Raw genomic sequence first — 55,112 nt, 5'->3', positions numbered from 1 at the left:
TCGCGCAGGCGCAGCAGCACGTCGAGCATCGCGTAGCTGTCCTTGCCGCCCGACAGGCACACCATCACCTTGTCGCCTTGCTCGATCATGTTGAAGTCGCCGATCGCCTGACCGACCTGGCGCACGATCCGCTTGAACAGCTTGTTGTTCTCGTACGCGTCCTTCTGTTCGCGGCGCGTCAGCGCCGGGCGGCCGGCCGGCGCGGCGGGCGTGTCGAGGGTGGCGGCATCGGCCGCCGTGTCATTCATGTGGGGGGCGTTCATGTGCGCTCCTCGTCCTTGATGCGAAAGACTTCGACGCCGACGGCGTCGCAGTCCGGATAAGCGTCCGGTTTCTCGGTACAGACGCGTACCGCGCGCACGGCATCGTGCGCCAGCAGGCGCGCGGCGATCGCGTCGCACAGCGTTTCCTGCAGGTGGATGTGGCCGCGCGCCAGGCATTGCGTGACGCTCTGCTTCATCAGATCGTAGTCGACGATTTCATGCAGCCGGTCGTCGACGGGGGTGGACAGCGCGAGCGGCACGAACAGGTCGATATTGATGACGACGCGCTGCTCGCCGCGCTTCTCGTGTTCGAAGGCACCGATGTTGATGTGCACTTCGTAGTCGCGCAGGTAGAGCCTGCGGCAGTCCGCGAGGCGGGGGTGCAGGAGAGCGGAAAACATGGTCGTCCCAGTCAAATTGGCGTGCGCACACGCAAAGCGGCGCGGGCGGCGGCGGTCAGGCCGCGCGTTTCCGCGCAGTTCATTCATTCGGGCCGGCGGCGGGCGGCACGAGGTGCTCGCCGCCGTCGACGGTCAGCGTCGCGCCGGTGACGCCGGGCGCGCTCGCGAGATAGCAGGCCGCCGCCGCGATGTCGTCCGCGTGCGGCGCGTGGCCGCGCACGAGCGCCGCGACCCGCACCTTCGGCGCGAGCGCCAGCGCCAGCGCCGACGTCGCGCGGTTCAGCGCGGCCTGCATCAGCGCGTGCGACAGCTGCGCCGGTGCCGGGTGAAACAGCGCCTGATCCAGCACGTGGATCGCGCAGGCGCGCAACGCTTCGTGCTCGCGCGCGGCGTCGGGCGTCGCATCGGCGAGCGCGCGGGCCAGCGCGAGCGGCGCCGTCACGTTGCGCGCGAGGGCGCCGGCGAGCGACGCGCCGTCCACCGTGTGCGCGTCGTCGACGCCGGCGCTGGCACTCACGAACACCGCGCACGCGGGCCGGCCGAGCGCCGCGCCGCACGCGGCGACGAGTCCGGCGGCGTCGGCCTCCAGGGCCAGATCGGCGTCGAGCACGACCGCGCGGCGGCCGAGCGCCGCGACTTCGGCGACGAGTGCGTCGGCCGCCGCATGCGGCGTGCCGTGGCTGCGCTGCAGCGCGACGTCCCAGCCGCGCCGGGCGAATCCCGTGGCGAGCGCCCGACCGATCGACGCGGCGTCGGCTGCGCTGCCCAGGGCACCTGTGACGAGCGCCACGCGCTGGGTCGACGTATCGGCTGAAACGGTCATTTACAATGCCGGGATGAACCCGAAAGCTCACGAACCCGCTAGTTTACCTGCTCCCGGCCCTGACGCGCTCGCGCAGTCCGAAACCCTCGCCGCGCAACTGCGCGACGAGATCGAGGCGGCCGGCGGCTGGCTGCCGTTCGACCGCTTCATGGAGCGCGCGTTGTATGCGCCCGGCCTCGGCTATTACAGCGGCGGCGCGCGCAAGTTCGGGCGCCGTGCCGATGACGGCAGCGACTTCGTCACCGCGCCCGAGCTGTCGCCGCTGTTCGCGCAGACGCTCGCGCAACCGGTCGCGGAAGCGCTTGCGGCGAGCGGCACGCGCAGCGTGATGGAATTCGGCGCCGGCACGGGCAAGCTCGCGGCCGGGTTGCTCGCGGCGCTCGACGCGCTGGGTGTCGAACTCGACGCCTACCTGATCGTCGATCTCTCGGGCGAGCTGCGCGAGCGGCAGCGCGACACGATCACGGCCGCCGCCCCGGCGCTCGCCGCGAAGGTGCGCTGGCTCGACGCGCTGCCCGAGCGCTTCGACGGTGTCGTGGTCGGTAACGAGGTGCTCGATGCGATGCCGGTGCGCCTGTTCGCGAAGGCGGGCGGCGCATGGCGCGAGCGCGGTGTTGCGCTCGACGCGCGGCAGGCGTTCGTGTTCGAGGACCGGCCGGCCGCACCGGCCGGCCTGCCGCCGGTGCTCGCGGGCCTTGACGATGCGGCGGACGGCTACGTGACCGAGACGCACGAGGCCGCGCTGGCGTTCACGCGCACCGTCTGCACGATGCTCGGGCGCGGCGCGGTGCTGCTGGTCGACTACGGCTTTCCCGCGCACGAGTACTACCACCCGCAGCGTGACCGCGGCACGCTGATGTGCCACTACCGTCACCATGCGCACGACGATCCGTTCCTGTACCCGGGGCTGCAGGACATCACCGCGCACGTCGAATTCACCGGCATCTACGACGCGGCCGTCGCGACCGGCGCCGATTTGCTCGGTTACACGTCGCAGGCGCGCTTCCTGCTGAATGCGGGCATCACCGACGCGTTGTCCGCGATCGATCCGTCGGACATCCACGCCTTCCTGCCGGCGGCGAACGCGGTGCAGAAGCTGATTTCCGAAGCCGAGATGGGCGAGCTGTTCAAGGTGATCGCGTTCTCGCGCGGCATCGACGGCACGCTCGACGCGTTCGCGCGCGGCGACCGCTCGCACGCCCTCTGACGGGAGCCGACATGCTGCGCTGGCTGATGACGTCGTTCGTCGCGGTGATGATCCTGACGCGCTGCTGGCCGTGGCTCGGCAAGCTCGGCATCGGTCGGATGCCGGGCGACGTCACGCTGACGCTCGGCGGGCGGCGCTACCCGTTCCCGTTCATGTCGACGCTGGTGCTGACGATGCTGCTGTCGATGGTGGCGCGGCTGCTCTGAGCCGCGCCTGAATGGCGGCGTGTTACAGCTCGATTTCGCCGAGGATCCGGTGCGCGAGCGCCTTCGCCTCGTCGAACGCTTCCTCCTCGCTGGGGCTCGTCGAGTGGACGTCGTAGCGCGTGTTCTCGGTGTCGTCCCCGTCGTCCCGCGCGAGGATCACGTAACCCTGGAACTGCCCGTTGCCCACCTGCTGGGTATGCGCCTTGGCCGTGTAGATGCCCTTCGTGAACGTGTTGGTGTCCATCGTGCTCTCCCGCAAAAGGACACTTCATCGTAGCACTGCGGCGCAGCATGTACAGCGCCGCTTATCGGTGACCGAACGGGGTCCGGTCGCCATCTTTCCCGTCATCGTTCGATCAGTGCGACGACCTCGTCGAGCGTCGGCGCGTGCGCGCCCGTATGGCGGCACGCAGCGGCGCCCGCCGCCAGCGCGAACACGAGATGCTCGCGCCACGATCGCTGCGGCGCGGCCATCAGGCTGAACAGCATGCCGCCGATCGACGCGTCGCCCGCGCCGACGGTATCGGCCACCTCGACGCGCGGCGGGCTGGCTTCGTGCACGTCGCCGTCGGCATAGAGCGTCGCCGCCTGCGCGCCGCGCGTGACGAGCACTGCCGCGCGCGGGTTCAGCGCGCGCACCGCGCCAATCGCGTCGGGGCCGTCGCCGCCGAACAGGTGCCGCAGGTCCTCGTCGGACACCTTGATCAGGTCGGCGAGCGCGGCCATCTTTTCGAGCGTCGGCCGGAACGCGGCCGTCATCAGGTTCCGGACGTTCGGGTCGAAGCTGATCTTCACGCCGCGCGCGTGCAGGTCGGCCGCGAGCGCGGCCAGCGTGCCGGCGAGCGGTTCGCGCACGAGGCTGATGCAGCCGAAATGCGCCCATTTCACGTGGTCGGTCCAGCCGGGCGGCAGTCGCGCCGGATCGAACGCGAGGTCGGCGCTCGCTTCGCCGATGAAGAAGTAAGCGGGCGGGCGGGTCTCGTGGACGATCGCGAGCAGCGGCGGCCGCGCGACGCGCTGCAGGAAGCGCAGGTCGAGCCCCGCCGCTTCGCTCGTGCGCCACAGCACGTCGGAGAAGCAGTCTTCGCCGATCGAGCCCGCGAGCGCGCTCGGCACGCCGAGCCGCGCAACCGCGCGCGCGACGTTCCAGCCGGCGCCGCCCGGCACCGAGGTCCATTGCGCGTCACCCGCGCGCACCATGTCGGTCAGGATGTCGCCTGCCGACACGAAAGCCGGAAACGTGCCGCCGCTCATTGCGTCGGCTCGCTGCGCTGCGCACGCGCGAGGGTCGCGAGCACGTCATAGCACGCGCCCATCGTGTGATAGTCGGTCTTGCCGGCCGGGCTCTTCTCGTCGCTGTACTTGCGGTTGTCGCAGGTGAGGATGCGGTACCACGCGCCGTAGCGGTGATCGACGAAGTGCGCCCAGCTGTAGCGCCAGATCTCGTCGTACCAGTCCCAGAAGCGTTCGCTGCCGGTGCGCGCGCCGAGCATCGCGGCGGCCGCGAAGGTTTCCGCCTGCACCCAGAAATACTTGTTGTGGTCGCAGATCGTGAAGTCGGGGCCGAAGCCGTAATTCAGGCCGCCGTGATCGGCGTCCCACGCGTGCGTGAGCGCAGCGTCGAACAGCTCGGCCGCGCGCGGCACGAGCCAGTCGAGCGGCCGGTGCCGCTCGAGGATCAGCAGCAGCTTCGCCCATTCGGTCTGGTGGCCGGGCTGGAAGCCCCACGGACGGAAGATGTTCGAGCTGTCTTCCTTGTTGTAGTCCCAGTCGACCGACCAGTCCGCATGATAGTGCTCCCACACGAGCCCGCCCGACAGCGCGGCCTGGCGCTGCGTGACGTGGGACGCGAGCTTTTCCGCGCGATCGAGGTACGTGAGGTGGCCGGTCGCCTCGTACGCCGCGAGCAGCGCCTCCGTCATGTGCATGTTCGCGTTCTGGCCGCGGTACGACGACACGACCCAGTTCGGCGTCGCGTCGTCCGCATAGAGTCCTGCGGCCGCATCCCAGAAACGGTGCTCGGCGAGCTCGAAGGTGGCCGCGATCAGCGGGCGGGCCTCGTCGATGCCGGCCATCGTCGCGTGCGCGGCCGCGAGCAGCACGAACGCGAGCCCGTAGCAGTGGCGCGTGCCGTCGAGGGTCGAGCGCTTCGCGCCGTCGCGCCAGTCGAGTTCCCAGTCGTAGCCCTGCCGTTCGTCGTCCCAGTGCGCGTCGCGCAGGAAGCGCAGCCCGTGGCGCGCGTATTCCAGGTGGCGCGGATCGCCGAAATGCCGGTACGCCATCGCGTAGTTGAAGACGAACCGGCAACTGCTGACGAGGTGGCGCGACGTGCGGTTGTAGATGCTGCCGTCGTCGCGGAAGTAGTGGTAGAAGCCGCCCGTCGGGTCGAATGCGTTCGTGGCGTAGAAGCGCAGCGTGTCCTCGATGTGCGACAGCAGGAACGACGGGTCGCGAAAGCTCGCGACGAACGGCGCGGCTTGCGTGTGGGCGGCCGGCGCGGCCGTGCAGGGTTGGACCGGGGGCATGTTCATGATGATTCGGTGACCGTGGCGGTATCGAGTGCCGGGGAGCCGGCGGGCTGGCTGCTGGCCCGCACGATCAGCTCGACGGGCAGGGAAATCTCGGTGCGCTCGGGCGCTTCCGCGAGCAGCAGCTCGACGCCGCGGCGGCCGAGCGCCTCCTTGTCGACCGAGAGCGTCGTGAGCGGCGGGCTCGCGTGCGCGGCAGCCGGGATGTTGTCGAAGCCGACGATCGCGATGTCGTCGGGGATGCGCAGCCCGCGCGCGGTGCACACGCGCTGCGCGGCGAGCGCGGCCGCGTCGTTGTACGCGAAGACGGCTTCCGGGCGCGGGCCCGGCGCGTCGAGCAACTGCTCCATCGCCCGCGCGGCGCCGGTGTCGGGATCGAGCCCCGCATCGATCGTCACTTCGTACGCGGGATCGAACAGCCGCCCGGCCTCGAAGAACGCGCGCCGGTAGCCGATCGCGCGCTGCGCGATGCTGTAGTGCGCGGGCGAGCCGCCGATGAACGCGATCCGCGTGCGGCCGGTGGCGAGCAGGTGGCGCATCGCGAGCGCCGCGCCCGTCGCGTTGTCGATGTTCACCGAACGCAGCCCGGGCGCCCACAGGTCGATCAGCACGAGCGGGCGGCCGGTCGCGGCGAGCGCCTCGATCGTCTCGGGCTCGATGAAGCCGGCCACCGCGATCGCGTCGGGCGCGTGCGGGCGCATCTGGCGCAGCACGTCGTCGTTCGGCCCGACCGTGAGCAGCGTCGGCACGATGCCGCGCTCGCGGCACGCATCCTCGACGCCGTGCAGCACGTGCGAGAAGAACGGGCTGGCCGGAAAGCGGTTGTGCTGGCGATGCAGCAGGAAGGTGAGCCGGCGGATGCGCGGCCGCAGTTGCGCGGGATCGTAGCCGAGCCGCTGCGCGATCTCGACGATGCGCGCACGCGTGGCTTCGGACAGGCCCGGCTGGTTTTTCAGCGCGCGGGAGACGGTGCCGATCGAGACCTCTGCCGCCCGCGCCACATCGCGAATGGTCGTACCCATCGTTCGCGGTCCGGTTTGTTTAGGGTGAAAGCGATTGTATAGTAAAACGTATTGCGGAATTCGGGCCGGATGGCCGGGGAATACCCGCAAATTCCCGGTTTTTAAGCGCTAATCTGCGAAAACGCCGTTACTAAAAATACTAAACAAAACGCGAAAAAGGCAAGGTGGACGTGCGAGCGCCTCGCGAGCTGGAAACGGGCGGCAAGCGGGCTGGCTTCATGTGTTCGCGGGAGCGGCGCCCGATCGCCTCCGCGGGCCACCGTAAAGTTGGTATGCAACTAACGGCCTGGTTGCCTGGCGGGTGAATGTACGCCATCGCCGCAGCTGGCGCCGCCGGATGTGCAAGCGGCTGTCGCCCGCCGTTCAGCGGATTGCCACGGCCGGCGGCGCGCCGCGATGGCGCAGCGCGGCGCGGCCCGCGTCGAGGTCGACGACCGCGAGCCCATCCGGCTGCTGTTTCGCGCGCCGCTTCGCGAGTGCGGCGACCGACGCGATCTCGTCGCTGCCGTAGCGCTTCGCGCCGTGCGCGCCGGGCGCCACGCCGACCGCGCCGATCGCCATCGTCACGAAGCCGAAGAACGCCGGGTTGCCGTGGCGGTCCTCGCCGTGCAGCCCGCCCGCCTGCCGGTCGGCCTGCGTGTAGAAGAGCTGCGCGCCTTCGTTGAAGCGGGCGATCGCGTCGGCGGCGCGTTCGCGCCAGTCGGCGCGCTGGAACAGCACGAGGAAATCGTCGCCGCCGACGTGCCCGAGAAAGTCGCGCTGCGGGTCGCACACGCCGGCCAGCACCGTCGCCGCGAACTTCAGCACCTCGTCGCCCTGCCAGTAGCCGTACTGGTCGTTGAACGGCTTGAACTGGTTCAGGTCGACGTAGCACGCATGAAAACCGGCGTCGCGCTGGAGCAGGCGGTCGATGTGCGCGCTGATCGGGATGTTGCCGGGCAGGAACGTCAGCGGATTCGCGTAGCGCGCGGCCTCGATGCGCATCTCCGTCACCGCGCGCACCAGGCTCTCGCCGGTGCCGAGCCCGACGTAGCGGCCGTGCTCGGTGATCACGAAGCCGTCCGCGAGATAGCGCTGGTCGTGGCTCGCGAGCAGCATCGCGAGCTGCTCGAAGGTCGTCGCGTTGTCGATCATCAGCGGCGCATCGTTCGCGAACTGCAGGCATGGCTTCTTTCCGAACACCTCGCGGTGGTACGGCAGCGCGAAGCGGTCGATGAAGCCGCGGCGATTCACGAGCGCGATGGGCCGCCCGCGTTCGACGAGCGCGACCGCATGCAGGTCGGGCATCCGGTTGAACAGGTCGAGCACGTCGTTGCTGGTCGCGTCGCGCGGCAACGCCGGCGCCGGCACGAGCATCTTTCCGGCGATCGTGCCGGCCGACCGCACCGCGCGCGTCGCGCCGGGAAACACCGCGATGTGCGGCGCGCGGATCGCATCGCGCGCGGCCGGCGCGACGACCCGCGACGGCTGCGCGTTGGGCCGGCCGAGCAGGAAGCCCTGCACGCAGCAGATGCCCATGTCGCGCACGACGATCAGGTCGCATTCGTTCTCGATGCCTTCGGCGATCAGTTGCGCGCCGCTCGCCTGCGCGAAGTGCTGCATCGCCTTCACGGCTTCGAACTTCAGCGGGTCGCGCGCGATGTCGTGGATGAAGAAGCGGTCGATCTTCACGACGTCCGGATGCAGGCGCAGCCACAGGTTCATGCTCGCGTTCGCGGTGCCGTAGTCGTCGAGCGCGAACTGGATGCCGGCGTCGCGCAGTGAGGCGATCGCCGGGCCGATCTGGGCGACGTCGGGAATCGCATTCTGCTCGGTCAGCTCGATCACGATGCGCTCGGCGCCGATCCGCGCGCGGACGAGGAGCTGGCGTGCACGCTCGCGTTCGCTGGCGAGCTTCAGGATCGTCCCGGCGCTGAAGTTGAGGAACAGCTTGCCGTCGCAGCCGAGTGCCGCGAATGCGTGGAGGCAGGCGAGCGCGGCCGCCTGTTCGAGCGCGATCGTTTCGCCTTCGCGCGCGGCCTGCGCGAACAGCGCGGCGGGCGGCTCGAGGTCGGTGCCGCTCGGGCCGCGTATCAGGCCCTCGTAGCCGACGACCGTCCCCGACCCGAGATCGACGATCGGCTGGAAGACGGCGGCGAGCGCGCGATCGGCGATCAGGCGCGTGATGCTGACGGCAGCGGAGTCGGAGTGGGGCGCGGGCATGGGCGAGGGCAGCCGAATCGACAGGACGCCCGACTTAACGGCATCGCCCGCGGGGAATTGAATGAAGATTTCGTGACGCGATGGGCGCTGGTGGTGCATCGCGCCTGGGGCGCATCGGGAAGGGCGGCGAGCGGAAGGCAGAAGGCAGAAGGCGAAAGGCGAAAGGCGAGAACACCGGGACGGCACCTCGCGCTGACCCTCCTGCCGCCCCGCTCGTCAGCGCTTGCCCGCGCTCAGCGCGCCGGACGCCGATGCCGCGTCGCCCTCGTCGTGCTCGCCGCTCATGTCGCGCGCGCCCCAGCGCTGCGCGAGCGCCGCGCACGCCATCAGCTGGATCTGGTGGAACAGCATCAACGGCAGCACGATCGCGCCGACCGCGTTCGCCGAGAAGATCACCTTCGCCATCGGCACGCCGGCCGCGAGGCTCTTCTTCGATCCGCAGAAGATGATCGTGATCTGGTCGGCGCGGTTGAAGCCGAGCCGCTTGCTGACGAACGCGGTCAGCAGCAGCGCGATCGCGAGCAGCACGAGGTTGACGACGAGCAGGCCGCCGAGCGCGCGCGGCGGGATCTGGTGCCACAGGCCTTCGTTGACGGCCTCGCTGAAGGCGACGTACACGACGAGCAGGATCGAGCCCTGGTCGACGAAGCGCAGCACGCCGCGGTTGCGGTCGATCCAGCCGCCGATCACGGGCCGCAGCAACTGGCCGGCGATGAACGGCACGAGCAGTTGCATCACGATGCTGCCGACGGTGCTCCACGGCGACGCGGCGGCCGCCGACTGCGACGTGATCATCAGCCCGACGAGCGCCGGCGTGACGAAGATCCCGAGCAGGCTCGACGCGGATGCCGCGCACACGGCGGCCGGCACGTTGCCCTTCGCGATCGACGTGAACGCGATCGACGACTGGACCGTCGACGGCAGCGTGCACAGGAACAGCACGCCCGCATACAGCGTCGGCGTGACGAGCGGCTGCAGCACGGGTTTCAGCGCGAGGCCGAGCAGCGGGAACAGCGCGAACGTGCTGAGCAGTACGACCGCATGCAGCCGCCAGTGGGTCGCACCCGCGACGACGGCTTCGCGCGACAGCTTCGCGCCGTGCAGGAAGAACAGCAGGCCGACGGCGATGTTGGTCGCCCAGTTGAACGCATGGGCGGCCGCGCCGCGGCACGGCAGGAAGCTCGCGAGCACGACGGTGCCGACGAGCGCGAGCGTGAAGTTGTCGGGAAGAAAACGGGGACGGGCCATCGGGAACTCGATTCGGAAACGACGGAGGCGCAAGTCGCGCGCGCGGATGGCGCCATTGTCCCGGTCGGGGATTCACTACACAAATGCATTGTGGGAATCGATTGATGAGCCAATCTCATGCGGCAGCGCTGACGGCACCGGGCCGGCCGTGCGCAAAACGGCAGAAGAATGTTCTGTCGCGGTCGCGCCCGGAAGTGAAAAAACCTAGCAGTAACATGGTGTTACACCGATGCCGGCGACATAACATTTTTTGGCTCGACACGCTTTCGGCCCGCTCATAAATTACTGCTGAAAGCCTTGGGTCGGCCGAAAGGAGCCGGCGGCGGGCGTGGACAGGCACTGAACGATGACGGAACGGGTGAAACGGAAGATCGGACGATGGGTGGCAGGCGTGCTCGGCGCGCTGCTGTTGCCGCTCGCGCTCGCGCAACCGCCTCACGGCGGTCATGCGTTCGGCGGCCAGGGCTTCGGTGGTCAAGGCTTCGGCGGCCACGGCTTCGGCGGCCACGGCTTCGGTGGCGGCGACATGCGCGCGTACGGTCAGCCGGCTGGTGGCGGGCCCGTCTGGCGCCGCGTGGCGCCCCCGCCCGGTGCACGCGCCGGCGGCGTGAACGGCTACGGCTCCCGCTGGGGGCTGCGGCCGACGCCGTCGTATGGCCATTACGCCGCGCAAAGCCCGTATCGCCCGATCAGCGCCGACGTGCGCCAGATGCCGCGCCCGCCGGGCGGCGGCAACGTGCCGCTGCGTGCCGGTTCGATCCGCGCCGACGTCGCGCGCTACAACGAGGAGCGCGGCGGGCGCCCGATGCCGCCGCCCCGCTCGCAGGACGAGCCTGCGCATTCGCCGTCTTTCTCCCCGTTCTACCGAAACTGAGCGCCCGCGCGCGCGTCCCTCCGCCGGCTGATGCGAATTCGCCACAGTCGCGCACAGATTTCCGCTGATTTTCCCGTCGCATTGCGCTATCTTTCGCGCCCGGCTCGCGTGTGCCACGCCGCCGCCCCGCCGCGCGACCGCGTTTGCGCGGGGCCGCCGACGGGTACTCGGTCACGTATCCATTCCGCGAAGTTAATGCCGCCGCTATACCCGCAATAAGTGTGCGCAATTTTGACCGGACGAATGATCCGTAAAGATGGCTGCGCCCCATACGACGCAAGCACTCGGCTCCAAAAAACAACGCTCGCGCCACTTATCGACTATTCGACAAAATCTGGAGATCCAATGAAAGCATTCGCTCGCCGTGCGTCGCGCACGTCCGTCAAGCTGATCGCCGCGGCCGCCTGCCTGGCGGCTACCGCTCCCGCCCATGCACAGTCGAGCGTGTCGCTCTACGGTCAGGTCGACGAATGGGTCGGCGCAACCAAGTTCCCGGGCGGCGACCGCGCGTGGAACGTGAGCGGCGGCGGCATGTCGACGTCGTACTGGGGCTTGCACGGCGCCGAGGATCTCGGCAACGGCTACAAGGCGATCTTCACGCTGGAAAGCTTCTTCCGCGCGCAGAACGGCCAGTTCGGCCGCTTCCAGGGCGACACGTTCTTCGCGCGCAACGCGTACGTCGGCATCGATTCGCCGTACGGCACGGTGACGGCCGGCCGCCTGACGACGCACCTGTTCCTGTCGACGATCCTGTTCAACCCGTTCTACGACTCGTACACCTTCTCGCCGATGGTGTACCACGTGTTCCTCGGCCTCGGCACGTTCCCGACCTACCCGAGCGACCAGGGCGCCGTCGGTGATTCGGGCTGGAACAACGCATTGTCGTACACGTCGCCTTCGTTCGGTGGCCTGAATTTCGGCGCGATGTACGCACTCGGCAACCAGGCCGGCGACAATGGCTCGAAGAAGTGGAGCGCGCAGTTCAACTATGCGAACGGCCCGTTCGCGGCGACCGCGGTCTACCAGTACGTGAACTTCAACAACGGCCCGCGTGACCTGAGCGCGCTGGTGGCCGGCATGAAGAGCCAGGGCATCGCGCAAGTCGGCGCGACCTACGACCTGAAGTACGTGAAGCTGTTCGGCCAGTACATGTACACGAAGAACGACCAGGTCGCGGGCAGCTGGCACGTGAACACCGCGCAGGGCGGTGTGTCGGTGCCGCTCGGCGTGGGCAACGCGATGGCGTCGTATGCGTACTCGCGCGATTCGGGCGGCCTCGACCAGACGCGCCAGACCTGGGCCGTCGGCTACGACTATCCGCTGTCCAAGCGCACGGACGTCTACGCTGCGTACATGAACGACCACATCAGCGGCCTGTCGACCGGCAACACGTTCGGTGCCGGCATCCGCGCGAAGTTCTGACGCGCGCGAAAAGCGCGTCCGGATTGCATGTTTTCCCGCAAAAACGGCGCTGCGACCCCGCGGCGCCGTTTTGCCTTTCTTGACCTTTCTGTTTCCCCGCCTTTGTTACCCTATCTCGTAATTGGACCATTCCCCCGTCATTACGAGCTAGTTCGATGGATACCCTCGTCAGCATGAATGTGTTTCGCTACGTCGTCGAAGTGGGCAGCTTCGTCGGCGCGGCCGAGCGCATGCAGATGTCGGCTGCGATGGCGAGCAAGCACGTGATGCATCTCGAGCAGCAGCTCGGCGCACGGCTGCTGCATCGCACGACACGACGCGTCGCCCCTACCGAGGCGGGACGCGAATACTATGAGCGCCTCGTGCAGGCGCTGTCGGAACTCGACGAAGCCGGGCAGGCCGTCGGTGCCGCGAGCGTGGTGCCGCAAGGCAGGCTGCGCGTCACGTCGCTATCGGCGTTCGGGCTGCGGCACGTGATGCAGGCCGTCACCGATTATGCGGGCCGGTTCCCGGACGTGACCGTCGACATGACGCTGTCCGATCGCGTGGTCGACCTGATCGAGGAAGGCTACGACGTCGCGGTGCGCGCGGCGCCGAACGGACTGAAATCGTCGTCTCTGGTCGCGCGGCAGATCGCGACCGCGCACATCCTGCTGGTCGCGTCGCCCGAGTATCTCGAGAAGCACGGCACGCCCGCGACGATCGCCGATCTCGCGCACCACAACTACCTGCGGCGCGACTCGAATTCGACGATGCTCGACTCGCTGGTGATCGACGCGGCCGCCGCATCGCGCGTGAACCTCAACGGCAACCTGATCGTGAATCATCTCGAAGGGCTGCGTGCGGCCGTGCTCGCGGGCGCGGGCATCGCGCTGCTCGGCACCGAGGTGGTCGGCGACGACATCGAGTCCGGCCGGCTCGTGCCGGTGCTGCTCGATGCGGTGCCGCCGCACGAGGCGCCGATCTACGCGGTGTACGCGAGCCGTCGTCACGTGTCCGCGAAGGTGCGTTCGTTCGTCGACTTCCTGGCGGCGCGTTTCGAAGGGCAGTCGCTGTGCCCGTCGATCGAATCGCGCCTGCGCGTGCTGCCGATCACGCGGATGAAGCGCGCGGTCTGAGCCGTCTTTCCCGCAACAGCGGGGCAATGAAAAAGCGCGAACCGCAGCGGTTCGCGCTTTTCGTTTTGTCCGACGGTATTCGCGCCGGCGGCGGCCGTCAGCGCGGAATGCCGAGCCGCGCCTTCGCGTCGTCGTACTCGCGCTTCAGGCGCTCGACGAGCGCGCCCACGCTCGGCAGGTCGTCCATCAGGCCGACGCCCTGGCCGGCGCCCCAGATGTCCTTCCACGCCTTCGTCTTGTCGCTGCCGAAATTCATCTTGGTCTTGTCGGATTCCGGCAGCGCCTCCGGATCGAGCCCGGCCTTCTCGATGCTCTCGCGAATGTAGTTGCCGTGCACGCCCGTGAACAGGTTCGTGTAGATGATGTCCGACGATTTCGCGTTCACGATCGCGTGCTTGTAGTCGTCGATCGCGTGCGCTTCCTGCGTCGCGATGAAGCGCGTGCCCATGTACGCGAAATCGGCGCCCATCGCCTGCGCGGCGAGGATCGAGCCGCCGTTCGCGATCGCGCCGGACAGCACGATCGGGCCGTCGAAGATCTTGCGGACTTCGCCGACGAGCGCGAACGGCGACGTCGTGCCCGCATGGCCGCCTGCGCCGGCCGCGACGAGGATCAGACCGTCGACACCGGCCTCGAGCGCCTTCTGCGCGTGGCGCAGGTTGATCACGTCGTGCAGCACGATGCCGCCGTAGCTGTGCACCGCGTCGACGATCTCGCGCGCCGGTGCGCGCAGGCTCGTGATGAAGATCGGCACCTTGTGCTCGACGCACACGCGCACGTCATGCTCGAGCCGCGCATTCGACTGATGGACGATCTGGTTGACCGCGATCGGGCCGATCACCGCGCCGGGATTCTTTGCCTGGTGGTCGGCGAGCTCGGACTGGATCTGCGTGAGCCACTCGTCGAGCAGTTCGGCCGGACGGGCGTTGAGCGCGGGGAACGAACCCACGATGCCCGCCTTGCATTGCGCGAGCACGAGTTCGGGGTAGCTGACGATGAACATCGGCGACGCGATGACGGGCAGCGTCAGGTTCTGCAGGACGGTGGGCAATGCCATGTGATGTCTCCAGTCTCCAGGGGCGCCCGCGCGGTCGCGCCGACGCCATGCTTTGCGGTCGAACGGTGATTCAAGTGTAGTGGCGAAACGAGGTCGTCCTTATTAATACGAACGATCGTGCGATTCTACGCGAGCTTAACAAAATGCGCGGTGTGCCGGCAATCGAGTGAGTGTTCTCTTTCTACGGATTCTGGCTGTTGCCCCGCTGTGCAGATGCACGAGCGCTCCTAAAATAGCCGCCATAACAAACCAACGAGAAACAAACCATGTCGTTTGAGGCGTTTGCACCGTTTCGCGTGACGGTGCAGGACACCGACATTTTCGGTGTCAAAGGAGGCGCGGGTCCGCCGCTCCTGTTGCTGCACGGACATCCGCAAACCCACATGATCTGGCATCGCGTTGCCGCGACGCTCGCGAATCATTTCACGGTGATCGCCACCGACCTGCGCGGGTACGGTGCGTCGGGCAAGCCGCCGAGCGATGCGCAGCACATGGCGTATTCGAAACGGGCGATGGCGGCCGACCAGGTCGCCGTGATGCGGCATTTCGGTTTCGACCACTTCCATGTGTGCGCGCACGATCGCGGCGCGCGGGTTGCGCACCGGCTCGCGCTCGATCATCCGGACGCCGTCGAGCGGATGATGCTGCTCGACATCGCGCCGACGCTCGCGATGTACGAGAAAACCGATCGCGCGTTCGCGACCGCGTATTTCCACTGGTTCTTCCTGATCCAGCCGGAACCGCTGCCCGAGACGCTGATCGGCGCGCATACCGATGCGTACATCGAGCGCGTGATGGGCAACCGGTCCGCCGGCCTTGCGCCGTTCGCGCCCGAGGCGCTCGCCGCGTACCGGGCCGCGCTCGCGCAGCCGGGCGCCGTGCATGCGATGTGCGAGGACTACCGCGCGTCCGCGACGATCGATCTCGAGCACGACCGTGCGGATCTCGAGCGCGGCAGCAAGGTCGCGTGCCCGCTGCGCGTGCTGTGGGGCGAGAACGGGATCGTCGGCCGCTGCTTCGATCCGCTCGCCGAATGGCGCCGCGTGGCGCGCGACGTCAGCGGCCGCGCGCTCGAGTGCGGGCACTACATTCCGGAAGAGGCGCCCGTCGCGCTGATCGACGAACTGCTGGCGTTCTTCGAGGCGCGCGACGCGGCTGCCTGACGGCACGCGTGAGCGCATAGGCGGCGCGGCCGCGTGCCGGCTCGTTCAGCGGTGCGCGCCGTCGTCCTCGACGAGCGGCGGCAACCGGCGCGGCACCGGTGTCGATTTGACGATCGCGGTGCTCGTCTCGGCGCGCTCCGTCACTTTCGACAGGATGTCGTCGAGGTGCGCGATCGTGCGCAGGTAGAGCCGGCAGATGAAGCAGTCGTCGCCGGTCACCTTGTCGCACTCCACGAATTCGGGAATCCGCCGCAGCATCTCTTCGACCAGATGCAACTGGCCGGGCAGCGGCTTCACGCGAACGATCGCCTGCAGCGTGTAGCCGAGCGCGCGCGGGTCGAGCTCGACGGTGAAGGCGGCGATCACGCCTTGCGCTTCGAGCCGCCGCACGCGGTCGGCGGTCGCGGGCGCCGACAGCCCGATCTGCCGGGCGAGTTCGCTGGTGGCGATGCGCGCGTCGTCGGCCAGCGCCGCGAGAATCGCGCGGTCGGTCGCGTCGAGCGACGCGACGGCAGGCGGGGAAAGGCGTTTCGGCATGATCGCTTTGCTTTCGAAGGTGAATCGGACGATTCACTTCAGTTTAGCCGTGGTTGCCGCGAAAGCAAGTTTCTAGAATCGAAGTCATCCACTCTTCCGAACGGAGTTCAAGATGGCTTCGAATGAAATGCGCCGCGGCGCCGCCGAGATGGTCGTCGCGATGATGATGTCCGGCACGATCGGCTGGCTCGTGATGTCGTCGCAGCAGCCGCTGACGAACGTCGTGTTCTTCCGCTGCCTGTTCGGCGCCGCGACGCTCGCGATCGTCTGCGCGGCGTTCGGGTTCCTGCGCCGCGCGCTGTTCTCGCCGCGGATGCTCGCACTGGCGACGCTCGGCAGCGTCGCGATCGTCGCGAACTGGCTCCTGCTGTTCGCCGCCTATTCGCGCGCTTCGATCTCGATGGCGACCGCCGTCTACAACACGCAGCCGTTCATGCTCGTCGCGCTCGGCGCGATCGTGTTCCGCGAGCGGATCACCGCGTCGACGGTCGCGTGGCTCGCGCTCGCGTTCGTCGGGCTCGTCGCCGTGGTGCGCGTCGAGCCGGCCGTGCTCGCGGTGCCGGGCGAATATCTGGAAGGCGTCGCGCTGTCGCTCGGTGCCGCGTTCCTTTACGCGATCTCGTCGATCGTCACGAAGCACCTGAAGGGCACGCCGCCGCACCTCCTCGCGTTGCTGCAGGCCGGCCTCGGGGTCCTGCTGCTCGCGCCGTTCGCGCACTTCGGCACGTTGCCGGCGACTGCCGGGCAGTGGCTCGACCTCGTCGTGCTCGGCGTCGTGAACACAGGTCTGATGTATGTGCTGCTGTACGGCGCGATCCAGAAGCTGCCGACCGCGATGACCGGCGCGCTGTCGTTCGTCTATCCGGTCGTCGCGATCGTCGTCGATCGCGTCGCGTTCGGGCAGACGCTCGCGTGGACGCAGGTGGTCGGCGCGCTGCTGATCCTGCTCGCGGCGGCCGGCGTGAATCTCGGCTGGCGCATCGTGCCCGCGCGTCGCGCGGCCGTCGGCAACTGAAACGGTCGTGCGATTCGGTGCCGCTGCGGGGCAGTGCGGCGGTTCGTCGAATGCGTATTCAGGAGCGCGTATTGCGGGCAGAGGAGGCGCGCATGGCGAGCAAAAGCCGTGCGCGCGCACGCGTGGAAGACGCTGTAAGAAGTTGTAGGGAAACACCCGATGCGATGCGGCCGCGTCGCTCGTATGATGCGGGCTGTGACGTTGATCACGTTCACAGGATTCCGATCTCATGCCGTTCGCCCGTCAGGCTGAACGGCTTTTTTTTATGCGCCGCTCCTCGCGAGCAGACGCCGCCGCGCATCGAGCCGCGCGAGCAACGCGCGCCTTGCGTCATCGTCCGACGCGCGCCATCCCTTGATCTCGTCGCGCGTGCGCAGGCAGCCCGCACACCAGTCGGTGCGCGGATCGATCCGGCATACGTCGGTGCACGGCGACGCGACCGTGCCGACCGTCACCGTCACCGGCACGTCGCTCATGCGGGCTCCCGCAACGCGACGTCCGCGACCGGCGCGCCCGTCAGCGACACGAGTTCGTTCGGCGACAGGTTGAACACCGCGTGCGGATGGCCGGCGGCGGCCCACAGGCTGTCGAGTTCGAGCAGGTCGGCGTCGATCAGCGTGACGGGTTCGACGAGATGGCCGATCGGGCAGACGCCGCCGATCGCATAACCGGTGTTGTCGCGCACGAACTTCGCGTCCGCGCGGCCGACCGCGCCGACCTGCGCGGCGACCTTCTTCTCGTCGACGCGATTGACGCCGCTCGCGACCACGAGCACCGGCGCGCCGTCCGACTGGCGGCGAAACAGGATCGACTTCGCGATCTGCGCGACCGAGCAGCCGAGCCCGGCCGCGGCCTCGGCCGACGTCTTGCCGGTTTCGGCGAGCATCACGATGCCTTTCGCATGGCCGCGCTCGCGCAGCAGCAGCGCGACGCGTCGCGCGGAATCGGGGAGTGAATCGAATGAAGCAGGTGTCGTCATGTTGAGGAATCCATCGAATACCGGGGTCATACGCAGTTCGCGGCGTCGGCCGCGCTCTGCGCCTTGGCGAGCAGTGCGCGACCGGCGCGCGATACGTTCGCGCGGCCGATCGCGTTCGAGATGAAGTCGCCGGCGGCGACGACCTGTGCGAGGTCGATGCCGGTGTCGATGCCGAGGCCCTGCATCAGGTACAGCACGTCCTCGGTCGCGACGTTGCCGGTCGCGCCCTTCGCGTACGGGCAGCCGCCGAGGCCGGCGACCGACGCGTGGAAGATCTCGATCCCTTCGAACAGCGCCGCGTAGATGTTCGCGAGCGCCTGGCCGTAGGTGTCGTGGAAGTGGCCCGACAGGCGTTCGCGCGGGAACACGCGCGTGACGGCCGCGAGCACCTCGCGCGTGCGCTTCGGCGTGCCGACGCCGATCGTGTCGGCGATGTCGATCTCGTCGCAGCCGAGCGCCGCGAAGCGCTCGACGACGTCGACGACCGATGCGACGGGCACTTCGCCCTGGTACGGGCAGCCGAGCGTGCACGACACGCTGCCGCGCAGCCGCAGGCCCGCATCCTTCGCCGCCTTCGCGACGGGCTCGAAGCGCGCGATGCTTTCGGCGATGCTGCAGTTGATGTTCCGCTGCGAGAACGCCTCGCTCGCCGCGCCGAAGATCACGACTTCGTCCGCGCGCGCGGCGACGGCATTCTCGAAGCCCTTCAGGTTCGGCGTGAGCACCGAGTACACGGTGCCCGCGCGGCGCTCGATGCCGGCCATCACGTCGGCGCCGTCGGCCATCTGCGGCACCCATTTCGGCGACACGAACGACGCGGCCTCTACGTTGCGGAAGCCGGCGTGCGACAACCGGTCGACGAGCGCGATCTTCACGTCGGTCGGCACGAAGGTCTTCTCGTTCTGCAGCCCGTCGCGCGGGCCGACTTCGACGATCTTGACGGCGGTGGGGAACGTCATGGTTGTCTCCTGATTTGCTTGTAGGTTCAGTAGCCGCGTGCGTAGTCGACGATGCCGCCGACGCGCTCGCCGCGCTCCAGTGCGCGGATCTTGCCGGCGATCTGGGCGACGGCTTCGTCGCGCAGCGTCTCGGCCGAGCTGTGCGGCGTGATCGTGATGCGCGGCGCGTGCCAGAACGGATGGTCTTCAGGCAGCGGCTCGCGATGGAATACGTCGAGCGTCGCGGCGGCGATCTGGCCGCTCGAGAGCGCGTCCAGCAGATCGGCTTCGACGAGATGCGCGCCGCGCGCGACGTTGACGACATACGCGCCGGGCGCGAGCCGCGCGAACGCGCGCGACGACAGGATGCCGTCGGTGTCGGGCGTGCTCGGCAGCAGGTTGACGAGCACCTTCGCCCCGTCGATGCACGCATCGAATGCGCCGTCTCCGGCGAAGGTCGTCACGCCGTCGAGCTGCTTCGCGCTGCGGCTGTAGCCGCGCACGGGCAGGCCGAGCGCGGCGAGCGCGCGCGCGACCTGTGCGCCGAGCACGCCGAGGCCGAGCACGGCGACGGTGAAGCTCGCGCGCGCATGCGGTTCGAGCGGCTGCCAGCGGCGCTCGCGCTGCAGCACTTCGTACTCGTCGAAGCGGCGCAGGTAGCGCAGCACCGCGTGGGTCACGTATTCGACCATCTGCTGCGCCATGCCCGAATCTTCGAGCCGCACGAGCGGCACGTGCCGCGGCAGCGTGCCCGGATGCGCGTGCTCGAGCGCGAGCAGCGCGTCGACGCCGGCGCCGAGGTTGAAGATCGCGCGCAGGCCGTCGCGCGGGGCGAAGAATTCACGCGGCGCGCGCCAGACCAGCGCGTAGTCGGCGGCGGCCGTGTCGCCCGGCTGCCAAGCGCGCAGTTCGGCTTCCGGCAGCGCGTGCGCGATCTCGTCGCGCCACGCGCTGGCTTCCTGGTGCGGGGAGTGGAACAGGATCTTCATTGGGTGACGGCGCGCGCGCCGGCGAGGCGCGTCACGGGAGCGGCGAGAGGGGCCGGGCGCAGCGCGCCGGCGGGCGTAGCGGACATCGGACGTCTCCTGACGGCCAGGCGCCCGGCGCGTCGGCGCCTGGCCCCGGTTCCATGTGAAGCTGACGGGAAGCCCACATTCTACGGTCTCGCGGCGCATCGCGCGCCGGTGCGCGGGGCGGGCGGACGCCCCGGATGGCCGGCCCCCGGATGGCCGGCCCCCGCAAAAGCAAAGCACAAAATATTGGTTCGGCCGCCGGGGGCGCCGCGCCACAATCGAATCCCGTCTTCAAGCAAGCGAGGGCAATCATGCGCGCATGCAGCAAATCGGCGTGGCCGCCGCGGCTCGTGACCGTTCCGGGCCTGCACGGCAGCGAAGGCGCTCACTGGCAGACCTGGCTCGAACGGCAGTTCCCGCGCGCGTTGCGCGTCGAGCAGGACGACTGGGACGCGCCCGATCTCGCGCGCTGGGCGCAATCGGTGCGTGCATTGCTCGACCGCGAACGCGGCCCGTTCGTGCTGGCCGCGCACAGCTTCGGTTGCCTCGCGGCCGCACATGCGCTCGCGCAGTGGCCGCATACGGGCGATGTCGCGGGCGTGCTGCTCGTCGCGCCCGCCAGTCCGAAGAAATTCACGTTTGCCGGGCCGTTCGACGCGCGCCGGCTCGCCGTGCCGTCGATCGTGATCGGCAGCGAAACCGATCCGTGGATGCCGCTCGGCGACGCGCGCACGCTCGCGCAGCACCTGGGCAGCGCGTTCGTGAACCTCGGCGACGCGGGGCACATCAACACCGCGGCCGGCTTCGGGCCGTGGCCGCGCGCGAAGTACTTCATCGACACGCTCGTCCATTGCGCGGCACCGCTGCGCTTTCGCGACGCGGACGACGGCTTCGAGACCGCACTCGTCGATCGCGCGCTCGCGCACGCGGTCTGACGCGCCGGTTGCGCGGCGCATGCCGCGCTGAGGCTGTCGCGGCATGGTGCGCCGTCGCGCTTGCAATGCGCAGGCGGCACCTGACGGCGGCCGGTTCCGAATCGTTCGGCCGGCCGTGCTGGACGCGGCCCGCGAAGCGCTGCGACACCCTGCCGTTCGTGCCGTCGCCGACCGTTACGTCATGCCAGTGGCGGCTCGACGCGAGCGCCCACTGCTCTGCCTGAACAGTACCGACTCATATCGCGTGGCGTCGGGATCAGCCCGGCGACGACGCGGCGGCGCTTGACGCGGCTGCGTTCGTGGCCGGCTTCGCATCGTCGTCGTCATCGGGCGGGTAGTGCACGACGGGCGGCGCGAGCGGCGCGGCATCGGATGCGGCGGTATTCGCAATCGCGTCGCCGTTGAACGCGCTGGCGGCGCCGCTCGAGGCGCCGGCCTGCGGCGCGGCGCCGGTCGCGTTGGCGTCGTGCGGCGCGTCGTCGCTGCACGCGGCGACGAACACGGCGGCACACAGAGCAACGGCGACGGAAACGCGACGCATGACTTCTCTCCTGGCAGGCTGATCGGGGAACGTTTTCGAGTATGCCGCCGCGATGCGACGTTTCGGTGAATCGTTTGCGATTCCGGCCTGATCGCGAAACGTTTCCGTCAGGCTGACCGAATGCTGTCGCGGCGATCCACCGGCACGCATGGCCGAATTTTCCAGCAGAGGCTGATGTTGCGCGTATTTACACGGCGCGCGATGCCGCGACCCGGCCGCGGGGACGCGCGGGCACCCAGCGCGGCCTCGCAAATGCGATCGGCAATTTGCGACCGATGCGCGGCCGGCCAAGCCCAAAAACCGGGCGTTATTGCCGCTTCGTCAGCGTACGGCCAGCCGCGCGCCAGCGTGGCGTCATGGCGGCGCTATCACCCGGCAACTCGGCCCGTCTGCAGCCCGGTGCGCGCCGCGCACGGTAACCGGCGCTGCACCTGGATGCGGCTCTCCGCAGTTTCGCGGCACCCGAATTGCTCCTTGCCGATGCGTGAGCCGACCGCGTTGCCATCCGGACACGCGGCGCACATTCGCGTCCATCAATCACGGAGCTAGCAGAAGTCATGTCCAGCGATCGATCCGACTCCCCGTCTACCGAACCGGCGCGCGACGCTGCCCCGTCGCCGCTCGGGCCCCGCCATTCAGCGGCGCTGCCGCCGTTGCCGGACGATACGCCGTCCAGCGCCGCGCGGCGCCGCTTCCTGCAATCCGCGGCGGCTGCCGCGACCGTCAGCGCCGCATCGCACGTTCATCCGCAACCGCCGCACGCGGCATCCGCGCGGGCCGCACCCCGCCGCGATACGGTGCCGGCGCAGCCCGTGCGTCTCGACATCAACGGGCGCGCGTACACGCTGCAGCTCGAGCCGCGCGTCACGCTGCTCGACGCATTGCGCGAATACGTGGGGCTCACGGGTACGAAGAAGGGCTGCGATCGCGGGCAGTGCGGCGCGTGCACGGTGCTCGTCGACGGCCGGCGCATCAACGCGTGCCTGACGCTCGCGGTGATGCACGAAGGCGAGCGGATCACGACCGTCGAAGGGCTGGCGCGCGGCGGCGTGCTGAGCCCGGTGCAGCGCGCGTTCATCGAATGCGATGCGTTCCAGTGCGGCTACTGCACGTCCGGCCAGCTCTGCTCGGCGACCGCGCTGCTCGACGAGTTCGCGGCGGGTGCGGGGAGCGCTGCGACCGCCGACCTGCGGCGCCGTCCCGCGCGACTGTCGGACGACGAGATCCGCGAGCGCATGAGCGGCAACCTGTGCCGCTGCGGCGCGTACCCGAACATCGTCGCCGCCGTGCGCGCCGCGCACGTGGCGCACGGCTAGGCGCGGAGGCACCGCAATGGAAGCGATCTCCTACGAACGCGCGACCGACGTCGCCGGCGCCGTGCGCGCGGCGCAGCGGCCCGGCGCGGCCTTCATCGGCGGCGGCACGAACCTGCTGGACCTGATGAAGGGCGGCGTCGCGCGACCCGTCACGCTCATCGACATCACGCGCATCGCGGGCCTCGATACGGTCGATGCGCTGCCCGGCGGCGGCGTGCGCATCGGCGCGCTCGTGCGCAACAGCGATGCGGCCGATCATCCGCGTGTGCGCGCCGACTATCCGCTGCTGTCGCAGGCGCTGCTCGCCGGCGCGTCCGCGCAATTGCGCAACATGGCGACCGTCGGCGGCAACCTGATGCAGCGCACGCGCTGCCCGTATTTCTACGATCCCGCGTTCGCGCAATGCAACAAGCGCGAGCCGGGCAGCGGCTGCGCGGCAATCGGCGGCCACAACCGGATGCACGCGATCCTCGGCGCCAGCCCGCAGTGCGTCGCGGTGAACCCGTCGGACATGAGCGTCGCGCTCGCCGCGCTCGACGCCGTCGTGCAGGTGAGCGGCCCGCGCGGCGCACGGCAGATTCCGATCGCGTCGTTTCACCGCTTGCCGGGCGATCGTCCCGATCTCGACACGACGCTCGAACCGGGCGAACTGATCACCGCGGTGGACTTGCCGCCGCCGCGCTTTGCCGGCCATGCGCACTATCTGAAGGTGCGCGATCGTGCGAGTTACGCGTTCGCGCTGGTGTCGGTCGCGGCCGCGCTGCGGATGGACGGCCCGCACGTCGCCGACGCGCGGATCGCGCTCGGCGGCGTCGCGCACAAGCCGTTGCGTGCGATGGAGGCGGAAGCGCATCTCGCGGGCCGCACGCTGACCGACGCGACGCTGCGCGAGGCGGCCGCGCTGGCGTTGCGCGATGCGCGGCCGCTCGACGGCAATGGCTTCAAGGTCGCGCTCGCGCAGCGGGCGATCGTCCGTGCGGTCGAAACGGCAGCGGCCACGACGGGAGGTGCCGCATGAACACGATGACGGGACAGCCGCTCGACCGCGTCGACGGTGTACTGAAGGTGACGGGCGGCGCGCACTACGCGGCCGAATTCTCCGATGCGCGGCTCGCGCACGCGGTGCTCGTGACGAGCACGATCGCTTCCGGTCGCATCGAATCGATCGATGCGGCGCGCGCCGGTGCGATGTCGGGTGTGCTGAGCGTGATCACGCACGAGAACGCGATGCGGCTGCCCAACGGCGGCCGGCCGCCGTTGTCGCCGCCGGCCGGGCGCCGGCTCACGTTGCTGCAGGACGACACGGTGCGCTACAGCAACGAACCCGTCGCGGTCGTCGTCGCCGAAACGCTCGAGCAGGCGACCGACGCCGCACATGCCGTGCAGGTGCGCTATCGCGCGACCGATGCCGAGGCGGATTTCGCGCAGGCGAAGCGCGGTGCGCGCGTGCCGCCGAAGCAGCAGGGCCGCCCGATGGATACGCAGCGCGGCGACCTCGATGCGGGCCTGCGCGAAGGCGCGGTGCGCGTCGACGCAACCTATACGACGCCGATGCAGCACCACAACCCGATCGAGCCGCACGCGACGATGGCGCGCTGGGACGGCCCGACGCTCACGCTGCACGATGCGACGCAGGGCGTGTCGGGCGCGAGCACGGCGGTGGCCGCCGTGTTCGGCATCGCACCGGAACACGTGCGCGTGATTTCGCCATTTCTCGGCGGCGGCTTCGGCTGCAAGGGCTCATCGTGGTCGCACGTGTCGTTGTGCGCGATGGCCGCGAAGCAGGTCGGGCGCCCGGTTCGCCTCGCGCTGACGCGGCCGCAGATGTTCGGCCCGGTCGGCGGGCGGCCGTTCACCGAACAGCGCATCGTGCTGGCCGCGCGCCAGGACGGCACGTTGACGGCGATGCGCCACGACACGATCGCCACCACGTCGACGTTCGAGGACTGGATGGAGATGTGCGGGATGCCGTCGCGGATCATGTACGCGGTGCCGAACCACGCGACCACGCACCGGATCGTGTCGCTGAACGTCGGCACGCCGACGTTCATGCGTGCGCCCGGCGAGGCGTCGGGCTCGTTCGCGCTCGAATCGGCGATGGACGAGCTCGCGTGGCAACTCGACATGGACCCGGTCGCGCTGCGGCTCGCGAATTATGCGGAGGTCGATCCGCAGGACGGCAAGCCGTGGTCGAGCAACAAGTTGCGCGAATGCTACGAGGTCGGCGCGCGGCGCTTCGGCTGGTCGCGCCGCACCGGCGCGCCGCGCACGATGCGCGACGGCGACACGCTGATCGGCCTCGGGACGGCGGCCGCCACGTATCCGGCGAACCGCAGCGAAGCGTCCGCGCGGGCGCGCATCTTGCCTGACGGCACGGCCGAAGTCGCGTCGGGCACGCAGGACATCGGCACCGGAACCTACACGGTGATGACGCAGGTCGCGGCCGATGCGCTCGGTTTCTCGCCGCAGAACGTGCGCTTCGCACTCGGCGATTCCAGCCTGCCGCGTGCACCGGTATCGGGCGGCTCGCAGTCGGCGGCGAGCGTGGCGCCGGCCGTGCGCGAGGCCGCGCTGCAGGCGCGCGCGAAGCTGATCGCGCTGGCGGTCGCCGACCCCGGGTCGCCGCTGCACGGCGCCGCGGCTGACGACGTGACGCTCGACAACGGCTGGGTCGTGCATCGCGGCGAGCCGTCGCGGCGCGATCCGGCCGCGGCGGTGATCGCGCGTGCGGGCGGCCAGCCGATCGACGCGCAGGCGACGACCAAGCCGGGCGACGAGAAGTCACGCTATGCATCCCATTCGTTCGGCGCGGTATTTGCCGAAGTGCACGTCGACGCTGAGCTCGGCACGATTCGCGTACCTCGAATCGTCGGCGTCTACAGCGTCGGCAGCCTGCTCAACGCGAAAACGGCGCGCAGCCAGTTGATCGGCGGGATGGTGTGGGGCCTCGGCACCGCGCTCGAGGAAGGCTCGCATTTCGACGTGCGGCACGGCCGCTTCACGAACGCGAATCTCGCTGAATATCACGTCCCCGTGAACGCGGACATCGGCGAGCTCGACGTGAGTTTCGTCGACGAAAGCGACACGCATTTCAATCCGCTCGGCATTCGCGGCATCGGCGAGATCGGCATCACCGGCGTACCGGCCGCGATCGGCAATGCGGTCTATCACGCGACCGGCGTACGGGTGCGCGATCTGCCGATCACGCTCGACAAGGTGGCGATGCCGATGCGCGCGTGAGCGTCGGCGTCAGCGCCGCGGCGTCCGCCGCCGCACTTCGCTGCGCAGCCAGTCGAGCCACGTGCGGATCGCCGCTTCGTAGGGATGGTCGGGGCGCCACACGACGTAGTGCGCGTACACGTCGGCGATGCGCACCGTCGACACGCGCACGAGCGTGCCGTTAGCGAGTTCGGGCTCGATCAGCGAGCGGCGTGCGAGGGCGACGCCGCGGCCTTTCAGCGCCGCGTCGATCAACGCGTTCGCGTCGGTGAAACGCGGCGCGCGCGCGGATTCGGTGAGGTCGAGCCGCGCGGCCTGGAGCCACGGTTCCCACGGCTGCGCGGGATGGCGCAGCAGCGTCGCGCGCACGAGATCGGCCGGCACGCGCGGCGCGACGCCGTCGCGATTGCGATACGCGGGGCTCGCGACCGGAAAGATCGTCTCGTTCATCAGCTTCTCGGCGACGACACCGGGCCACGTGCCGGGCCCGTAACGCAGCGCGACGTCGATGCGGTCACGCTTGCGCAGCGGCGCGAGCGCCACCTCCGGGTGCAGCACGATCGCGATGTGCGGGTGCGCGGCCGCGAAGCGCGGCAGGCGCGGTGCGAGCCAGCGCTCGGCGACGCTCGGCAGCACGCTGACGTTCAGCGTGACGTCGCAGGTGCGCGGGCGGCTGCGCACGGCGAGTGCCGGCTCGAACGCGCGTTCGAGCACGCTGAGGCCCTGGCGTACCTGCAGTGCGAGCGCGTGCGCGGCGTGCGTCGGCGTCGCACCGTTACGCTCGCGCGTGAAGAGCGGATAGCCGAGCTGCGCCTCGAGCGCGCGGATGTGCTGGCTCACGGCGCCTTGCGTGAGCGCGAGCGCGTCGGCCGCGCGCGTGAAGCTCTGCAGCCGCACGGCGGTCTCGAATGCACGCAGCGTCTGTAGCGGAGGAAGGTGGATGCGTCGCATGCGGGTATTAGTAACACTAATGTCCGAGCACGACAATTCATCGTTTGCGGCGGGCCGGCACGCGTTCCTACACTCGGTTCCGTCTTCCACAGCCCCGTCGGGCCCCGCCACCATGAACGCATATCGTCTCTATCTTTCGCCGGGCGCGTGTTCGCTCGCCGTCCATATCGCACTGGAGGAAACCGGCGCGCCGTTCGACGTCGAAATCGTCTCCGTGCAGAAGCAGCAGAACCTCGAGGCGCGCTATCTCGCGATCAACGCGAAGGCGCGCGTGCCGGTGCTCGCGATTCCGGGCGAGCCGCACGTGCTGACCGAAACGCCGGCCATCCTCACGTATCTCGCGCGCCGTTATCCCGGTGCGCAATTGCTGCCGCTCGGCGACCCGCTGCGCGAGGCACGGTGCCACGAGTGGCTCGCCTGGCTGGTCGGCTGGGTGCATGGCGTCGGCTACGGCGCGCTGTGGCGACCGGGCCGCTTCATCGGCGATCCGGCGCTGCACAGCGAGGTCAGCGCGCACGGGCGACGCACGATCGAGGCCGCGAACGAGACGATCGAAGCCGCGCTCGCCGACGGCCGCACATGGGCCGAGCCGGGCGCGCATTCGATCGTCGATCCGTTCCTGTTCGTGCTGTATCGCTGGGGCGTCGCGATCGGGCTCGACATGACGCGGCATCCCGCGTGGACCGCCCACGCGCAGCGCGAGGCCGAGCGGCCGGCTGCGCGGCGTGCGTTGGCGCGCGAAGCGGCCTGACGGATTGCGCGGGCGTCGTGGCGTGCGCTGCGACGCCCGCGTGAGACGAGCGGCTGCCAGCGGCTGCTATTTCGCGGCGAACAGCGGATAGGTCGCGCCGGCGACCAGCGCGGCCGCGAGCCACACGACGCTCCACGAACTGACTGCGAGCAGCGGTGGAATCGCGAGGGGCGTCGCGAACAGCCCGAGGTAGACGATCGTATTGGCCATCCCGAGTGCGGTGCCCGCCTGATTCGCGCCCGCGAGTGTCGCGAGCTCCGTGTACGCGACGCCGTGCCACGCGGACACGCAGATGCCGGCGAAGACGAGAATCGCGACGATCGCCGCGAGCGGCACGTGTGCACTGCCAGCCGTTGCGGCTGCGAGCAGCGCGAACGAGCCGGCCGCGACGAATACCGATCCGCGCAGATACGCGCGCCGGTTGCCGTGCCGGTCGGTATGACGGCCGCTCCACACGCGCATCACCATCGCGCCCAGCTGCAGCGCGACCATCGCCGCACTGATGCCGGCGAGGCCGAGCCGGCCGAAGTCGTGCAGGAACACCGTCGCGAACGTGAGCACCGCGAACTGCGGCGCGCACAGCAGGCCGATGCCGAGCACGATGCGCCATACGGGGCCGCTCGCGAGCGGGTTGCGCACCTGCCGCGCGGATGGCTGCCGCTCGACGGGGCGATGCGTGGCCGGGTGCGCGAGGGCCGGTTCGGCCGGCGGCTCGTGCAGCCAGCGCCAGGTGAGCGCGGCAGAGCCCGCGCACAGCAGCATCAGCGCGCCGAATACCGCGGCGAAGCCCAGGTGCGACGCGAGCGACGGCAGCAGCGCCGCGCCGATGCCGCCGCCGAGCGGCACGGCCGTCTGGCGGATGCTCATCGCGAGCCCGCGTTCACGCTCGCCGAACCAGCGCATCACCGCGCGCCCGCTCGACCCGTTCACGCTGCCGCCGAGCAGGCCGACGCAGCACATCGCCGCGACGACGCGCATCAGCGGCGGCACGCCGTGCGCGGTCGGGACGATCGTGCCCACCATCAGCGCGAACATCGCGGCCGTCGCGACGAGCCCGGCGAGCAGCACGCGGCGGTCGCCGAAGCGGTCGGCGGCCATCCCCCACGGCAGTTCGGACAGCGCGACGCCGAAGCCGAGCGCGCCGAGCACGAGGCCGAGCGCGCCATTGTCGAGGTGATAGGCGGAGCGCATCCATACGGCCGTGGTCGGAATGCCGGCCGCCGCGGCCGAAAAGCTCATGTTCGCGGCGACGCCGGCCGCCAGCACGCGCCAGCGATGGGCTGCGCCGCGCACGTCGCGGGCGGACGAGGAGGGGGAAGCGATGTACGAGGTATCCATGACGGCAGGCCCGGTTGGAAATTGACATCCACAGTCTGGCGTCCTACATTCATCCTGAAAATCGGAAAGTTCTTGATGAATCGTTCGATAAAATAGGATGGTTGAGATGCCCGGACAAGACATTCCACGTGACGACGGCGAGTCGCTCGCGCTGGCCGATGCCACGCTGGCCCGGCCCAACTTCGACGTGGCGGCGCTGCGCAGCCTCGTCGCCGGGGTGGATCTCGGCAGTTTTGCGAAGGCGGCCGACCGCGTCGCGCGCTCGTCGTCGGCGGTGAGCGCGCAGATCCGCAAGCTCGAGGAGCAGGCCGGCACGCCGCTGTTCGTGAAGGCCGGCCGCGGGCTGGCGCTGACCGATGCCGGCGACGCGATGCTGCGCTATGCGCGGCGGATGATCGAGCTGAACGACGAGGCGGCCGCGGCCGTGCGCGGCATGAATCTCGACGGTTGGGTGCGTGTCGGGCTGCAGGAGGATTTCGGCGAGGCGATTCTGCCCGACGTGCTCGGGCGGTTCGCGCGTGCGCATCCGAAGGTGCGGATCGAGGCGCGCGTGGCGCGCAATGCCGACCTGCTCGACCGGCTCGACGCGAACCAGCTCGATCTCGCGCTGGTGTGGGGCGACCCGGCGTCGGCGGCGCTGGTGGCGCGCGCGGGGATCGACAGCGAAGCGATCGCGCAGGTGCCGATGCAGTGGGTGGGGGCGGCGGGGGCGGTCGCGACCGGCTTCGGCTTGCCGGGCGGCGGTGCAGAGGAGGAAGGCCGTGCGGACGAAACGGGCGGCGATGCGGTGCGCGCGCCGGGCGAGCCGCTGCCGCTCGTCGTGTTCGACCGGCCGTGCCGGTTCTTCGGTGCGGCGACCGGTGCGCTCGATCGCGCGGGCGTGCCGTGGCGCGTTGCGTTCACGACGCCCAGTCTCGCCGGGCTATGGGCCGCGGCGGCGGCCGGCCTCGGGTTGACGGTGCGCTCGCAGTACGGGCTGCCCGCGTCGGTGCGCGTGCTCGATGCGGCTGCGTGCGGGTTGCCGGCACTGCCGAGTTTGCCGCTGATCTTGCTGCGGCGCACGTCGTCGACGACGCCGACCGTCGATCGGCTCGCGCGGATCGTGAAGCAGGCGGTGCGGGATGCGACGGAGGGGGCGGGGGCTGCGCTGGCGGCGTGATGCCGATCGATACGTATGCGGTCGGCTGGACAATCGGCCTATTGGAGGAACGGAGCGAAGGTCGTGACAATGGTGGCTCACTCAATGGAGCCCATCATGCAAGTTGCCACTGTCCCTGAAGCCGCGCTCGACCTGCAGCGGCTGCTCGATGCCGCGATCGCGGGCGAACGCGTCGTAATTGCGCAGGACGGCAAACAGTCGGTCCGGCTGGTGCCGCTTGAACCCATCCATCGGTTCGGCGCCCTCAAGGGGCAGATATGGATGGCCGACGACTTCGATGCGCCCCTCTCCGCCGAAGAGTTGGCCGAGTTCGAAGGGAAGTAATGCGGTTGCTGGTCGATACGCACATCTTCCTGTGGATGTGGGGCGACGATCCGAAACTGAGCCTTCGTGCGCGCAGGCTGATCACCTGCGCCGATGCCGTGTTCGTCAGCAGTGCGAGCATCTGGGAGATGGCGATCAAAGCCGGGAAGGGAAAGCTGGACGTCGACGTGGATCGGCTCGTCGGTGAGATCAAGACGAGCAAGTATCGTGAGCTACCGGTCCGGGCCACGCACGGCGCTGCCGTGCGTCATCTGCCCCATCATCATGGCGACCCGTTCGACCGGTTGCTCGTTGCGCAAGCGTGGTGCGAACCGCTGTTGCTCGTCACGGCCGACAGCCACCTCGCGCAGTATGGCGCGTCCCGAATCCTGACAGTCTGAAACAGTTTCGGAAGCGAAATCCTACGCTACCGCGACAGCTTGCGGGGACGTTTCCAGTTCCCTGCAAATGGCCGCCAGCCGCTCTCTCAACCCTTCACTCGCCGGCACGAAGGGCAGCCGCAACCCGTCTTCGCACCACCCTTGCGCGGCCAGCACGGCCTTCACCGGCGCCGGGTTCGGCTCCGCGAACAGCGCCGCGACGAGCGGCTGCAGCGCGACCGACAGGCGCCGCGCGTCGGCGAGCCGACCGTCGCGCAGCAGCGCGTGGATGCGCACATGCCATTCGGGCAGCACGTGCGCGCTGCTTGCGATCGCGCCGTGCGCACCGGCGCACATCGCCGCGAAGTTCTGGTTGTCGTCGCCGGACAGGATCGCGAGCGGCGTGTCGTGCACGAGCCGGCTCATCCGGTCGAGCGTGCCGCCGCATTCCTTGATGCCCGCGACGCGCGGGTCGCGCGCGAGCGCCTGCAGCGTGTCCAGTTCGACGTTCACGCCGGTGCGGTACGGGATGTTGTAGACGAGCACCGGCAGGTCGGCCGCGTCGACGATCGCCTCGACGTGGCGGCGGATGCCGTCCTGCGTCGGCCGCACGTAGACGGGCGGCGTGACGAGCAGCCCGTCGGGCCGCAGCGCCGCGAGTTCGCGCGCACGGGCGGCCGCGAAATGCGTCGCGCTCGCCGTTAGCCCGACGACGATCGGCAGCCCGGGTGCCGCGTCGCGCAGCGTCGCGAACACGGCGTCCTGTTCGCGCGCGTCGAGCAGCACGCCTTCACCGGTCGTCGCGCCCGCGACGAAGCCCGCGAGGCCCGTGGCCGCATAGTGGCGCGCGAGTCGCGCGAGCGCGGCATGGTCGACTTCGCCGTGGTGGAACGGCGTGATGATCGGCAGCCAGATACCTTCGAAACGTGTGTTCATGCAGAGCCTCATGGTGGAAACGGAGTGGGAAGGAACCGTTCCGCCGGCGAGTGCCGGAGCGAGGCGTGCGAGCAAGGAGAAAGAAACGACCTGCGGGCATCCCGTCCGGCATTCGCCTGACGGGACGCGACGTCCCCGTCAGTCGAGGAGTCGTTTTTTCAGTTTCAGCCCGGCCGCGCGCGCACCTGCCGCGACGGCGGCGAGGATCGGAAGCGAGCGCAGGGCAGCGGACATGGAGGAACCGGGAAAATGGGCTGAGCGGCGATCTTAACACCGGATCCGATCCGCGCGCGAGCGTCCGTCGCCGTTTAGCAGAATTCGAGATTTGCTTTCCACGACTGATTGGAAAGGGCGTCGCGCCCGGCCGCTAGAATGCCCGCTTACGTTTCGATGACAGCGCGTACGCGTGCCGTCACGCACATTCACCACCACTGGAAACGGGGCATATCACGATGGCAAGCATGAAGGGGATCGGCCGCTGGCTGCACACGGGCGCGGCGGCGGCGCTGGTCGTGGCGGCAACGGCCGCACACGCGGATACGTCGATCCTGAACGTGTCGTACGACGTGACGCGCGAACTCTACAAGGACATCAACGCGGGTTTTGCTGCTGCCTACAAGCAGAAGACCGGCGAGACGATCGCGATCAAGCAGTCGCACGGCGCGTCGAGCGCGCAGGCGCTGTCGGTGCTGCAAGGGCTGCAGGCCGACGTCGTGACGATGAACCAGCCGAACGACATCGACCTGCTCGCCGAGCGCGGCCAGCTGCTGCCGAAGGACTGGCGCGCGCGTTTCCCGGACAACAGCTCGCCGTACTCGACCACGATGGTGTTCCTGGTGCGCAAGGGCAACCCGAAGGCGATCAAGGACTGGAGCGATCTCGCGAAGCCGGGTGTCCAGGTGATCATCGCGAACCCGAAGACGTCGGGCAACGGCCGCTATGCGTATCTCGCCGCGTGGGGCTTCCAGAAGCAGAAGGGTGCGACCGACCAGCAGGCGATCGACTTCGAGAAGGCGATCTTCCGCAACGTGCCGGTGCTCGACTCCGGCGGCCGCGGCGCGACGACGACGTTCACGCAGCGCGGCATCGGCGACGTGCTGGTCACGTTCGAGAACGAAGTCGCGCTGATGGACACCGGTGCGTCGGGCGCGCAGTTCGACGCGGTGTATCCGTCGGCGAGCATCCTCGCGGAGCCACCCGTCGCCGTCGTCGACAAGGTCGTCGACAAGAAGGGCACGCGCAAGGTCGCGCAGGCGTATCTGGACTACCTGTACACGCCGGAAGCGCAGGAGATCATCGCGCGACACCATCTGCGCCCGCGCGACGCGAACGTGCTGAAGAAGCATGCGGCCGAATTCAAGCCGCTGAAGACGTTCAGCGTCGAGCAGGTCTTCGGCAGCTGGGCGAACGCGCAGAAGACGCACTTCGCGGACGGCGGCACGTTCGACCAGGTGATCGTCGACCGCAAGTGAGCGCCGCGCGCACCGCGCGCTTGCCCGCACACCGACGACGCAGCCGGCCGCTTTCGCGGCCGGTTTTTTTTGCGCCGCGCAGCCGGCGGGGCGACGGATTTCCATTCCGAACCGGTACGCATACCCGGCCGCCGCCGCGCGTGCTACGCTCATCGCCTCCCTGTTTCCGGCACCGCGCGATGAACGTCGATTCGTCCTCCCCAGCCTCCCGCGGCCGTGGCCGCAAGCTCTGGTCGGGCACCCGCCCGGTGATCGCGTACGGGATGCCGCCGCTCGGCTGGCGCGACCTCTATCACCGCGCGCTGACGGTGAGCTGGCCCGTCTTCTTCCTGTCGCTCGCCGTGCTGTTCCTGCTGCTCAACGGCGCTTTTGCGATGCTCTACCTGCTTGGCCATGCACCGATTGCGAACCAGTCGCCGGCCGGCTTCGGCGGCGCGTTTTTCTTCAGTGTCGAGACACTCGCGACCGTCGGCTACGGCGACATGCATCCGCAGACCGTCTATGCGCACCTGGTCGCGACGTTCGAGATCTTCGTCGGGATGTCGGGCATCGCGATGGCCACCGGGCTCGTGTTCGCGCGGTTTTCGCGGCCGCAGGCGAAGATCCTGTTCGCACGCTACGCGATCGTCCGGCCGTTGAACGGCAGGATGACGCTGATGGTGCGCGCCGCGAATGCGCGCCAGAACGTGATTGCCGAGGCGCAGGCGAAACTGCGGCTGATGCGCGTCGAGGGCACGCACGAGGGCTATACGCTGCGCAAGATCCACGACTTGGCGCTCGTGCGCAGCGAGCATCCGATTTTCCTGCTCGGCTGGAACCTGATGCACGTGATCGACGAGTCGAGCGCGCTGTTCGGCGAGACGCCCGAATCGCTCGCTGCACGCGAGGCGTCGTTGCTGATCACGATCGAAGGCTCGGACGAGACGACCGCGCAGGTGATGCAGGCGCGTCATTCCTGGGAGCATGGCGAGATCCGCTGGCGTCACCGCTATGTCGACCTGATGCACGACGAAGACGGCATCACGCACATCGACTACACGCATTTTCATGAGGTGGTGCCGGTCGACGCCGATACCGACGAGCGCGGCTCGCCGGGTGCGGTGGTCAATGCCGGCGCCGCGACGTCGGGCCCGGCCGCGTAGGTGCGCTCGCGGGCAGCCGGTAGCGCCGCCCGCGCGCTGCACGTCTACACGTCACGCATGCAGCAGGCGCGCCGCTTCGCGCTGTTCGATCGCGACCGCGCGGCGGAACGCGTCGCGATCCTCGGCGCGCGCGACGTAGTCGCCGAGCACGCCTTCGTGCGGCAGCAGATGCGCGTCGAACGCGATCTTCAGCGTGCTGGCGAGCAGCAGGTCGGCCGCGGTGAAGCGGTCGCCGATGAGCCATGGACTCTGGGCGAGCGCTTGCGCGAGTGCGCGCTGCACGCGCGTGATGTTGCCCCAGCCGAACGCGACCGGATTGCCCGACGCGCCGGTGAATTTTTCGGCCATCGCCGGTTCGAGGCAGGTCGGCGTGAAGAACATCCATTGGAGGAAACGGCCGCGCAGCGGATCGTCGGGCGCGACGCCGAGCCCGGCGCCCGGACAGCGGTCGGCGAGATAGAGCAATACGGCGCCGGATTCGGCGAACGGCACGCTGCCGTCGTCGAGCGCGGGCAGCTTGGCCATCGGGTTGACCTGCACGAACGCGTCGCTGCCCTGTTCGTGCGAACGCAGGTCGATCGGCACGAGTTCGTACACCACGCCGAGTTCTTCGAGCATCCACAATGCCCGGAACGCCCGGGTCTTCGGCCAGTAGTAGAGCTTCATCGTGCCTCCGCGTTTGGGTGCAGCTGTCGGTCCGGTGGATGCTCAAGCGTACCCGAGCAGCGGAGGTTCGGACAGGGGCGCCCGGCTAGGGGTGCCCGACGAGGCGTGGCCATCGGTGAGATGGCCGGGTGCGCTGCGTGTCGAGCGCGAATCGGATGGAAGGCTGGGTAAAGCCTTGTGTCATAAGAAGGTTTATTAATAACTAGTAATATTAAGACTAGTTATGAATGTGGTGAAAAGCCTGGCGTGAACCGGCCTTCCTCGCAAGGCATCACGAAGCCCGCTGCGCCCGCACATACGGCAACACTGGCATCCTGACGCAATCGCTGAAGCATCGCGAAACAGGAATATCCCGGGAGACAACTCACACATGGCAAACGACGATCGCACCACGATCATTCCGAGAAGGACGCCGGAATCGGCGGCGATGGTGGCGGAGGTCAAGCGGGCGATGTCGATCGCCGCGCGGATCAATCGCCTGACGTTCGACGATGCCGCCGAGGTTCGCACATTGTTCGGAGAACTGATCGGCATGCAGGTGGACGACGGCTTCGTGTTGGTCCCGCCGTTCCATGCGACGGGCGGCACCGGCATGAAGCTCGGGCGCAACGTGTTCATCAACCAGAACTGCACGTTCTACGATCTCGGCGGGCTCGAGATCGGCGACGACGTGATGATCGGGCCGAACGTCAGCCTCATCACGTCCGGTCATCCCGTCGAACCTTCGCGGCGGCGCGACTTCGTTCTCGCGAAGCAGATCGTGATCGAACGGAACGTGTGGATCGGCGCCGGCGCGACGATCATCGGCGGTGTGACGGTGGGCGAGAACTCGGTGGTCGCGGCAGGGGCCGTCGTCACGCGGGACGTTCCGCCGAATGTGCTGATCGGCGGCAATCCGGCAGCGGTCATCCGGTCGATTGCCGAGTAATGCGGCTCGAGCGCGCGTGCCCGTTCGATGCAGTCTCGTTGGACCGATGTGGATAACCCGCCCCCAAGGCGACTCGAAACGCTGTGCATTTGAATGGTGAGGGTGCCGCCGAGGCCGTCTGGACGGGGCTTTCCGGTAAATGCCCGCTAGCCGTCGGCGAATGCGCGGGCCGTTCCAGTCGATGGTCTGGCGAAGGTCGCGTCGAGAGAGCTGTTGTGGATATCCTCACGCCGAAACGACTCGGCGCCCTGTGCATTTCACAGGTGAGGGTCACCGGATGATACGGAATGCATGAAGCGGGTTGTGGACAACTCGCCCTCGAAACGACGCGAAATGCTGTGGAATTCAACGGTGAGGGTCGGCGCCCGATCGGGCGATGCGCCTGTCCTGGCGCGGTTTTCCGGTCTTTGCGTGGTTCGAAGCGTCGCGCATTCTAGCCGAACGCGCGCATGTGTGGCCGAACCGTGCGTGCGCCGCGAAGTGGATATCCGCTTCCGGAAGCTATCCCGGAAGGCCGTGCATTTTAGCGGTGAGCGTGAGCGCGTGGTCTGCAATACGCAGATTCGCTGCGCATCGCCGCGTTCGCAAGCAGCTCGAAACGCTGCGCCATGCAGCGGCGAGCGTGAAAACGCGATCGGTGGTCGGCGCGGCAAGACGTGATCGTTCGGCCAGCGGTTCCGTCCGAAGCGGCGTGCAGGTCCGGTTCGGACGCGAGCGTGCGAGCGGGGACAACGCGAGCCCCGTGTGGATATCCGATCACCGAAACGACTCGCGACACTGTGCATCTCGACGGTGAGCGTCAGTGCCCGATCGTCCGATGAGCCGCTACCAGCATGGATTTCCCGCTGATCGCACTCTCCGTGGTACGCATCCGTGATCGCATCGGAGGATGCGCATGCATGTGGATATCCTGCGCCCCGGACCACTCGAAGCGCTGTGGTTTTCAATGGTGAGGGTGCCCGCGTGGCGGGTCGGCAATGCCGGATCGGGCGTGGATAACCGCCGTCGCAGACACTCGAAGCCCTGTGCAATTCAATGGTGAGTGCGAGCCCGCGATTGTGCAGCATGCGCGTTCCGCCGTACATGTCCGGCCGATAAACCCGCTCGCGTCCCAGCGTGTTTCAACGGTGAGTGCAGGCTGGCGATTGCGCAGCATGCAGGTTCCGGCGTGCCTGTTCGGCCGATAAGCCCGCTCCCGACCCAATGCATTTCCATGATGAGCGGGAGCCTGAGATTGCGCAGCATTCGGGTTCCAGCGCGCCCGTCCGGCCGACAAACCCGCTCGCGTCCCTGAGCATTCGAACGTTGAGGCGAACTGCCGACCGACGCAATACAGCCTCACCGATGTGGATATCCGCAGTTGAAGCTCACTCGCCGCGCTGTGGATTTCAATGGTGAGCGTCGAGGCAAGAGCCAAACGCATGCCGACAACGATGTGGACATCCTGGCCTCCACGCCACTCGAAACGCTGTGCAATCGATCGGTGAGCGCGCAAGCCCGGTCGGCCAAGGGGCGAGCCGTTGTGGACATCCCGAGCCGCCGACCAATCGCAACGCTGTGCATTTCAATGGTGAGGGTCACCGCCACGAGACGCTGAAACCCTTGTCACACGGGGCGCGAGCGTTACCCGCCACCTACCCGGGCCACCGTCGGACCGCCACGCGTTTCCCCGGCAAACGACCCGCCCGCTCCGACACGTCGCCGATCCCGCTCTACCGCCGTGCGCGAAAACTCTCTCAAATCCCGGCAAAAAGCTGCGCGGTTTTTCTCACAGACGGCCCGTCCGAGCAAGATGAGAAAAAACATTCTCGGCTGCACGCGAAAAAATAGAGCCATTCGCAGCCGCCAGTCACGCGTCGCCCGACGCCCTGCCGAGCCGCGCAGAACAGCACAATCCGGAGACATCCCCCCATGACTGCCCGCCTGCCCGTCGACGGCACGCCTGCCCTGTCCGACTACCGCCTGACCGACAACCTGACCGCGACGCGCGGCCGGATCTTCCTGACCGGCACGCAGGCGCTGGTTCGCCTGCTGCTGATGCAGCGCACGGTCGACGCCGAACAGGGGCTCAACACGGCCGGCTTCGTCAGCGGCTATCGCGGCTCGCCGCTCGGCATGGTCGACCAGCAGCTGTGGAAGGCGAAGAAACTGCTCGACGCCGGCGGCGTGCGTTTCCTGCCCGCGATCAACGAGGAACTCGGCGGCACGGCCGTACTCGGCACGCAGCGCGTCGAGGCCGATCCCGAGCGCACGGTCGAGGGCGTGTATGCGATGTGGTACGGCAAGGGCCCGGGCGTCGATCGCGCCGGCGACGCGCTGAAGCACGGCAACGCGTACGGCTCGTCGCCGCATGGCGGCGTGCTCGTCGTCGCGGGCGACGACCACGGCTGCGTGTCGTCGTCGATGCCGCACCAGAGCGACTTCGCGATGATCGCGTGGCACATGCCGGTCGTGAACCCGGCGAACATCGCCGACATGCTCGAATTCGGCCTGTACGGCTGGGCGCTGTCGCGCTACTCGGGCGCGTGGGTCGGTTTCAAGGCGATCTCCGAAACGGTCGAATCGGGCTCGACCGTCGACCTCGACGCGTTGCAGACGCAGTGGCCCGCGCCGGAAGGCTTCACGCCGCCGGCGGGCGGCCTGCACAACCGCTGGCCCGACCTGCCGAGCCTCACGATCGAAGCGCGCCTCGCCGCGAAGCTCGACGCGGTGCGCCATTTCGCACGCACCAACAGCATCGACAAGTGGATCGCGCCGAGCGCGCAGGCGAACGTCGGCATCGTGACCTGCGGCAAGGCGCACCTCGACCTGATGGAAGCACTGCGCCGCCTCGACCTGACGGTGGCCGATCTCGACGCGGCCGGCGTGCGGATCTACAAGGTCGGCCTGTCGTATCCGCTCGAAATGACGCGCGTCGAAACCTTCGTCGACGGGCTCGCCGAAGTGCTCGTGATCGAGGAGAAGGGCCCCGTCATCGAGCAGCAGATCAAGGACTACCTGTACAACCGCACGGAAGGCGCGCGCCCGCGCGTGCTCGGCAAGCACGACGCCGCCGGCGCCTGCCTGCTGTCGGAGCTCGGCGAGCTGCGTCCGTCGCGCATCCTGCCGGTGTTCGCCGACTGGCTCGCGCGCCACAAGCCGGCGCTCGACCGCCGCGAGCGCGTGGTCGACCTCGTCGCGCCGCAGATCCTGTCGAACGAGGCGGACGCGGTGAAGCGCACGCCGTACTTCTGCTCGGGCTGCCCGCACAACACGTCGACGAAGGTGCCGGAAGGCTCGATTGCTCAGGCCGGCATCGGCTGCCACTTCATGGCCTCGTGGATGGAGCGCGACACGACGGGGCTGATCCAGATGGGGGGCGAGGGCGTCGACTGGGCCGCGCACGCGATGTTCACCAACACGAAGCACGTGTTCCAGAACCTCGGCGACGGCACCTACTTCCACTCGGGTATCCTCGCGATCCGCCAGGCGGTCGCCGCGAAAGCGAACATCACGTACAAGATCCTCTACAACGACGCGGTCGCGATGACGGGCGGCCAGCCGGTCGACGGCAGCATCTCGGTGCCGCAGATCGCGCGGCAGGTCGAGGCGGAAGGTGTGTCGCGCTTCGTCGTCGTGTCCGACGAGCCGGAGAAGTACGACGGTCATCACGGCCAGTTCCCGCCGGGCACGACGTTCCATCACCGCAGCGAACTCGACACCGTGCAGCGCGAGCTGCGCGAGACGCCGGGCGTCACCGTGCTGATCTACGACCAGACCTGCGCGGCCGAGAAGCGCCGCCGCCGCAAGAAGGGCGAATTCCCCGACCCGGACAAGCGCCTGTTCATCAACGACGCCGTGTGCGAAGGCTGCGGCGATTGCGGCGTGCAGTCGAACTGCCTGTCGGTCGAACCGCTCGAAACACCGCTCGGCCGCAAGCGCCGCATCGACCAGTCGTCGTGCAACAAGGACTACTCGTGCGTGAACGGCTTCTGTCCGAGCTTCGTGACGGTCGAAGGCGCGGTGCTGAAGAAGGCCGCCGGTGCCGCATTCGACGAAGCCGCGCTCGCCGCGCGCGTCGACGCACTGCCGGTGCCGGCCACGCATCTCGACGCGGCGCCGTTCGACATGCTCGTGACGGGTGTCGGTGGCACGGGCGTCGTGACGGTCGGCGCGCTGATCAGCATGGCCGCGCACCTCGAAGGCAAGAGCGCGTCGGTGCTCGACTTCATGGGCTTCGCGCAGAAGGGCGGCTCGGTGCTGTCGTTCGTGCGGATCGCATCGAGCGACCGCTGGCTGAACCAGGTGCGCATCGACACGCAGCAGGCGGACGTGCTGCTCGCGTGCGACATGGTCGTCGGCGCGAGCGCCGAGGCGCTGCAGACGGTGCGTCACGAGCGTTCGCGGATCGTCGTCAACACGCACCGGATCCCGAATGCGTCGTTCGTGCAGAACCCCGACGCGAACCTGCACGCGGATGCGCTGCTCGAGAAGATGCACCACGCGGCCGGCGACGGCTACCTGTCGAGCTGCGACGCGCAGGCGCTCGCCGCGAAGTTCCTCGGCGATTCGATCGGCGCGAACATCCTGATGCTCGGCTACGCATGGCAGCTCGGCCTCGTGCCGGTATCGCTCGCGGCGATGATGCGCGCGATCGAGCTGAACAACGTCGCGGTGCCGATGAACAAGCTGGCGTTCTCGATCGGCCGGATGGCGGCCGGCGACGCGGCGGGCCTCGATGCGTTGTGGAACGCGCGTCACACGGTGGCCGCGCATGCCGCGCCGGAGACGCTCGCCGAGCTGATCGCCGATCGCGAAGCGCGTCTCGATGCTTACGGCGGCGCACGCTATGTCGAGCGCTACCGTGCGCTCGTGAGCGCGGCACGTGCAAAGGGCGACGACGCGCTGACGCGCGCGGTCGCGACGACGTTCTACCGGCTGCTCGCGGTGAAGGACGAATACGAAGTCGCGCGGCTGTACACGGACGATGCGTTCCGCACGGCGCTCGAAGCGCAATTCGAAGGCGTGCCGGGGCAGGCCTATCGCGTGAAGTTCAACCTGGCGCCGCCGATGGTCGCGAAGGCCGGCCGCGACGGCAGCGCACCGAAGAAGCGCGTGTTCGGCCAGTGGATGTGGTCGGTGTTCGGCATGCTGGCGCGCGTGCGCAGCCTGCGCGGCACGTGGCTCGATCCGTTCGGCCGCACCGTCGAGCGCAGGATGGAGCGCGCACTCGCCGACGACTACGAGACGACGCTCGCGCGTGCGCTCGCTGCAACGACCGCCGGCAATGCGGCGCAGGTCACGCAACTGGCCGACCTGCACGCACGCGTGCGCGGCTTCGGTCACGTGAAGGTGCGCAACCTGGCCGGCGTGAAGCGCGCGGAACGCGAGCTCGCACTGCAGCTCGGCATCGAAGCGGCGACGAGCGCGGCCGTGCAGCACGCGCTCGACGAGATGAAGGGGGCGGGGATGCTGAAGGGGATTCCGGTCGTCGTCGCGAAGTAACGCGAACGCGGGCGGATGTGAAAACGGCGACGCGCGAGCGTCGCCGTTTTTTATCGGGAAGCCGCCGCGTCGAGGCAGCAGCCGAGCCTTTAGACAATGCCTTTCTTGCGCGTCGACAGCGCGGTTTCCGACAGGTCGATCTCGCGGAGCAGCTTCGTCAGCGTCTCATCGGAAATCTTGCTCTCGCTGCGCAGCCGATACAGCGCGGAGCGTTCCGCGCGCACGGCGGCGATCCGCATCTGCAGTTCCATCGTTTCGGTCTGCTTCGCTTCCGCGCGCGGCGTGGGGCCGTCGTCGGCGAGCGTCGCGAGGCGGCGGCGGTACTGGTCCATCACGCGTGCTGAAATGTCCGCGCAACGCGCGGCGCCCGATTCGTCGAGATCGACCGAGATCGCGTCGTGCGACGAATCGATCGCGCGGATCGCGGCCTGCGCGGCCGCCGCGCGCGCGGCGCGTTCCTCGTCGCCGAGCGGGCTGCGCGACGAACGCACGCCGCGCAGCAGCAGCGGCAGGCCGATCACCGCGACGACGAGCGAGCCGAGGATCACGGCCGACGCGACGAAGATCGCCGTATCGCGGCCCGGCAGCGGCACGCCGTCGGACAGCGCGACCGGAATCGACAGCACGCCGGCGAGCGTGACCGCGCCGCGCACGCCGCCGACCGTCATCACCGCGATCGTGCGCACGCCGGCCATCGTGCCCGCGAGGCCGTGGCGCGCGGCGCGACGGCTCGCGAACCAGCGCAGCAACCAGACCCACAGGAAGCGGATCGCATACAGCGCGAGCATCATCGCGCAGACGTTGAAGATCATCCGGCCGACGAGCGCGTCGCTCGTGTGGTGCGCGTCGACGAGCGTGCGGCCGATGATGTGCGGCAACTGCAGCCCGAGCATGATGAACACCATGCCGTTGAACACGAACTCGATCATCGCCCACGTGCTTTCGGCACGCACGCGCGACGCGACGGTGCTTTTACGCGAGAAGCTCGTGTAGTTCATCATCATCCCGGCCGACACGGCCGCCAGCACGCCCGACAGGTCGAGGTGCTCGGCGAACAGGTAGGCCGCGAACGGTACGAGCAGCGTCATCACGATGCCGGGGGCCGGATCGCCTTCCTGCTCGGCGTTCAGGAAGCGGGTCGACAGCGCGCTGAACGCCCACGACACGATCGCGCCTGTCGCAAGCCCGCCGGCCGCGACGATCACGAACGTGACCGATGCGTCGCGCAGCGAGAACATGCCCGTCAGCGCGGCCGCGATCGCGAATTTCAGCGCGACGAGGCCCGACGCGTCGTTCATCAGCGCCTCGCCTTCGAGGATGTGCATCAGCTGCGGCGGAATGCGACCCTTGCCGGCGATCCCGGACAGCGCGACCGCGTCGGTCGGCGACAGCACGGCCGCGAGCGCGAACGCGATCGGCAGCGGCAACTCGGGTATCAGCCAGTGCGCGAAGTAGCCCACTGCGAGTACCGTCATGAACACGAGCCCGAATGCGAGCATCAGGATCGCGCGGCGCTGCAGGTACAGCTCGCGCTTCGGAATCCGCCAGCCGTCCGCGAACAGCAGCGGCGGAATGAACAGCAGCATGAAGATTTCGGGATCGAACGTGACGTGCAGGTTCAGCTTCGGCCACGCGAGCATCGCGCCGAACGCGATCTGCATCAGCGGCAACGGCAGTTGGAACGGCAGGATGCGCGTGACGGCGCCGGACAGCGCGACGGTCAGCAGCAGGATCAGGACTGTGAAGACGATTTCCATCGATACGGCGAATACGGGGAATGAAACGATCGTACGGAGTGTAGCGTGCTGGCGTAACGGCTGCGTTCGAGCGGCCGGTGCGCGCGCACGAAAACGGTGCGCGCGACCTGCGCCGGGATGGTGCGGCAACCCGGCGCGAGCCGCACGGCGCAAGGATTGTCGGCGCCTTGCACGGAGCTTGCTTCAGGTTGGGCAGCCGTCCGGCGTCGACCGGGCAACCGAGGGTCCAACCAAGACATTGCACGCGCCGCTCGCTGCGTCGGGCGCCGCGTTCGAAGGCAATACCAGGAGGAACGCATGACGATCGTGCAACAGGAGCGTCCGGCCGCCGCGTCGCCGTACCGGTTCGAGCGGGAGGTGAGTTCCGGCTTCGAACGTCTGGCGACGCAGCACCGCGACATGACGCTCACGACCGTATTCCAGCCGATTTTCAGCCTGTCGCACCAGCGTGCGGTGGGTTACGAGGCGCTGCTGCGCGCGCACGATGCGCTCGATCGCGCCGTGTCGCCGCTCGACGTGTTCGGCGAAGCCGCGCGCCAGGGCGAGCTGCTGCAGCTCGACCGGCTCGCGCAGGCGCTGCATCTCGAGAACTTCGCGCTGCTCGGCGCCGAGCGCGAGTGGCTGTTCCTCAACGTGCATCCGGGCGTGCTCACCGACCCGTTCCAGGCGGCCGCGCTGCTCGCGAACCTGAAGCGGCTCGGCATGCCGCCGCGCCGCGTCGTGCTCGAAGTGCTCGAACAGCGCGCGGAAGACGTCGAGCGGCTTGCCGAGGCCGTGCGCGAATTCCGCACGCACGGCTTCCTGATCGCGCTCGACGATTTCGGCGCGGGTCACTCGAACCTCGAGCGGATCTGGCAACTGAACCCGGACATCGTGAAGCTCGACCGGATCATGCTGTCGCACGCGGCGCACCGCACGGGGCTCACCGCGATCCTGCACGGGCTCGTGACGCTGCTGCACGAGGCCGGCAAGCTGGTGCTCGTCGAGGGCATCGAGACCGAGCACGAGGCGCAGATCGCGTTGTCGTGCGAGGCCGATTTCGTGCAGGGCTATTACTTCGGCCGGCCGGCGCCGGGGCTGCCGGACAGCGCGGCCGCGACGGGCTGCATCGGCGAGCTGACCGAGCGCTTCCGGCAGCAGACCGACGCGCGCGAGCGGCGCGATGCGCAGCGGCTCGCGCCGTACCTGCGCGCGTTCGAACGTGCGGCCGAGCGTCTCGCGGCCGGCGAGCCGCTCGACGAGGTGTGCTGGAACTTCCTCGCGATCGACGCGGCCGCGCGCTGCTTCCTGCTCGACGCGCACGGCCGCCAGTCGGGCCGCAACGTCGTGCTGCGCGCCGACCGCGCGCTTGCCGAGGCGCGCTTCTCGCCGCTGGCCGACGCGCAGGGCGCGAACTGGCTGCGCCGGCCGTATTTCCGCTCGGCGATCGCCGAGCCGGGGCGCGTGCAGGTCACGCGGCCGTACCTGTCGATCAACGAGGCGCAGCCGTGCGTGACGCTGTCGGTGGCCGTGCGCATCGGCGACGCGCAGCGCGTGCTGTGCGGCGATATCGACTGGCGCGACGACGAAGCGGACGCCGGCTAGCGCCGCGCGCATCGGCGCCGGCGGATGCGGCGAGCGGAACGGGGCGTCCGTTGCGTTCGCCGTGCGCTTCCCCGACAATGGCCCGACTGCGGCCATCGTGACCGCGAGCGCGCCGTCCCGGGGGCCACCATGGCGGCGAATAACAAGGAAAACACAATGAAAAGACCGATTTCGCTGACCATTCTCGCGTGGATCATCATCGTGACCAACGCGATCACGTGCGTCTATACGCCGTTCACGATCGGCATGCCGACCACCCAGGCGCTGCTGTCGCACTACCTGCTGCCCGTCTGGGCGACGCTCGGCATCAGCGTGATCCTCGAAGCCGTGAACGTCGTGATCGGCATCGCGATCCTCAAGGGCCGCGAATGGTCGCGCAAGGCCTATATCGCGACGGCCGTGTTCGGCTTCGCGTTCTCGTTCGTCAACATGCCGGCGTCGATGTATGCGGTGCTGATTCCCGGCGCCCTGCTGTTCGCGCTGTTCGTCTACCTGATGTTCCGGCGCCCCGCGACCGCGTATTTCCGACAGGCCCTCGCGTGAGCGTCGTGCGTAACGCGCTGGCGATCGTGCTGTTCTCGATCGCCGGCTTATGCGTGATCGCCGCGCAGATGGCGGCGTTCATGAAAGTCGGCCACGCGGGCGCGACCGCCGTATTCGTCGCCGTGCTGTTCGCGGTGTCGGCCGTGCTGCTCGCTGCGGGCGCGTTTGCCGGCGCATTCCTGCCGCGTGCGCGCGGCGCGGGCATCGTGCTGCTCGTCGCGGCCGCGACCACCGCGCTCGGGATGGTGGGCTGGGGGATGCTCGTGCTCACACCGGCGATCGTCGACGTGATGCAGCAGCAGGGCGCGTACTTCAACGCGCGCATGTTCCGGTTCGCGCCGGGCGCCGCGGTGACCGGCTTGTCCGCGCTCGTCGGCGTGTGGCTCGTGCGGCGCGGTTGACGGCGTCGTTCACGGCGCGGCGGCCGGCACGCTGGCGTCCGTCACGCGGCTCGGCTAGGATGCGCGAATTGTCCTGACGAATCGCGGGCCGCCCATGAACCGAAACACCGCCTCCTCCTCCGTTCTCCTCGAAGTGATCGCCACGACCGTCGGCGATGCGAAGGCCGCCGCCCGCGCGGGCGCCGACCGCCTCGAACTCGTGACCGCGATCACCGAGGGCGGGCTGACGCCGAGCGTCGGCCTGATCGAAGCCGTCGTGGCCGCCGTGCCGATTCCCGTCAACGTGATCGTGCGGCCGCACAGCCGGTCGTTCGTCTATGACGCCGACGATCTCCGCGTGATCGAACGCGACGTGCGCGCGGCCGTCGCGGCCGGTGCGAACGGTGTCGTGTTCGGCGCGCTCGACGCACGCGGCGACGTCGATCTCGATGCACTGGCGCGCATCGCGGCCGCGGCGGACGGCCGCGCACTGACCTTCCACCGCGCGTTTGACGTCTCGCGCGATCTCAACGCCGCATTCGACGCGCTGCTGCGCGTGCCGTCCGTCACGTCGGTGCTGACGTCGGGCGGCCATCCGTCGGTGCTCGATGCGGTCGCGACGATCACGCGGCTGGTGCGGCAGGCGGCAGGCTCGACCTGCACGGTGCTGGCTGGCTCGGGGCTCACGGTCGATGCGGTCGGCGATTTCGTCCGCGCGACCGGCGTGCGCGCGGTGCATTTCGGTTCGGGCGTGCGGCCGCGCGGGGAGGTGCTGGCGCCGGTCGATCAATCACTCGTCGAGCGCGTGCGCGCGGCGATCGACGGCGCGGCGGCACACGTGTGACGCACACGGCGCACGGTAGCGGCCGCTGCCGCGCGCGCCGAGACGACACACCGGTACGCCGGCGGGAAGGGCGGGCTACATGACGGGCGTGTCACCCGCCACGCCGGGCGGCGCGCGTGGCGATCCGGTGCAGACGATCGGATGAAAAAAAGCCGGGACGCATCCCGGCTTTTTCATGTGGCGAACGAACTCGCCGTGGGTACCGCTTACGCGTTCGCCGCCATCGCGTCCGCATCGCTCGAACGGATGCCGAGGCGTTCGAACAGCGCGCGGTCCTTCTGCGACTGCGGGTTGCTCGTCGTCAGCAACTGGTCGCCGTAGAACATCGAGTTCGCGCCGGCGAGGAAGCACATCGCCTGCAGGCCGTCGTCGAGCTGCTCGCGGCCGGCCGACAGGCGCACCACGGCCTTCGGCATCGTGATCCGCGCCACCGCGATCGTGCGCACGAATTCGAACGGGTCGAGCGGCGCGGTGCCTTCGAGCGGCGTGCCTTCGATTGCGACGAGGTTGTTGATCGGCACCGAATCCGGATACGGGTTCAGGTTCGCGAGCTGCGAGATCAGGCCCGCGCGTTCGCGGCGCGATTCGCCCATCCCGATGATGCCACCGCAGCACACGTTGATGCCCGCGTCACGCACGCGGTCGAGCGTGTCGAGGCGATCCTGGTAGGTGCGCGTCGAGATCACCTGGCCGTAGAACTCCGGCGACGTGTCGAGGTTGTGGTTGTAGTAGTCGAGGCCCGCGCTCGCGAGTTCCTGCGCCTGCTCGTCTTCCAGCATGCCGAGCGTCATGCAGGTCTCGAGGCCGAGTTCCTTCACGCCGCGCACCATCTCGGTCAGCGCCGGCATGTGGCGCTCCTTCGGGTTGCGCCACGCGGCGCCCATGCAGAAGCGGCTCGCGCCGTTTGCCTTCGCCGCGCGCGCGGCGTCGAGCACCGCGTCGACGTCCATCAGCTTCTCGGCCTTCAGGCCCGTGTCGTGGTGCGACGACTGCGAGCAGTAGCCGCAATCTTCCTCGCAGCCGCCCGTCTTGATCGACAGCAGCGTCGACAGCTGCACCGCATTCGCGTCGAAGTGCTCGCGGTGCACCTGCTGCGCGCGGAAGATCAGGTCGTTGAACGGCAGCTCGAACAGCGCGACGACGTCGGCGACGCGCCAGCGCTGCGAGACCGGAGCGGCCACGGGAATCGCGTCGGGTTGCACGGTGGCGGCAGTCTGGGCTTGGGTCATATCGTTTTCCTGTCCTGGTCGGGGATGAGGGATCGGGGGATCTGTTTCGGTTGGGTCAATGCTGCGCGGTGCGCAGCGTCTCGACGAGCGCGGCGATGTCGAGCATCGCCGCGGCGGATTCGGGATCGGCCGGGCTCATGTGCGGAATGCGGCCGAGCAGCGGCGCGCCGTGCTCGCGCGCGAGCCAGTCGCGCATCGTTGCAATGTTCTCGTCGGGGAACGACATCGCCGGGTCGACGTGGTTCGCGACCCAGCCGGCGAGCTTGAGGCCGCGCGCGGCGATCGCGTCGGCGGTCAGCAGCGCGTGGTTGATGCAGCCGAGCCGCACGCCGACCACGAGCACGACCGGCACGCCGAGCGCGATCGCGAGATCGGCCATGTCCTGCGTGTCGTTCATCGGCACGCGGAAGCCGCCGGCGCCTTCGACGACGACGATCTCCGCGCGCGTCAGCGCTTCGCGATGGCACGCGACGATCGTGTCGATGTCGAGCGTCACGCCTTCCTGCGCGGCGACGATATGCGGCGCGGCCGGTGCCTTCAGCAGGAACGGCGTGCGCAGCTCGGACGGCAGCACGACGTTCGCGGCCGCGTCGAGCTGGTCGGCATCCTCGTTGCGCCACACGCCGTCGCGCTCGTACGCGCCGGCCGCGACGGGTTTCAGCGCGGCTGCGCGCATGCCATGCCGCGCGAAGGCGTGCAGCATCGCGGCCGATACGAAGGTCTTGCCGATTTCGGTGTCGGTGCCGGTAACGAACAGCGAGAGCGGGGCGGTCATGCTGCAGTCTCCCGCCGGGCCGCCCCAGGGGAGGCTGCAGCCCCCTCGGGGGGCAGCGAACAAGGTGAGCGTGGGGGCTGTTCTGCCTCCCGCCGGGCCGCGCCAAGGGAGGCTGCAGCCCCCTCGGGGGGCAGCGAACGAAGTGAGCGTGGGGGCTGTTCCGTCTCCTGCACGGCCTGCGCCTCGCTGGCTTCGATCAGCGCGGCTTCGAGCCGCGCGAGATCGTCGAACGAATGCGCGGCCGACAGCGACACGCGCAGCCGCGACGTGCCGACGGGCACCGTCGGCGGCCGGATCGCGGGCACCCACAGGCCATGCGCGTCGAGCGCGCGCATCGCAGTAAGCGTTGCGTCGTTGCTGCCGATCACGAGCGGCTGCACGGCCGTGTGCGAATCGACCGGCTGCCAGCGCGTGTTGCGCAGCAGCGCGCGTGTGCGGTCGATCAGCGCGGCGAGATGCGCGCGTCGCGCGTCCCCTTCGTCGCCCGCGATCACCTTCAGGCTGGCCGATACCGCGTGCGCGACGGCCGGCGGCGCGGCCGTCGTGAAGATGTAGCTGCGCGCGCGCTGGATCATCCATTCGATCACGGTCTCGTGCGCGATCACGAACGCGCCCGCGACGCCGGCGGCCTTGCCGAGCGTGCCGACGTACACGAGATGCGGCGAGCGCAGCGCGGCGGCCGCGAGCGCGCCGCGGCCCTGCGGGCCGAGCACGCCGAAGCCGTGCGCATCGTCGACGACGAGCCACGCGCCGTGGCGTTCGGCCAGCGCGACGAGCTCGGCGAGCGGCGCGATGTCACCGTCCATGCTGAACACCGTGTCGCTGACGATCAGCTTCGTTTCGGCATCCGATGCGTCGAGCAACGCGGCGAGCGCGGCCGTGTCCGCATGCGGATAGACCTGCACGTTCGCGCGCGACAGCCGCATGCCGTCGATCAGCGACGCGTGGTTCAGCGCGTCGGAGAAGATCGTCGCGCCCTTGGCCGTCAGCGCTGTCATCGCGGCGAGGTTCGCCATGTAGCCGGTGCTGAAGTACAGCGCGCGCGGCGCGTCGGAGAAGCCGCCCGAGAAGGCGGCGAGTTCGTCTTCGAGCGTCGCATGCGCACGCGAATGGCCGCCGAGCAGGTGCGAGCCGCCGCTGCCGGAGCCGTAGCGCTGCGCGCCTTCGGCGAACGCGGCGACGAGCGCCGGATGCGCGGCGAGGCCGAGATAGTCGTTGCTCGCGAAGCCGACGATCTCGCGGCCGTCGACGGTCATGCGCGCATCGCACGCGGTGTCGGCGGTGCGGCGCACGCGGCGCAGCCCTTGCGCGTCGAGCTCGGCGAGGCCGCGTTGCAGGGTATCGAGCAGAGGGTTCGTCGCTGCCTCCCGCCGGGCCGCCCCAAGGGAGGCAGCCGCCCCCTCGGGGGGCAATGAACGAAGTGAGCGTGGGGGCTGTTGTGTCATCCAGCGATCTCCGCGAGCGTTGCATCGAGCGTGTCGCGCGTGCTTTGCGCGAGCCACGCGATGTCGTCGTCGCTCATCACGTACGGCGGCATCAGGTACACGGTCGAGCCGATCGGGCGCAGCAGCAGCTCGCGTTCCAGCGCGCGTTCGAAGAAGCGTCGCGAGAAGCCGCGCGCCGCGTCGCCGTCGAGCGCGACGTCGAACGCGAACAGCGTGCCGCGCTCGCGCAGGTGGCGTACCTGCGGGTGGGCGTCGAGCGGCGCGAGCGCTGCGCGCAGCGTCGCCGACTTGCGGGCATTGGCCGCGAGCACGTCGTCGCGCTCGAACAGGTCGAGCGTCGCGACCGCCGCGCGGCACGCGAGCGGGTTGCCGGTGTACGAATGCGAGTGCAGGAAGCCGCGCGTCGTGTCGTCGTCGTAGAACGCGGCGAACACGTCGTCGCGCGTGAGCACGAGCGACAGCGGCAGGTAGCCGCCGCTGATGCCTTTCGACAGGCACAGGAAATCGGGCCAGACGCCGGCCTGCTCGCACGCGAAGAAGGTGCCGGTGCGGCCGCAGCCGACCGCGATCTCGTCGGCGATCAGGTGCACGCCGAATTCGTCGCACAGCGCGCGCAGCCCGCGGACGTACGACGGATCGTGCATCGCCATGCCGGCCGCGCACTGCACGAGCGGCTCGACGATCAGCGCGGCGATCCGGTCGCCGCGTTCGACGAACAGGCGCCGCACGTCCGCCAGCGCACGGCTCGCGACGTCGGCGGCCGTTTCGCCCGGCAGCGCGCCGCGTGCGTCGGGTGACGCGACGACGTGTGCATGCCGGATCAGCGGGTCGTACGCGTCCTTGAACAGCGCGACGTCGGTCACGCCGAGCGCGCCGATCGTCTCGCCGTGATAGCTGTTCGCTACACAGACGAACTCCTGCTTGTTCGCGCGGCCGCGGTTGCGCCACGCGTGGAAGCTCATCTTCAGCGCGATCTCGACCGCCGACGCGCCGTCCGACGCGAAGAACGCATGACCGAGCGTGCGCGCGGTGAGCGCGTGCAGCCGCTCCGCGAGCTCGATGGCCGGCTCATGCGTGCAGCCGGCGAGCATCGCGTGCTCGAGCGTGTCGAGCTGGTCCTTCAGCGCCGCGTTGATGTCCGGGTTCGCATGGCCGAACAGGTTGACCCACCACGAGCTGATCGCATCGAAGTAGCGGCGGCCGTCACGGTCGTACAACCACAGGCCCGCGCCGCGTGCGACGGGGATGAGCGGCAGGCGCTCGTGATGCTTCATCTGGGTGCAGGGATGCCAGACCGCGCGCAGGCTGCGCGCGACCCAGTCGTCGGTGGCTGGCGTACTCAAGGCGACTCCGGGGGATAAAACGGCTGCGCGGCATCGACGGGATGCCGCGCGGCGGGATACGAAACGCGCTGAGATTAGCGTGTTCCGCGACCCGTTGCACTACCGGTTACAAACGCCGCAAAGCCTTGTCCGGCGGGAGTTCGGCGCAGATCGGGGCGGCTCGGGACGGTACGGTTCAGATGTCCCGAAATGACCGCAGATGACGACGTTCGAGTGAGCCCCCCAACCGAAAAAAATCGTGGGCCGGCGGGCGGCGGCGGGGTGAAAAATCGGGGCGCGAAGGGCGAGTCGATGGCGCGTAATGATGTGGCCCCACGTGATCGGAACACGCTCGACGGTGAGCGGTGACAAGAGACATGCAGGCGCGGGGTTGCGAGACGGCGCATTCGCGCTGGACACGCGTGGGGTGCCGCATGGGCGACGAAAGGGAGGAGAGGAGGAAAACGAAAAACGGCGGCGGCGGCCGCCGTTCGTCAACGCGAAGCCAGCGCCGGCGTGCCGGTGTCGCGTGCGTTGCTGTCGTCGCTGTCGGCCGTTTGCGTCGCGTTGTTCCACACGACCCGGTCGTTGACCGCATACAGCCTGCACGAACCTGCGCCCTGCTTCGCGCAGTTGTCGAGCGCGAGCGCCATCGGATCGTCGCCGCCTTCGGCCCACGACCACGCGCCTTCCGACGACACCGCGAACGCGCGGCTCGGATGCTGGTTCAGGAAGCGGCGATAGCCTTCGCGGCCGGCTTCGTCGACATACGGCACCGCGTTGACCGAGTCGATCGACGCATAGCCGCTCGCCTTCGGCTCGTGCGGGTTCGCGACTGCGTAGCGCACCGAGGTCGGCAGGTTCAGCTGGGCGAGGAACGCGTTGACCGCCGGCCACCACACGGGCACGCCGTCGCGATCGACGATCAGCCGGTGCGCGTCGTCCTTGTAGCGGCCGAAATCGATGAACTGGGCCTGCGTGCCGTGCGAAACGTAGGCGCCGTGCATTTGCGCGACGAGCCCGGGCGTCCACACCGAATCGTTGTCGCCGTACAGCCACAGCGACCGCACGGCCGTGTGTGCGCCGTACTGGTCGAACGCGTCGACGAGGTTCTTCTGCCAGCCGTCGCAGAGATCCTGGCGCAGCCCGCCGGAGAAGTTGATGATGCCGCGCACGCCCGGTGCGGCTTCGGTGCCGTACGCGACCGATACGAGGCCGCCGTGCGACGTGCCGGCGACGACGATGCGCGACGCATCGACGTACGACTGGTGGGACATGTAGCGCACTGTCGCGTCGACGTCGGCCGCCTGCGCGAGGCCATTTTTGCCGACGTTGCAGCCTTCCTGCTGGTACGTGCCGTCCGAGCCCGCGAAGCCCTGGCGGTTCGGCGCGATCACCGCATAGCCGCGGCGCACGAATTCGCGCGCGAACGCGAGCGGCCGGCTGCGCGGCTGCAGATGGAGATCGCCGGTGTTCTTGCCGTGATTGAAGACGACGAGCGGGAACGGGCCGGGGCCGTTCGGCTTGAAGAGCGTGGCTTCGAGCGTGACGGTGCCCGATGCGTCGGCCGGAATGCGGAGGATCTGTTCGTTCAGGTCGGCGGCGACCTGCGGCAGGTTCGAATCGCTGTAGTCGAAGCGTTCGGCGTGGGCGAGCGACCCGCTGGCGCCGGCACCCGTCCCTGAATCTGCGCTCGGCAGCGTACCGGCCTGAGCGGCCGACAGCGCACACGCCGCCATCCATCCCACCAATACCTTGCTGAACGCCATTCGTAAGCCCTGCCATGCAACATGACCAATTCGAGGTCATCGTAGCCGGACAAAATGGGATTGTGCAATGCGGGAATTACCCGGCGTCTGACACAGCAACTATTTGTCAACGTTCGCTTACTTCGCCGTCGACATAGCGCCAGAAACCCTGTTCGTCGCGCTCGAAACGGCTCGTCTCGTGGAGCCGGTAAGCGCGTCCGCCGACCTTGTAGCGGGCCACGAACTCGACCTCCGCGTGCCGCTCGTCGAGCGGCGCGTGGCGTTTGACCGCGAGCCCGAGCCAGCGCGGCGCGTCCGGTGCGTCGGGGTCGGTGTCGAGATCGGCCGGGCAGGTGCGTGCGGCCCAGGTCGCGCGCAGGTAGTCGGTCGCGCCGAGCACGTACGCGCTGTACCGCGAGCGCATCAACTCGAGCGCGGTCGGCGCGGCTTGCCCGCCGTCGATGAAGCGGCCGCAGCAGGCCGCATAGCGGGGCGCCGGCGCTTTGCCGGCGGGAGCGGGGGACGCGCCGCCGCACGGGCACGCGTCAGGTCGGTTCAAAATCATGCGAAACGGGAATTAACGACGCCGGGTTGTGATGCCGGCTCACCAGCTGAGCTCGACACCGTCGTACTGGAAGAAGCGGCCGTTTGCCTGCGACACGTCCGCGCCGGATTCGGCGATCACGCGGCGCATGCCGGTCACACTGGTTTCCGGGTCGATCGCGGCCTGCGCGCCGCCCATGTCGGTGCGCACCCAGCCGGGATGGAGAGAAATGCACGCTGCGTGGCGCGTCTGCAGCGACGCGATGCGCAGCGCGTCGTTCAGCGCGGCCTTGCTCGCGCGGTACAGCCAGCCGGTCGTGCCGGTCGCCTCGGCGATGCTGCCCATCCGGCTCGACACGACGGCCAGCACGCCGCGCGCGTCTTCGACGAGCGGCAGCACGATCGGCAGCAACTGCATCGGCCCGCGCACGTTCGTATGCATCACCGCGTCGAAATCCTCGGCGGTGACCGTCTCGACCCCCTCGGTGCGCGGCCCGTACACACCCGACACCAGCACGGCCGCATCGAGCCGCTCGCCGTCGAGCTTCCAGCCGAGCGCCGCGATCTGCTCGGGCTGCGTGATGTCGAGCGCATGCGCGTGCGCGCCGAGCGCGCGCAGCGCGTCGAGCGACGCGTCGTCGCGCGCGGTGGCGATCACGTTCCAGCCGTCTCGCCGGTATTGGCGGACGAATTCGCGGCCGAGGCCGCGCGATGCACCGACGATCAATGCGGTTTTCATGCCCGTCGCTCCTTTGCTTGGCGCCGCCGTGGCGGCAGCGCCGGTGTCAGATCCGTTCGATGGGTGGCACGGCTGTACGACTGCGCAGTGTCCGCCGCGCAGGCCGCTGCGTTACTTCGCGTCGTCGCACGGCTTCAGCGTGGCGGCGACAGCCTGCGCGACGCCTTCGAGCCGCGCGGCGTCCGCCGCGATCATGTCGTTGTCCGGGGCATGCTCGCCGCCGGCGACGAGTGCGGCCACGCAGCGCTTGTAGGTTTCGTCGAGCGCTTCGAAGTTCGACACGGCCATCCCGAGGTTGCGCATCCGGCCGTCGTGCACGCCGTACACGAGCCCGTGCACGGTGAGCGACTGGCCGCGCGCCCACGCGTCGTTGACGATCGTCGTGCGGCACACGTTGACGACCTGCTCGATCGCGTTCAGCTCGATCAGGCGACGATAGCGCGCTTCGCCCACCGGCCATGCGTCGAGCAGCGCCGTGTGGCGTTCGCGCACGTCCTGCACGTGATGCAGCCAGTTGTCGGCGAGGCCGACGCGGCGGTTGAGCAGGGCGGCGTTCACGCCCGAGCAGCCGTAGTGGCCGACGACCATGATGTGCTTCACGCGCAGGATGTCGACCGCGAACTGGATCACCGACAGGCAGTTCAGGTCGCTGTGCACGACCACGTT

At 69.0% G+C, this 55,112-nt stretch carries 52 protein-coding genes (2 of these 52 cut by a window edge); 23 read left to right on the top strand and 29 right to left on the bottom strand.

The window, feature by feature from the left end:
- The 3 genes from ttcA to C5O79_RS25400 form a co-directional block, all read right to left on the bottom strand.
- Positions 1-263, bottom strand: the start of a protein-coding gene (gene ttcA / locus C5O79_RS25410; protein WP_046544270.1) for a tRNA 2-thiocytidine(32) synthetase TtcA. It extends 733 nt beyond the left edge of the window; only the first 263 of its 996 coding nucleotides appear in the window; the start codon lies at positions 261-263; the stop codon falls past the left edge of the window.
- Positions 260-664, bottom strand: a complete 405-nt coding sequence (locus C5O79_RS25405) for a dihydroneopterin aldolase (RefSeq protein ID WP_039355357.1) — start codon at positions 662-664, stop codon at positions 260-262. Before C5O79_RS25405 ends, ttcA begins: the two co-directional genes overlap by 4 nt.
- A 79-nt stretch (positions 665-743) precedes the next feature.
- Positions 744-1,487, bottom strand: coding sequence for an SDR family oxidoreductase (locus C5O79_RS25400; protein ID WP_122474407.1), 744 nt, complete (start codon positions 1,485-1,487; stop codon positions 744-746).
- Between the two features lie 13 nt (positions 1,488-1,500).
- On the opposite strand from C5O79_RS25400, the gene C5O79_RS25395 reads away from it, so the two are divergent.
- Together C5O79_RS25395 and C5O79_RS25390 are read left to right on the top strand one after the other, a co-directional pair.
- Positions 1,501-2,694, top strand: a complete 1,194-nt coding sequence (locus C5O79_RS25395) for an SAM-dependent methyltransferase (RefSeq protein WP_046544272.1) — start codon at positions 1,501-1,503, stop codon at positions 2,692-2,694.
- Positions 2,695-2,705: 11 nt separating this feature from the next.
- On the top strand, positions 2,706-2,900 hold the full coding sequence (locus tag C5O79_RS25390; protein WP_039355363.1) for a DUF2905 domain-containing protein: 195 nt from the start codon (positions 2,706-2,708) through the stop codon (positions 2,898-2,900).
- A gap of 22 nt (positions 2,901-2,922) precedes the next feature.
- On the opposite strand, the gene C5O79_RS25385 is transcribed toward C5O79_RS25390, so the two are convergent.
- The 6 genes from C5O79_RS25385 to C5O79_RS25360 all read right to left on the bottom strand — a co-directional run bounded on the left by C5O79_RS25385 (position 2,923) and on the right by C5O79_RS25360 (position 9,900).
- On the bottom strand, positions 2,923-3,144 hold the full coding sequence (locus tag C5O79_RS25385; RefSeq protein ID WP_039355365.1) for a hypothetical protein: 222 nt from the start codon (positions 3,142-3,144) through the stop codon (positions 2,923-2,925).
- A 101-nt stretch (positions 3,145-3,245) separates the two neighbouring features.
- The gene (locus C5O79_RS25380) at positions 3,246-4,154 is read right to left on the bottom strand and encodes a carbohydrate kinase (RefSeq protein ID WP_046544273.1); all 909 of its coding nucleotides are present in this window, start codon (positions 4,152-4,154) and stop codon (positions 3,246-3,248) included.
- Positions 4,151-5,431, bottom strand: coding sequence for an AGE family epimerase/isomerase (locus C5O79_RS25375; RefSeq protein ID WP_122474406.1), 1,281 nt, complete (start codon positions 5,429-5,431; stop codon positions 4,151-4,153). Before C5O79_RS25375 ends, C5O79_RS25380 begins: the two co-directional genes overlap by 4 nt.
- Complete coding sequence (locus C5O79_RS25370) at positions 5,428-6,450, bottom strand: LacI family DNA-binding transcriptional regulator (protein WP_122474405.1); 1,023 nt, start codon at positions 6,448-6,450, stop codon at positions 5,428-5,430. Before C5O79_RS25370 ends, C5O79_RS25375 begins: the two co-directional genes overlap by 4 nt.
- A gap of 363 nt (positions 6,451-6,813) precedes the next feature.
- Positions 6,814-8,652, bottom strand: coding sequence for a phosphodiesterase (locus C5O79_RS25365; protein ID WP_122474404.1), 1,839 nt, complete (start codon positions 8,650-8,652; stop codon positions 6,814-6,816).
- A 216-nt stretch (positions 8,653-8,868) separates the two neighbouring features.
- Positions 8,869-9,900, bottom strand: a complete 1,032-nt coding sequence (locus tag C5O79_RS25360; protein WP_046544275.1) for a bile acid:sodium symporter family protein — start codon at positions 9,898-9,900, stop codon at positions 8,869-8,871.
- A 346-nt stretch (positions 9,901-10,246) separates the two neighbouring features.
- On the opposite strand from C5O79_RS25360, the gene C5O79_RS25355 reads away from it, so the two are divergent.
- From C5O79_RS25355 to C5O79_RS25345, 3 genes are all read left to right on the top strand, one after another.
- Entirely contained in the window at positions 10,247-10,774 is a 528-nt protein-coding gene (locus tag C5O79_RS25355; RefSeq protein ID WP_122474403.1) for a peptide-binding protein, read from the top strand.
- A gap of 345 nt (positions 10,775-11,119) precedes the next feature.
- Positions 11,120-12,196: a porin gene (locus tag C5O79_RS25350; RefSeq protein WP_122474402.1), complete on the top strand. Its 1,077-nt coding sequence runs from the start codon at positions 11,120-11,122 to the stop codon at positions 12,194-12,196.
- A gap of 155 nt (positions 12,197-12,351) precedes the next feature.
- Complete coding sequence (locus C5O79_RS25345; RefSeq protein ID WP_011353416.1) at positions 12,352-13,314, top strand: LysR family transcriptional regulator; 963 nt, start codon at positions 12,352-12,354, stop codon at positions 13,312-13,314.
- A gap of 97 nt (positions 13,315-13,411) precedes the next feature.
- Here the strand turns inward: C5O79_RS25345 and C5O79_RS25340 are convergent, their stop codons facing one another.
- Positions 13,412-14,371 carry a nitronate monooxygenase family protein gene (locus tag C5O79_RS25340; protein WP_039346483.1) on the bottom strand — a complete coding sequence of 320 codons (960 nt, stop codon included), beginning with the start codon at positions 14,369-14,371 and terminating at the stop codon, positions 13,412-13,414.
- A 266-nt stretch (positions 14,372-14,637) separates the two neighbouring features.
- Here C5O79_RS25340 and C5O79_RS25335 point away from each other — a divergent pair, with 266 nt between their 5' ends.
- Positions 14,638-15,534 (top strand): alpha/beta hydrolase, encoded by an 897-nt coding sequence (locus C5O79_RS25335; RefSeq protein WP_122474401.1) that lies wholly within the window; start codon positions 14,638-14,640, stop codon positions 15,532-15,534.
- Positions 15,535-15,579: 45 nt separating this feature from the next.
- Here the strand turns inward: C5O79_RS25335 and C5O79_RS25330 are convergent, their stop codons facing one another.
- The gene (locus C5O79_RS25330) at positions 15,580-16,071 is read right to left on the bottom strand and encodes an Lrp/AsnC family transcriptional regulator (RefSeq protein WP_011353413.1); all 492 of its coding nucleotides are present in this window, start codon (positions 16,069-16,071) and stop codon (positions 15,580-15,582) included.
- Between the two features lie 112 nt (positions 16,072-16,183).
- On the opposite strand from C5O79_RS25330, the gene C5O79_RS25325 reads away from it, so the two are divergent.
- Positions 16,184-17,086 carry a DMT family transporter gene (locus C5O79_RS25325; RefSeq protein ID WP_122474400.1) on the top strand — a complete coding sequence of 301 codons (903 nt, stop codon included), beginning with the start codon at positions 16,184-16,186 and terminating at the stop codon, positions 17,084-17,086.
- Positions 17,087-17,349: 263 nt separating this feature from the next.
- Here C5O79_RS25325 and C5O79_RS25320 read toward each other — a convergent pair whose 3' ends face one another.
- From C5O79_RS25320 to C5O79_RS25305, 4 genes are read right to left on the bottom strand one after another with little or no spacing between them, the layout of a single operon-like run.
- Entirely contained in the window at positions 17,350-17,562 is a 213-nt protein-coding gene (locus C5O79_RS25320; RefSeq protein WP_047852301.1) for a DUF1289 domain-containing protein, read from the bottom strand.
- Complete coding sequence (locus C5O79_RS25315; RefSeq protein WP_039346541.1) at positions 17,559-18,065, bottom strand: YbaK/EbsC family protein; 507 nt, start codon at positions 18,063-18,065, stop codon at positions 17,559-17,561. The genes C5O79_RS25320 and C5O79_RS25315 overlap by 4 nt, the downstream gene beginning before the upstream one ends.
- A 26-nt stretch (positions 18,066-18,091) precedes the next feature.
- Positions 18,092-19,024 (bottom strand): hydroxymethylglutaryl-CoA lyase, encoded by a 933-nt coding sequence (locus C5O79_RS25310; protein WP_046544281.1) that lies wholly within the window; start codon positions 19,022-19,024, stop codon positions 18,092-18,094.
- A 26-nt stretch (positions 19,025-19,050) separates the two neighbouring features.
- Positions 19,051-19,992, bottom strand: coding sequence for a glyoxylate/hydroxypyruvate reductase A (locus C5O79_RS25305; RefSeq protein WP_046544282.1), 942 nt, complete (start codon positions 19,990-19,992; stop codon positions 19,051-19,053).
- A gap of 335 nt (positions 19,993-20,327) precedes the next feature.
- Here C5O79_RS25305 and C5O79_RS25295 point away from each other — a divergent pair, with 335 nt between their 5' ends.
- On the top strand, positions 20,328-20,951 hold the full coding sequence (locus tag C5O79_RS25295; RefSeq protein WP_039346467.1) for an alpha/beta hydrolase: 624 nt from the start codon (positions 20,328-20,330) through the stop codon (positions 20,949-20,951).
- Between the two features lie 256 nt (positions 20,952-21,207).
- Here C5O79_RS25295 and C5O79_RS25290 read toward each other — a convergent pair whose 3' ends face one another.
- Positions 21,208-21,492 carry a hypothetical protein gene (locus C5O79_RS25290; RefSeq protein WP_122474399.1) on the bottom strand — a complete coding sequence of 95 codons (285 nt, stop codon included), beginning with the start codon at positions 21,490-21,492 and terminating at the stop codon, positions 21,208-21,210.
- A 557-nt stretch (positions 21,493-22,049) separates the two neighbouring features.
- Between C5O79_RS25290 and C5O79_RS25285 the strand changes: the two genes are divergently transcribed.
- From C5O79_RS25285 to C5O79_RS25275, 3 genes are read left to right on the top strand one after another with little or no spacing between them, the layout of a single operon-like run.
- Positions 22,050-22,808, top strand: a complete 759-nt coding sequence (locus C5O79_RS25285; protein ID WP_122474398.1) for a (2Fe-2S)-binding protein — start codon at positions 22,050-22,052, stop codon at positions 22,806-22,808.
- 16 nt (positions 22,809-22,824) lie between these two features.
- Positions 22,825-23,826: a xanthine dehydrogenase family protein subunit M gene (locus C5O79_RS25280; RefSeq protein ID WP_046544285.1), complete on the top strand. Its 1,002-nt coding sequence runs from the start codon at positions 22,825-22,827 to the stop codon at positions 23,824-23,826.
- A complete protein-coding gene (locus C5O79_RS25275) occupies positions 23,823-26,048 on the top strand; it encodes a xanthine dehydrogenase family protein molybdopterin-binding subunit (protein WP_131931837.1) in 2,226 nt (741 codons plus the stop codon). Before C5O79_RS25280 ends, C5O79_RS25275 begins: the two co-directional genes overlap by 4 nt.
- Positions 26,049-26,057: 9 nt before the next feature.
- On the opposite strand, the gene C5O79_RS25270 is transcribed toward C5O79_RS25275, so the two are convergent.
- Complete coding sequence (locus C5O79_RS25270; protein ID WP_047852295.1) at positions 26,058-26,978, bottom strand: LysR substrate-binding domain-containing protein; 921 nt, start codon at positions 26,976-26,978, stop codon at positions 26,058-26,060.
- Positions 26,979-27,090: 112 nt separating this feature from the next.
- Between C5O79_RS25270 and C5O79_RS25265 the strand changes: the two genes are divergently transcribed.
- The gene (locus C5O79_RS25265; protein WP_131931835.1) at positions 27,091-27,729 is read left to right on the top strand and encodes a glutathione S-transferase; all 639 of its coding nucleotides are present in this window, start codon (positions 27,091-27,093) and stop codon (positions 27,727-27,729) included.
- Between the two features lie 66 nt (positions 27,730-27,795).
- On the opposite strand, the gene C5O79_RS25260 is transcribed toward C5O79_RS25265, so the two are convergent.
- Positions 27,796-29,067 (bottom strand): MFS transporter, encoded by a 1,272-nt coding sequence (locus C5O79_RS25260; protein ID WP_131931833.1) that lies wholly within the window; start codon positions 29,065-29,067, stop codon positions 27,796-27,798.
- Between the two features lie 106 nt (positions 29,068-29,173).
- Between C5O79_RS25260 and C5O79_RS25255 the strand changes: the two genes are divergently transcribed.
- From C5O79_RS25255 to C5O79_RS25245, 3 genes are all read left to right on the top strand, one after another.
- On the top strand, positions 29,174-30,226 hold the full coding sequence (locus C5O79_RS25255; RefSeq protein WP_124473087.1) for a LysR substrate-binding domain-containing protein: 1,053 nt from the start codon (positions 29,174-29,176) through the stop codon (positions 30,224-30,226).
- A 96-nt stretch (positions 30,227-30,322) separates the two neighbouring features.
- Complete coding sequence (locus tag C5O79_RS25250; protein ID WP_039346445.1) at positions 30,323-30,550, top strand: prevent-host-death protein; 228 nt, start codon at positions 30,323-30,325, stop codon at positions 30,548-30,550.
- Positions 30,550-30,930, top strand: coding sequence for a type II toxin-antitoxin system VapC family toxin (locus tag C5O79_RS25245; RefSeq protein ID WP_122474393.1), 381 nt, complete (start codon positions 30,550-30,552; stop codon positions 30,928-30,930). Before C5O79_RS25250 ends, C5O79_RS25245 begins: the two co-directional genes overlap by 1 nt.
- 21 nt (positions 30,931-30,951) lie before the next feature.
- Here the strand turns inward: C5O79_RS25245 and dapA are convergent, their stop codons facing one another.
- The gene (gene dapA / locus C5O79_RS25240; protein WP_047852290.1) at positions 30,952-31,845 is read right to left on the bottom strand and encodes a 4-hydroxy-tetrahydrodipicolinate synthase; all 894 of its coding nucleotides are present in this window, start codon (positions 31,843-31,845) and stop codon (positions 30,952-30,954) included.
- 452 nt (positions 31,846-32,297) lie between these two features.
- Here dapA and C5O79_RS25230 point away from each other — a divergent pair, with 452 nt between their 5' ends.
- Together C5O79_RS25230 and C5O79_RS25225 are read left to right on the top strand one after the other, a co-directional pair.
- Positions 32,298-33,317, top strand: coding sequence for a sulfate ABC transporter substrate-binding protein (locus C5O79_RS25230; protein ID WP_046544293.1), 1,020 nt, complete (start codon positions 32,298-32,300; stop codon positions 33,315-33,317).
- Positions 33,318-33,496: 179 nt separating this feature from the next.
- Entirely contained in the window at positions 33,497-34,459 is a 963-nt protein-coding gene (locus tag C5O79_RS25225; protein WP_122474390.1) for an ion channel, read from the top strand.
- Between the two features lie 51 nt (positions 34,460-34,510).
- Here the strand turns inward: C5O79_RS25225 and C5O79_RS25220 are convergent, their stop codons facing one another.
- Positions 34,511-35,125, bottom strand: coding sequence for a glutathione S-transferase (locus C5O79_RS25220; RefSeq protein ID WP_122474389.1), 615 nt, complete (start codon positions 35,123-35,125; stop codon positions 34,511-34,513).
- Positions 35,126-35,495: 370 nt separating this feature from the next.
- On the opposite strand from C5O79_RS25220, the gene C5O79_RS25215 reads away from it, so the two are divergent.
- Together C5O79_RS25215 and C5O79_RS25205 are read left to right on the top strand one after the other, a co-directional pair.
- On the top strand, positions 35,496-36,053 hold the full coding sequence (locus C5O79_RS25215; RefSeq protein WP_122474388.1) for a sugar O-acetyltransferase: 558 nt from the start codon (positions 35,496-35,498) through the stop codon (positions 36,051-36,053).
- 1,911 nt (positions 36,054-37,964) lie between these two features.
- Positions 37,965-41,537: an indolepyruvate ferredoxin oxidoreductase family protein gene (locus C5O79_RS25205; RefSeq protein WP_131931829.1), complete on the top strand. Its 3,573-nt coding sequence runs from the start codon at positions 37,965-37,967 to the stop codon at positions 41,535-41,537.
- Positions 41,538-41,626: 89 nt separating this feature from the next.
- On the opposite strand, the gene C5O79_RS25200 is transcribed toward C5O79_RS25205, so the two are convergent.
- Entirely contained in the window at positions 41,627-43,294 is a 1,668-nt protein-coding gene (locus tag C5O79_RS25200; protein WP_122474385.1) for a Na+/H+ antiporter, read from the bottom strand.
- A gap of 297 nt (positions 43,295-43,591) precedes the next feature.
- Here C5O79_RS25200 and C5O79_RS25195 point away from each other — a divergent pair, with 297 nt between their 5' ends.
- The 4 genes from C5O79_RS25195 (at position 43,592) to C5O79_RS25180 (ending at position 46,645) form a co-directional block, all read left to right on the top strand.
- The gene (locus C5O79_RS25195; protein WP_122474384.1) at positions 43,592-44,878 is read left to right on the top strand and encodes an EAL domain-containing protein; all 1,287 of its coding nucleotides are present in this window, start codon (positions 43,592-43,594) and stop codon (positions 44,876-44,878) included.
- A 156-nt stretch (positions 44,879-45,034) separates the two neighbouring features.
- Positions 45,035-45,421 (top strand): hypothetical protein, encoded by a 387-nt coding sequence (locus tag C5O79_RS25190; RefSeq protein ID WP_122474590.1) that lies wholly within the window; start codon positions 45,035-45,037, stop codon positions 45,419-45,421.
- Positions 45,418-45,822 (top strand): hypothetical protein, encoded by a 405-nt coding sequence (locus C5O79_RS25185; protein WP_122474383.1) that lies wholly within the window; start codon positions 45,418-45,420, stop codon positions 45,820-45,822. Before C5O79_RS25190 ends, C5O79_RS25185 begins: the two co-directional genes overlap by 4 nt.
- A gap of 94 nt (positions 45,823-45,916) precedes the next feature.
- Entirely contained in the window at positions 45,917-46,645 is a 729-nt protein-coding gene (locus C5O79_RS25180; RefSeq protein ID WP_122474382.1) for a copper homeostasis protein CutC, read from the top strand.
- Between the two features lie 206 nt (positions 46,646-46,851).
- On the opposite strand, the gene bioB is transcribed toward C5O79_RS25180, so the two are convergent.
- The 8 genes from bioB to can form a co-directional block, all read right to left on the bottom strand.
- Positions 46,852-47,874, bottom strand: coding sequence for a biotin synthase BioB (bioB, locus tag C5O79_RS25175; protein ID WP_046544302.1), 1,023 nt, complete (start codon positions 47,872-47,874; stop codon positions 46,852-46,854).
- 55 nt (positions 47,875-47,929) lie between these two features.
- A complete protein-coding gene (gene bioD, locus C5O79_RS25170; protein WP_122474381.1) occupies positions 47,930-48,649 on the bottom strand; it encodes a dethiobiotin synthase in 720 nt (239 codons plus the stop codon).
- Positions 48,646-50,094, bottom strand: a complete 1,449-nt coding sequence (gene bioF / locus C5O79_RS25165) for an 8-amino-7-oxononanoate synthase (protein ID WP_122474380.1) — start codon at positions 50,092-50,094, stop codon at positions 48,646-48,648. Before bioF ends, bioD begins: the two co-directional genes overlap by 4 nt.
- Positions 50,091-51,437 (bottom strand): adenosylmethionine--8-amino-7-oxononanoate transaminase, encoded by a 1,347-nt coding sequence (gene bioA / locus C5O79_RS25160; protein WP_122474379.1) that lies wholly within the window; start codon positions 51,435-51,437, stop codon positions 50,091-50,093. The genes bioF and bioA overlap by 4 nt, the downstream gene beginning before the upstream one ends.
- Positions 51,438-51,910: 473 nt before the next feature.
- Positions 51,911-53,185, bottom strand: a complete 1,275-nt coding sequence (locus C5O79_RS25155; RefSeq protein WP_047852283.1) for a CocE/NonD family hydrolase — start codon at positions 53,183-53,185, stop codon at positions 51,911-51,913.
- 106 nt (positions 53,186-53,291) lie between these two features.
- The gene (locus C5O79_RS25150; RefSeq protein WP_039346391.1) at positions 53,292-53,729 is read right to left on the bottom strand and encodes a YchJ family protein; all 438 of its coding nucleotides are present in this window, start codon (positions 53,727-53,729) and stop codon (positions 53,292-53,294) included.
- 39 nt (positions 53,730-53,768) lie between these two features.
- Positions 53,769-54,446: an SDR family oxidoreductase gene (locus C5O79_RS25145; RefSeq protein ID WP_039346388.1), complete on the bottom strand. Its 678-nt coding sequence runs from the start codon at positions 54,444-54,446 to the stop codon at positions 53,769-53,771.
- A 111-nt stretch (positions 54,447-54,557) separates the two neighbouring features.
- A protein-coding gene (gene can, locus C5O79_RS25140; RefSeq protein ID WP_046546228.1) for a carbonate dehydratase crosses the window boundary here: on the bottom strand, positions 54,558-55,112 show its 3' portion. Its footprint extends 213 nt past the window's final position; 555 of the gene's 768 nt are visible here — the last part of the coding sequence; its start codon lies beyond the right edge, outside the window; its stop codon occupies positions 54,558-54,560.

The sequence above is a fragment of the Burkholderia sp. SRS-25 genome (genome assembly GCF_004343765.1).
Taxonomy (GTDB): domain Bacteria; phylum Pseudomonadota; class Gammaproteobacteria; order Burkholderiales; family Burkholderiaceae; genus Burkholderia; species Burkholderia contaminans.
This window is presented reverse-complemented; position numbering and strand designations above follow the sequence as displayed.

What these genes read in the sequence shown, in the direction of transcription:
- C5O79_RS25405 (WP_039355357.1), bottom strand. Translation starts at nt 664, where the DNA reads ATGTTTTCCGCTCTCCTGCACCCCCGCCTCGCGGACTGCCGCAGGCTC.
- C5O79_RS25400 (WP_122474407.1), bottom strand. Translation starts at nt 1,487, where the DNA reads ATGACCGTTTCAGCCGATACGTCGACCCAGCGCGTGGCGCTCGTCACA.
- C5O79_RS25395 (WP_046544272.1), top strand. Translation starts at nt 1,501, where the DNA reads ATGAACCCGAAAGCTCACGAACCCGCTAGTTTACCTGCTCCCGGCCCT.
- C5O79_RS25390 (WP_039355363.1), top strand. Translation starts at nt 2,706, where the DNA reads ATGCTGCGCTGGCTGATGACGTCGTTCGTCGCGGTGATGATCCTGACG.
- C5O79_RS25385 (WP_039355365.1), bottom strand. Translation starts at nt 3,144, where the DNA reads ATGGACACCAACACGTTCACGAAGGGCATCTACACGGCCAAGGCGCAT.
- C5O79_RS25380 (WP_046544273.1), bottom strand. Translation starts at nt 4,154, where the DNA reads ATGAGCGGCGGCACGTTTCCGGCTTTCGTGTCGGCAGGCGACATCCTG.
- C5O79_RS25375 (WP_122474406.1), bottom strand. Translation starts at nt 5,431, where the DNA reads ATGAACATGCCCCCGGTCCAACCCTGCACGGCCGCGCCGGCCGCCCAC.
- C5O79_RS25370 (WP_122474405.1), bottom strand. Translation starts at nt 6,450, where the DNA reads ATGGGTACGACCATTCGCGATGTGGCGCGGGCGGCAGAGGTCTCGATC.
- C5O79_RS25365 (WP_122474404.1), bottom strand. Translation starts at nt 8,652, where the DNA reads ATGCCCGCGCCCCACTCCGACTCCGCTGCCGTCAGCATCACGCGCCTG.
- C5O79_RS25360 (WP_046544275.1), bottom strand. Translation starts at nt 9,900, where the DNA reads ATGGCCCGTCCCCGTTTTCTTCCCGACAACTTCACGCTCGCGCTCGTC.
- C5O79_RS25355 (WP_122474403.1), top strand. Translation starts at nt 10,247, where the DNA reads ATGACGGAACGGGTGAAACGGAAGATCGGACGATGGGTGGCAGGCGTG.
- C5O79_RS25350 (WP_122474402.1), top strand. Translation starts at nt 11,120, where the DNA reads ATGAAAGCATTCGCTCGCCGTGCGTCGCGCACGTCCGTCAAGCTGATC.
- C5O79_RS25345 (WP_011353416.1), top strand. Translation starts at nt 12,352, where the DNA reads ATGGATACCCTCGTCAGCATGAATGTGTTTCGCTACGTCGTCGAAGTG.
- C5O79_RS25340 (WP_039346483.1), bottom strand. Translation starts at nt 14,371, where the DNA reads ATGGCATTGCCCACCGTCCTGCAGAACCTGACGCTGCCCGTCATCGCG.
- C5O79_RS25335 (WP_122474401.1), top strand. Translation starts at nt 14,638, where the DNA reads ATGTCGTTTGAGGCGTTTGCACCGTTTCGCGTGACGGTGCAGGACACC.
- C5O79_RS25330 (WP_011353413.1), bottom strand. Translation starts at nt 16,071, where the DNA reads ATGCCGAAACGCCTTTCCCCGCCTGCCGTCGCGTCGCTCGACGCGACC.
- C5O79_RS25325 (WP_122474400.1), top strand. Translation starts at nt 16,184, where the DNA reads ATGGCTTCGAATGAAATGCGCCGCGGCGCCGCCGAGATGGTCGTCGCG.
- C5O79_RS25320 (WP_047852301.1), bottom strand. Translation starts at nt 17,562, where the DNA reads ATGAGCGACGTGCCGGTGACGGTGACGGTCGGCACGGTCGCGTCGCCG.
- C5O79_RS25315 (WP_039346541.1), bottom strand. Translation starts at nt 18,065, where the DNA reads ATGACGACACCTGCTTCATTCGATTCACTCCCCGATTCCGCGCGACGC.
- C5O79_RS25310 (WP_046544281.1), bottom strand. Translation starts at nt 19,024, where the DNA reads ATGACGTTCCCCACCGCCGTCAAGATCGTCGAAGTCGGCCCGCGCGAC.
- C5O79_RS25305 (WP_046544282.1), bottom strand. Translation starts at nt 19,992, where the DNA reads ATGAAGATCCTGTTCCACTCCCCGCACCAGGAAGCCAGCGCGTGGCGC.
- C5O79_RS25295 (WP_039346467.1), top strand. Translation starts at nt 20,328, where the DNA reads ATGCGCGCATGCAGCAAATCGGCGTGGCCGCCGCGGCTCGTGACCGTT.
- C5O79_RS25290 (WP_122474399.1), bottom strand. Translation starts at nt 21,492, where the DNA reads ATGCGTCGCGTTTCCGTCGCCGTTGCTCTGTGTGCCGCCGTGTTCGTC.
- C5O79_RS25285 (WP_122474398.1), top strand. Translation starts at nt 22,050, where the DNA reads ATGTCCAGCGATCGATCCGACTCCCCGTCTACCGAACCGGCGCGCGAC.
- C5O79_RS25280 (WP_046544285.1), top strand. Translation starts at nt 22,825, where the DNA reads ATGGAAGCGATCTCCTACGAACGCGCGACCGACGTCGCCGGCGCCGTG.
- C5O79_RS25275 (WP_131931837.1), top strand. Translation starts at nt 23,823, where the DNA reads ATGAACACGATGACGGGACAGCCGCTCGACCGCGTCGACGGTGTACTG.
- C5O79_RS25270 (WP_047852295.1), bottom strand. Translation starts at nt 26,978, where the DNA reads ATGCGACGCATCCACCTTCCTCCGCTACAGACGCTGCGTGCATTCGAG.
- C5O79_RS25265 (WP_131931835.1), top strand. Translation starts at nt 27,091, where the DNA reads ATGAACGCATATCGTCTCTATCTTTCGCCGGGCGCGTGTTCGCTCGCC.
- C5O79_RS25260 (WP_131931833.1), bottom strand. Translation starts at nt 29,067, where the DNA reads ATGGATACCTCGTACATCGCTTCCCCCTCCTCGTCCGCCCGCGACGTG.
- C5O79_RS25255 (WP_124473087.1), top strand. Translation starts at nt 29,174, where the DNA reads ATGCCCGGACAAGACATTCCACGTGACGACGGCGAGTCGCTCGCGCTG.
- C5O79_RS25250 (WP_039346445.1), top strand. Translation starts at nt 30,323, where the DNA reads ATGCAAGTTGCCACTGTCCCTGAAGCCGCGCTCGACCTGCAGCGGCTG.
- C5O79_RS25245 (WP_122474393.1), top strand. Translation starts at nt 30,550, where the DNA reads ATGCGGTTGCTGGTCGATACGCACATCTTCCTGTGGATGTGGGGCGAC.
- dapA (WP_047852290.1), bottom strand. Translation starts at nt 31,845, where the DNA reads ATGAACACACGTTTCGAAGGTATCTGGCTGCCGATCATCACGCCGTTC.
- C5O79_RS25230 (WP_046544293.1), top strand. Translation starts at nt 32,298, where the DNA reads ATGGCAAGCATGAAGGGGATCGGCCGCTGGCTGCACACGGGCGCGGCG.
- C5O79_RS25225 (WP_122474390.1), top strand. Translation starts at nt 33,497, where the DNA reads ATGAACGTCGATTCGTCCTCCCCAGCCTCCCGCGGCCGTGGCCGCAAG.
- C5O79_RS25220 (WP_122474389.1), bottom strand. Translation starts at nt 35,125, where the DNA reads ATGAAGCTCTACTACTGGCCGAAGACCCGGGCGTTCCGGGCATTGTGG.
- C5O79_RS25215 (WP_122474388.1), top strand. Translation starts at nt 35,496, where the DNA reads ATGGCAAACGACGATCGCACCACGATCATTCCGAGAAGGACGCCGGAA.
- C5O79_RS25205 (WP_131931829.1), top strand. Translation starts at nt 37,965, where the DNA reads ATGACTGCCCGCCTGCCCGTCGACGGCACGCCTGCCCTGTCCGACTAC.
- C5O79_RS25200 (WP_122474385.1), bottom strand. Translation starts at nt 43,294, where the DNA reads ATGGAAATCGTCTTCACAGTCCTGATCCTGCTGCTGACCGTCGCGCTG.
- C5O79_RS25195 (WP_122474384.1), top strand. Translation starts at nt 43,592, where the DNA reads ATGACGATCGTGCAACAGGAGCGTCCGGCCGCCGCGTCGCCGTACCGG.
- C5O79_RS25190 (WP_122474590.1), top strand. Translation starts at nt 45,035, where the DNA reads ATGAAAAGACCGATTTCGCTGACCATTCTCGCGTGGATCATCATCGTG.
- C5O79_RS25180 (WP_122474382.1), top strand. Translation starts at nt 45,917, where the DNA reads ATGAACCGAAACACCGCCTCCTCCTCCGTTCTCCTCGAAGTGATCGCC.
- bioB (WP_046544302.1), bottom strand. Translation starts at nt 47,874, where the DNA reads ATGACCCAAGCCCAGACTGCCGCCACCGTGCAACCCGACGCGATTCCC.
- bioD (WP_122474381.1), bottom strand. Translation starts at nt 48,649, where the DNA reads ATGACCGCCCCGCTCTCGCTGTTCGTTACCGGCACCGACACCGAAATC.
- bioF (WP_122474380.1), bottom strand. Translation starts at nt 50,094, where the DNA reads ATGACACAACAGCCCCCACGCTCACTTCGTTCATTGCCCCCCGAGGGG.
- C5O79_RS25155 (WP_047852283.1), bottom strand. Translation starts at nt 53,185, where the DNA reads ATGGCGTTCAGCAAGGTATTGGTGGGATGGATGGCGGCGTGTGCGCTG.
- C5O79_RS25150 (WP_039346391.1), bottom strand. Translation starts at nt 53,729, where the DNA reads ATGATTTTGAACCGACCTGACGCGTGCCCGTGCGGCGGCGCGTCCCCC.
- C5O79_RS25145 (WP_039346388.1), bottom strand. Translation starts at nt 54,446, where the DNA reads ATGAAAACCGCATTGATCGTCGGTGCATCGCGCGGCCTCGGCCGCGAA.